Consider the following 55,281-nt stretch of genomic DNA (forward strand, 5'->3'; position numbering starts at 1 on the left):
CGTGCCTTGGGGCCATGTTACCCGAATGCGCGGACCGGCAAGACGCTCGCCGACCCTTTTTGGCAACCGCGCATACATACATTCCAAAACGATATAAGGCACGTCCCGCGGCGGTCGCGCCCGTTTTGACCGTTACGCTACAATACGCGTTTCGGCGCGCGTACCCGCATTGGCCCACGCAGGCTGCCGGACGCCGCCCCCACGAATTCCGCATGCAGGAGCCTGAATGACTCACGTTGTGACCGAAAGCTGCATCAAGTGCCGCTACACCGACTGTGTGGATGTGTGCCCGGTGGATTGCTTCCGTGAAGGTCCCAACTTTCTCGCGATCGATCCGGACGAGTGCATCGACTGCGCCGTGTGCGTGGCCGAGTGCCCGGTGAATGCCATTTACGCCGAAGAAGACGTGCCCGGCGACCAGCAGCAGTTCATCGAACTGAACGCCGATCTCGCGCGCAACTGGCCGAGCATCACGAAGACGAAGGCGCCGCTGCCCGAAGCCGACGAATTCAAGGACGTGAAGGACAAACTGAATCTGCTCGAGCGTTGAGGCGTACGGGCGTCCTTCTGCGGTCGGCTTCTGCGGTCAGCTCTAGGACGAGTTCGCGTCGCTGCAAAAAGGTGTTTCGAGTGAAGAATCGGCGTTGACAGGGTAAGAGACGCTCCCTATAATTCCGCTTCTCTGCTGTAGATGTTCCCCGATAGCTCAGTCGGTAGAGCGCCGGACTGTTAATCCGTAGGTCCCTGGTTCGAGCCCAGGTCGGGGAGCCAAAAAATTCAGCAAAGCCCAGTCAACTTACTGGGCTTTTTAGTCAGTTTCACTGTTGTAGATGTTCCCCGATAGCTCAGTCGGTAGAGCGCCGGACTGTTAATCCGTAGGTCCCTGGTTCGAGCCCAGGTCGGGGAGCCAAAAGCTCCAAGCAAAAAGCCCAGTCATGCGACTGGGCTTTTTGTTTTGTGGCCATCCTCGTGTCCCAGCGGGCCGTTTATGCAGACACTGCGTTTCCGTTCGATAATTCCGTCACGTTTTGTTGACGCTAACGGCGACAGTGACGCAAGGGGAAACGCAGATGCGGTGGCTGATTCTCATGCTGTTTATCGCGTGTGCCGCGTACACGCACTGGCGGGGCAAGGTGCGCCACGGTTTCTTCCGGCAGCTATCCGACCACTCGACGTTCATGTCGCCGGTGAACGGCTTCGTGTATCTCTTCTCGCGCGTGCCGTCCACGCCGTATCTTCACCCTTCCCTGTTTCCGGATCTCGCCCCGATCAAGGCGCACTGGCAGACGATTCGCGCGGAAGCCCTCGCCTTGCACGAAGCGAGCAAGATTCAGGCGGCCGGCGCCTACAACGACATCGGCTTTAATTCGTTCTTTCGGCGCGGCTGGCGGCGCTTCTATCTGAAGTGGTATGACCGGCCGCATCCGTCGGCGGTCGGGGTCTGCCCGAAGACGCTCTCGATTCTGCAAAACATCCCGAGCGTGAAAGCCGCGATGTTCGCCATGCTGCCGCCCGGCGGCACGCTCACGCTGCATCGCGATCCGTATGCCGGGTCGCTGCGTTATCACCTCGGGCTTGTGACGCCGAACGACGACGGCTGCGCGATCGTCGTGGACGGCGAGCGCTACTCGTGGCGCGACGGCGAGGAAGTCGTCTTCGACGAAACCTATCTGCACTGGGCCGAAAACACGACGGACAAAGACCGCATCATTCTGTTCTGCGACATCGAGCGGCCGATGAAATACCGCTGGGCGCAGGCAGTGAACAACGCAGTCGGCGGCTTTCTGATGCGCGCGGCCGCGTCGCCTAACGAAACCGGCGACCGCACGGGCGGCCTGAATCGCGCGTTCAAGTATCTGTATTCGATCCGGCTCGTCGGCAAGCGGCTGAAGGCGTGGAACCGGACCGTGTATTACATCGTGAAGTGGCTGCTGTTCGGCGGCATCGCGGTCGCAATTTTCTGGCGCTACTGAATCCACACGACGGTCAGCGAGCGCACGCCCTGCGCGCCGCGAATCAGCACGCCTTCGATATCCGCCGTCGCGGACGGACCGGTCACCAGCACGGCATAGCGCGCCGACTGGAAGTCGGGCCGTCGATACACCTGCTGCAAGCCGTCGACGAGTTGCGCGGGATCGAGCAGCACCACGAGATGCTGCACGAGATAGCCGATCGAATTGACGACGTACTCGTCTTCGCTGAACCAGACGGACCCGGTCTCCGCGACGCCGAAACGCCCGCGCACGACGCCCACATCGACATCTTGCAGCGACGCGGGAGGCGTCTCGCGCGACAGCGTACGCGTGCCTTCGATACCCGGCACGGCAGAGGCCACCACCGCCTCCGCGCCGAAACGCGCGGCGATCATCTCTTTGACTTCGTCGAGGCTGTGCGCGTGCGCTGTGGTACCGCCCATCGCGGTCAGCGCGGCGATGAAGCGCGTCTGCAGATCGCCTTCGGGCGACGGGAAAATCGGCAGTTCGGGGCGCGGACGCGCTGCGGGCTGCGCGGCGCGAATCTTTGCGAGAAAGGCATCGCGGGTCGTCATTTGGCGGGCTTCCGGTTTTTCTTGTACCACTCGTGAAAGGTCTCGGCCGGCGCTTCGGGCAAGTCTCGACCGCGGCCCCAGATGTTGAGCGGGTTGTACAGCACGAAGTTCGGCAGCCGCTTCAGCGCGCCGCCGAGCGACGCGACCGTCGCGCGGTAAAGCGTCGGGCTCGCGAGCAGACGCCCCGCCATCTTCAGCACTTCCTGCTTCACGAACGGCACTTCGTGACGCTCCGCGATCACGGCGCGCCACTTGTAGATCTGCTCGTGGATGTTGACCTTCGTCGGGCAGACGTTCGTGCAACTGCCGTTGAGCGTCGAGGCGAACGGCAGGCTGCTGTAGCGCTTGAGATCGTAAGTCGGGTTGATGATCGCGCCGATCGGCCCGGAATACGTGCCGCCATACGACAGCCCGCCGCTTCGCCGATACACCGGACACGTGTTCATGCACGCGCCGCAGCGGATGCACTTGAGCGAATACCAGAAGTCTTCGAGCGCGAGCCGTTCCGAGCGTCCGTTGTCGACGAGGATGAAGTGCATCTCCGTGCCCGGCCGCGGCGCGCGAAAGTGCGACGTGTACTGCGTGATCGGCGAGCCGAGCGCGCTGCGCGAGAGCATGCGCACGAATACGCCGAGATCGGCGATGGTCGGAATCAGCTTCTCGATGCCGATGGACGCGATATGCAGCGGCGGCACGTTCGCGGAGAGATCCGCGTTGCCCTCGTTCGTGCAGACGACGACCGTCCCCGTCTCCGCCACCGCGAAGTTGCAGCCCGTCATGCCTGCCGTCTTTTCACGCACGAAGTACGGCCGCGTGTTCATGCGCTGGCTTTCCGCCAGATAGTGGATGTCGCTGTTCTTCGGATCGGTGCCGATGGTCTTGCCGAAGAGTTCCGCCACGTCCGCGCGCAGCTTGTGGACGGCCGGCACGACCATATGGCTCGGGTCCTGATGATCCAGCTGCTGAATGCGCTCGCCCAGATCGGTTTCCATCACCGTGATGCCGCGCGGCTCCAGATAGTCGCGCATGTAGCACTCGTCGGTCAGCATCGACTTGCTTTTGACGAGCGTGGTCATGCCGCGCTCGCTCATCAGCTTGTAGACGAGCGCGTTGTGCTCTTCCGCGTCCGCCGCGAAATGCACGACGACGCCGTTTTTCTCGGCCTGATCCGCGAACTGCGCGAGGTAATCCGCGAGATGGGACAGCGTGTGTTCCTTGATGCCCGATGCCAGATTGCGCAGCGTTTCCCACTCGGGAATGCCGTGCGCCTGCGCGTCGCGCTTCGAACGCAAGTCCCAGAGACGCTTGTCGTGGAACGCGACGTGGTCGGCTTTCTGCAGGAACGCGCCCGCAGCCTTCGCGTGATCGATGCGAACGGTCTTCGTCATGCCCGCGCTCCGTTCAGAACCTGCGCAATGTGGATGAACTTCGCGTCGAGCTTCATGCGCTCGGCGCAGCCCTGCTGATGCATGAGACACGACATGTCGCCCGAGACGATGTACTCCGCGCCCGCGCCGATGTGGTCGCGCACCTTGTCCTGCCCCATGCGCACGGACACGGCCTCTTCGGTGACGGAAAACGTGCCGCCGAAGCCGCAGCATTCGTCGGGCCGCGCGGGCGAGACGAACTCGATGCCCTTCACGCGTTCGAGCAATGCGCGCGGCTTCGAATACGGCGTTCCCGCGACTTCCGAGTTCGACGTCTCGCGCAGATGCCGCACCGCGCTGCAACTGTTGTGCAGGCCGACGCGATGCGGGAATTCGGCCCACGGGAAGTCACGGACCTTCAGCACGTCGTGCAGGAACTCGACCAGTTCATAGGTGCTTTTGCGCACCTTCTGGACCGCGCTCGTCTGCTCGATGGCCGTGAAATGCTCGCGCACGTGATGCGTGCAACTCGCCGACGGGCCGACCACATAGTCGTAGTCCGCGAAGTTTCGGGCGAACACGCGCTCCGCGCCGGCCGCGTCCGCGTGCGCGCCGCTATTGGCCATCGGCTGGCCGCAGCATGTCTGGTCCTGCGGATAGTCGACGTCGAGGCCGAGCCGCTCCAGCAATTCCAGCGTGGCGATGCCGATCTGCGGATAAAACGCGTCGATGAAACAGGGGACGAAAAGGGCAACTTTCATGGTGATCGCTTGGCGGACATTCCGCGTTGGTCAGCTTGGTCTGACCAAGACTTTAGGGAAGCGGCGCTTTCGTGTCAAACTAGGGTAATCCAAAGCCTCTCGCCGTGTTGCTCCAACCGATGACCTTCCAGCCCGTCCACTCGCACGCCTACGCCCGCGTGCGCCTCTCCGATGTCGTGTCCGGCCAGATTCGTCAACTGATCTCGAACGGCACCCTCCTGCCCGGCCAGCGGCTGCCCGCCGAGCGCGATCTCGCGGAGCAGTTGAACGTGTCGCGGCCATCGCTGCGCGAGGCGCTCATTCGTCTCGAATCCGACGGATTCATTCGCGCGGCGGGGCGCGGCGGCTTCGTCGTGTCGGACGTGACGGCGCCGCTCGTGTCGCATCCGCTCGCCGCACTGCTCGAACAGCAGCCCGACGCGAGCGCCGACGTGCTCGAACTGCGTCACGGCCTGGAAACGCTCGCCACCGCCTACGCCGCCGAACGCGCCACCGATGCCGATCTCGCGCGCATTGCCGCCGCGTTCGACGCGCTGCAAGCCGCGGTCGAGCAGAGAAGCACGCGCATCGCGGAAAAAGACGCCGCCTTCCATCTCGCCATTGCCGATGCGACGCACAACATCGCGCTGACGCACGTGATGCACGGCCTGAACGAAGTGATGCGCGAGTCGATGCTCACGTCGCATCGCCTCGTCGATTACGACGACGCCGTGGAGGCCGATCTGCTGGCGCAGCATCGCGCGATGCTCGATGCCATCGTGGCGCGCGATCCGGCCCGCGCGCGCGACTGCGCGGGCGCGCATCTGGACTACGTGCGCGCGTTGTATCGCGACCGGCCGGCGAAGAAATCGCGCGACGGCGTATCTCATGATGGCATGACGAATCCGTAACGCCGCCGTAAGACCCGATAGGACAGCGCCTACACGCATTTCGGACGGGCACCGCTAACGCGGGCCTTCACGGTCCGCGATACTGGAACCGTCGAAAACAAACATGCGCAAGGAGGACGATATGCCTTACCTACTCGGATGGCTGCTCGGTGTGCCGGTCGTGGTGCTGGTGATCCTTTACCTGATCTTCCATTGATGCCGGCGCCGCAGGCAGCAGAAGAATCGAAGAGACCGAAGGGCGTCGTTACAATACGACGCCCTTTTTCTTTTATGCGTGGGATTTCGATGAAGCGCACCGCACCGTTCGTTCTGAGCGCATCGCTCCTGTCTCTTTTCGGCGCGGGCTTCGCGCATGCCGAGGAAATCGCGAGCGTCAATACCAATTTCCGCTTCACCGGCTCCGACCGCGTGAGCGTCGAGGCGTACGACGATCCGCTCGTCTCCGGCGTGACGTGCTATGTGTCGCGGGCGCGCACGGGCGGCGTGAAGGGCACGTTAGGCATCGCGGAAGACCCGACCGAGGCGTCCATCGCCTGCCGTCAGGTCGCGCCGATCAAGATCGCGCAGCCGCTCAAGCAGAAGACCGATGTCTTCACGGACCGCATGTCGTTCATCTTCAAGACGCTGCATGTCGTGCGCATTGTCGATACGAAGCGCAACACGCTCGTCTACCTGACGTACAGCGACCGCGTCGCGAGCGGCAGCGCGAAGAACAGCGTCACGGCGGTGCCGGTGCCCGAAGGCACGACGATCCCGGTCAAGTGAGCGAGCCGCGTCGTCGTTGGGCCGCACGAGTGCGGCGTTGTCGGCCGCATTCGAAGCTATCCGGCAGCATCAGCCAGAATGCACTCGCCGCGCTTTGCGCCGCGCGATGAAGCGGTAGACTGAGCAATTAGCCCTTCAAACCCGCGCATCTAACGATGACCGTCCCACGCTTTCGCAACGCCGCGCGTTACTGGCGCTCGCCGCTCGTGCCGGACGCGGACATGGTCACCGCCGAGTACTACGATCACGCGTTCACGCCGCACTGGCACGACGCGTACACGGTGCCTGTCATCGAAGCGGGCGCGGAGTGTTACGACTATCGCGGCTCGCATCATGTGGCGGAAGCGGGATCGGTGCCGGTCATCAATCCGGGAGAGCTGCATACCGGCGCGCGGGCCGTCGACGCCGGGTGGCGTTATCGCGTGTTCTATCTGCCGGTGCCGTTCGTGGAGGCGCTCGCGCGTGAACTGTCGCCGCGCGCGGGCTCGCCGTGGTTCTCGACCGACATCATCCACGACGACGATCTCGCGCGCCGGCTTTTGCGCGCGCATCGGGCGCTGGAAAGCCTGACGAGCGATGCCAGAAACGACGCCACCCGCGCCGATCCGCTCGCCGCTGAAACCGCGCTCGTCGATGCCGTGACGACGCTGCTCGCCCGGCATGCGCTGCAACGCCCGTCATGCGGACCGCCCGCCGCGGATGCCGCCCGCGTCGCCACGATGAAATCCCGCCTCGCCGACGATCTGCTCGAACCGGTCACGCTCGCCGAACTGGCGCGCGTCGTCGGGCTTTCGACGTTTCACGCGGCGCGGCTTTTCACACGCGAAACGGGCCTCCCGCCGCATGCGTGGCGCAATCAGTTGCGTATCGCGCGGGCGCTGCCGGCGTTGCGCGCGGGGGCGTCGATCGCGGAGGTGGCGGCCGCGAGCGGCTTCACCGATCAGAGCCACTTCACGCGGCATTTCAAGCGGGCATTCGGGGTCGCGCCGGGGCGCTGGCGGTGAGTGGGCGGGAGTGCGGGAGCTGCTCCCTGTAAACGGCGAGAGGCTTCGCCGACCGAAGCTGTTCCGCGGCACGGCACGCAGCCGTTCCGCGTTGCGCCGGGGGCTGGCGGTGAGTTGCCGCGAGCGCGGGAATTGGCTGCCGTCGGCGGCGAGCGCGACCCGACCGTTACGCAACCACGCCAATGCACCCTCGTTTCGCACGCGCGGCGCGTGCAACGGAGACCACTGCGGGATCGCACAGCACCGCAATCTGCATCACGGCCGCGTCCGCCCAAGCAACCGCGGGCGACAACACTGACACCGCAAGAACGTACAAGCCTTCGCACGCACGCCGCCTTATCCTCCGCGAATCAGGAGGACGATCTTGAACGCACCATCCGGCAACGCCATGCGGGAACTCGCCGCCGGCGCTCGCGACACCATTCCGATGATGATCGGCGCCGCGCCCTTCGGCGTGATCTTCGGCACGCTCGTCACGGCGAGTCCGCTCACGCTCTGGCACGGCCAGTTGATGTCGCTCGCGGTCTTCGCGGGCTCGGCGCAGTTCATCGCGGTCGGCATGATCGCGGGACACGCGAGCTTCGCCGTCATCTGGGCGACGACCTTCGTCGTCAATCTGCGCCATGTGCTGTATTCGGCGACGCTCGCGCCCTACGTCGCGCATCTGCCCGCGCGCTGGCGCTGGGCGCTGGCCGGCCTCTTGACCGACGAAGTGTTCGCCGTCGCCTACGCGCACTATCGAGCGCGCGCGCCGGGCGAAACAGGGCCGCACTACTTCCTCGGCTCCGGCCTCGCGATGTATGCGAACTGGCAAGCGTGGACGCTCATCGGGCTCTTCTTCGGCGCGGCGTTTCCGGGACTCAAGTCGCTGGGCCTCGATTTCGCGATGGTCGCCACGTTCATCGCGATCATCGTGCCGCAACTCGTGGCGCTGCGCTTCGTCGCGGCGGCGCTGGCCTCGGGCGTGCTGTCGTTCGCGTGGCAAGGCTGGCCGTACAAGCTCGGGCTGCTCGCGGCCGTGCTCGCCGGCGTCGGCGTCGGCTTGCTGCTGACGCTCATCGAACCGAAACCGCGCATGAAAGACGCCAAGGAGCGCGCGCAATGAACTACGTCATCCTGATTGTCGGCATGGCGCTCGTCACGTATCTGATCCGGGCCGCGGTGTTCGTGCTCGGCGAGCGGCTGTCGTTTGCGCCCGTCGTGCGCACGGCGCTCGGCTTCGTGCCGGTGACGGTGCTCACCGCGATCATCGTGCCGATGACGGTCTCGCCGCACGGCAACGGCGCCGAGCTGACGTGGCGCAATCCGCAACTGATCGCGGCGCTGGCGGCAGTCGCCGTCTGCGCGCTGACACGCCGCGCGCTGCTGACCATCGCGGTATCGCTCGGCGTGTTCTTCGTCTGGCAGCTCGCCGTGCTGCGCTGAACACCGAAGCGAGGCGCCTTTCGAGAGCCCTCAAGTTTCCGGCCGCTCCGCCGTTATCTGAAACGAACGGACTCCGCCCGCGCGGCAGGCCGACAGCACTTCCCGCCATCGGGCCAGCCGAGCGCGGAACCGGAAACCGACATGCGTCAAATCACTCTTTCGTTGCGCGATGAAACGATCGCGTCGCTGAATCGCGACTTCGAGGCGTTCCTGCGTCTGTCGCTCAAGCTCGACCCGCAGTTCGTCACGCCGTCGTTCGAGGACTTTCTGCGCGCGAAGCTGCTCGACAACGACACGCCGCTCACCGAGCAGGCCGTGCAGCGCATGCTCACGCACGGACAGTATGCGTGGGCGAAGCGCGCGCTCGACAAGGAGTTCCCGGATGTCGTCGAAATTCTGATCCGCCAGGCGGCCGAGCACGGCTTTGCGTTTGCGATCCGCTCGGACTGGAGCGCCGAGGATCTCGTGAAAGCGTCGCGCGAATGGGCGACGGCCATCGTCACCGAAGCCAAGGGCGACGCCTCGCAGGTAGACGTGCTCGCCTCGCAGATCAAGTCGGCGGCGATGGATATCCGCGAAGTCGAGCAGAAGATGCAGACGCCCGCCTGGCGGCTCGCCGATTCGCTGCGCCAGCGCGTATTCGATGCGAAGATCGCGGTGGAAACGAACGTCGGGTCCACCGCGCGCGAAAAGCTCGGCGAACTGCGCGCGCTGCTGCGGCTGGGCATCTTCTACGGATCGATCCAGAAACAGGAAGCGCAGCAACTGCTCGAATATCTGCGCTCGATGCGGCCGGAGCTTTTCGTCGACGAACCCTACGACGGCTTCACGCGCTTCGCGGCCTGGCTGCGCAGCATTTTCGGAAGCGCGCCGCGCGTGCCGCGAGCCTCACGCGCCTCGCGCTGAACGAGCGCGGCCCTACTCCCACATTCCCTTCAGCCGCGCGGCGATATGGATCTTCGCTTTCGCCGCCGCGGCGAGCCCCGCCGCCGTCGGCGCGGCCGCGACCGGCACCGGCGGCCATGCGCCTGCCTCGAAGTGCCGCATCAGATGCGGCGGAATGAAACGCGTGCGCTGCGCCCAGACGTGGCGATCGCCCAGATTCGTCTGGTTGTGAACGTAGAAACGCTGCGGCGTGACGATGTGCAGATCTTCCTTCGCCCGCGTCATCGCGACATACAGCAGGCGGCGCTCTTCGTCGATTTCCTCGTCGCTGCCCGTGCCCATATCGGACGGAATACAGCCGTCCACGCCGTTCAGCACGAACACGTTGCGCCACTCCTGCCCTTTCGCCGAGTGGATGGTCGAGAGAATCAGATAGTCCTCGTCGATGAGCGGCACGCCGGATTCGTCGCTCGTCGCGTCGGGCGGATCGAGCGTGAGTTCGGTCAAGAAACGCTCGCGCGTCGGGTACGTGGACGCGATGCTCTCCATCTGCAACACGTCGCCGATGCGGATGGCCGCGTCTTCGTGATTGCGTTCGAGGTGCGGCTCGTACCAACGGCGGATCATCTCGAATTCAGCGGGCCACGGCGATTCGCGCCCGCACAGCTTGCCCATGAGCGCGACGAAGCGCGGCCAGTCTTCGCTCGCCCGCGCGGGCGCGCCGAACGCGGCGAGCGCGGTCGGCGCGCGCTCGGCCTGCGCGACGCTATCGAGCAAGCGCCCCGCAATCGCCGGCCCGATGCCCGGCAGCAGTTGCGCGACGCGAAAGCCCGCGACGCGATCGCGCGGATTCTCGGCCCAGCGCAGCACCGCGAGGACGTCTTTCACGTGCACGGAGTCCAGAAACTTGAGGCCGCCGAACTTCACGAACGGAATGTTGCGCCGCGTGAGCTCGATTTCGAGCGTCGCGCTGTGATGCGCCGCGCGAAAGAGCACCGCCTGCGACTTGAGCTTCATGCCGCCCTCGCGCGCCTCCAGCACTTTCTCGACGACGTAGCGCGCCTGATCCGCCTCGTCCGCGACCGAAACGACGCGCGGCCTTTGCGCCGATGCCTTGTCGGTCCACAGATCCTTCGTGTAGCGCTCGGTGGCAAGCCGGATCACCGCGTTCGACGCTTCGAGAATCGGCTGCGTCGACCGATAGTTGCGGTCGAGCGTGACGGTCGCCGCAGGCGCGTCGAAGTGCTGCGGAAAGTCGAGGATATTGCGCACCGTCGCGCCGCGAAACGAATAGATGGACTGCGCGTCGTCGCCCACGACGGTGAGGCCGCGTCCGTCCGGTTTCATCGCGAGCAGGATGGTGGCTTGCAGGCGGTTCGTGTCCTGATATTCGTCGACGAGCACGTGGTCGAAGCGGCTCGACAAGTCGGCCGCGATGCTCGGCTCGGCGGCGAGGTGCGACCAGTAGAGCAGCAGGTCGTCGTAGTCGAGAACGCTTTGCGCCTGCTTTGCGCTCACGTACGCGGCGAAGAGGCGCTTCAAGTCCGCTTCCCACTCGCGACACCACGGATACGCCTGATCCAGCACGGTGGCGAGCGACGCGCCCGTGTTGACGACGCGCGAGTAGATGGCGAAACAGGTGGATTTGGCGGGGAACCGCTTCTCTTTCGACGACAGCCCGAGCTCGTGGCGCACGAGGTTCATCAGGTCGGCGGAGTCTTCACGGTCGTTGATGGTGAAGGACGGCGCGAGGCCGACGAGATCGGCGTAATCGCGCAGCAGCCGCGCGCCGATGCCGTGAAACGTGCCGGACCACGTGAGCCCCTGCGCGATGGCGCTCTTCGTGCCGAGCGCGTTCGTCGCGATGCGCGTCACGCGTCGCGTCATTTCGAGCGCCGCGCGGCGCGAAAAGGTCAGCAGCAGAATCCGATGCGGATCCGCGCCCTTCACCAGCAAATGCGCGACGCGATGCGCGAGCGTGTTGGTCTTGCCCGAGCCCGCGCCCGCGATCACGAGCAACGGACCGCCGCAGCGCCCCGGCGCATCGACGCCGAATTCGACCGCCCGGCGCTGCGCATCGTTGAGCTTGGCAAGATAGGCGGCGACGTTCTCCGAGGAGGCGTCGGCGGTGGCGGTGTCGTCCGGAAGGGTCAGCACAGAGGAAAGCGGGCGTCGAAAGAAGTGACGCACACTGTATATCCATACAACCCGCGCACGCAAGTCTTTGCCGCGGCGCGCCTTTCCTTCGACGGGCCGCGGCTTGCGGTACTGGCTTAGTCGGCCTTCTTGGCGTCCTTCAGGTTCGCTTTGGCGGCGGCTTCGTTCGCTTCCGATTGCGCTTCGGTCTTCTTCTTGTCCGCCTTCGCCTGCGCGACGGCGGCGTCCTTGTCGGCTTCGGCCTGCTTCTTCGCGGCCTTCTTGTCGGCGTGGGTCGGCGCGTCGCTCGTCGATTGCGCGAAAGCCGGTGCCGCGCTCACGCTCGTCAGCGCGCCCGCGATGAGCGCAGCCAGCAATGTATGGGTGCGTCGATTCATGGCGTCCTCCGTGTGGTCGTTAGTGTGGTCGTTGTGTTCCTACCGCGAAGCCGGAGACACCGAGGCTTCGCGGCGCTCTAGGCGATCAGTGCTGCTCGCCTTCATCCTTCGGCGTGCGGTCGGTCGCGGCGTTCAGGTCGTCCTTCGCGGCGGCCTTGTCGGCCTTGCGGTTGATCTTCGCATTGCGGACCTGCTCCTTATACTGCTGCTTGGCCTGCTTGTCGGCAGCCTTCATCTCCGCCTTCGACGCCTTCTTCGACGCGCGATATTCCGCATTGGCCTGCGCGTCGGCGTTGCGCTTCTGCACGAGCGGATCGGTCGGTGCCGGCGCGACCACGTTTTGCGGCGGCGGCGACACTTGCTGCTGCACCTGCATCGGCGCCTGGCCGGGAGCCGAGTCCGCCGGTTGAGCGGTTTGCGCCTGCGCGCCGGTGGCAGCCATCGCGGCGAAAGCGGCGCCGATCATCAGAATTCGAGCCTTAGTCATGAGCTTGTCCTCTCTGGGTGTGTCCGCCAAACGCGTTCGACAACTTGGAGCGCGATGACGCGACTTGTCGGTTAGAAGATGACCGAAGCTGCATCGATCAAACGTACAGACCGGCCGGACGACGCGCGAGTTTCTCGAAACGGGTCATTGTTACCGGCGGTTTCACTTCGCTACATGTGCTTAATCCGGCGAAACGAACGGTCGATCGTGTAAGAGCACGCAGTGTGCCCGGATGATGTCCCGCGCTGGTTTATCATCGAAGTCTTTTCGCATCTGAACGCCCGCCATGCCGCAGCTTCAATTCACCCTCACGGGCGACTACGTCGAACTCCACAACCTGCTCAAGCTGATGGGACTCGCCGATAGCGGCGGCTCGGCGAAGGCGCGCGTCGCGATGGGCGATGTCACCGTCGACGGCAAAGTGGAACTGCGCAAGACCTGCAAGATCCGCGCGGGTCAGGTCGTGATGCTCGACGGCCAGAAGATCCGAGTGCGCGCGCCCGACTGATACCGCTTGCGCCCATGCGCCCGCCGCTTGCGAAAAGACGACCATAACGGGGCGCGTCATCGACATGCCGCGCGCGAGGCCATAAGCTAGGCGTCTTTCGTTCAGGTTTCAGCGCGCGACACGGACGCGTCCACGCGCCCTTCCGCTCCTTTCTCTCGATCATGCAATCGCACACCAGCCGCGCGACCCGCGCGCATTCGGGACACGTCAGCCTGTCTCGCCATGCCGTCGATACCGCGCGCCTCGCCGCGCCGCTCGCCATCGCGCAACTGTCGCAAATGGCGATGGGCGTCACCGACACGATTCTGCTCGGCTCGCTAGGTCCCGACGCGCTCGCCGCGGGCGGTCTGGGCGCGAACATGTTCTTCGTCGTGGTGACGCTACTGCAAGGCGTATTGACGTCGGTGAGCGTGGCCGTCGCGCATGCGCGCGGCGCGGATGCGGAACACCGCGTGCCCGGCATCTACTGGACGGGGCTCGTGTTGTCCGTGCTGCTCGCCGTGCCGGCGTTCGTGCTGCTGTCGTATGCGGAGCCGATTCTGCTCGCGTTCCACGAGCCCGCGACGCTCGCGCACAACGTCGGCGAATACTGCGCGGTGCTGCGCTGGGGCACGCCGGGCAGCCTGATCGGCATCGGCATGATGCGCGCGTTCCTGCCGGCCATCGGGGCGGCGAAGCGCCTGCTGTGGGTGTCCATCGGCGGCGTGTTCGTCAACGGCTTTCTGAACTACGGGCTGATTCACGGCGCGTACGGCCTGCCGCGCGAAGGCTTTCTCGGCTCGGCGGCGGCCACCGCGATCACCGTCTGGCTGACGGCCTTCGCGCTCGTCGCGCTGCTGCACCTGCGCCCGCGTTACCGGCATTTCGTCGCCGCCGCGCGGCCGCATCTGCCGCTCATGGGCGAACTCTTCGGCATCGGCTGGCCCGTCGCCATCACGTACGGCGTGGAATCGACGCTCTTTCTCGCGACCGGCATGATGGTCGGACTGCTCGGCGAAGCGCCGCTCGCCGCGCACCAGATTGCGCTCAACGTGGCGTCGGCGGCGTTCATGGTGCCGCTCGCGATCGGGCAGGCGGCGAACGTGCGCGTCGGCTACTGGGCGGGCGCGGGCGTGCCGGTCGCGGCGCGTCACGCGGGCTTCGTCGCGCTGGCGCTCGGCGTCGGCTTCATGATGTGTTCCGGACTCGTGCTCATTACCGCGCCGCGCGCGATCGTCGGCCTGTATCTGCATCTCGATGATCCCGCCAATGCACGGACCGTCGCGCTTGCCGCATCGCTATTGAGCGTCGCGGCCGTGTTTCAGATCGTCGACGGCATGCAGACGGTCGGCTCGGGCTGTCTACGCGGCCTGAAAGACACGCGCGTGCCGATGCTCGCCGCCGCGTTCGGCTACTGGGGCGTCGGGTTTCCGACGGGCTATGTGCTCGCGTTCCACTTCGAACTGGGCGCCAAAGGCTTGTGGTGGGGACTCGCGGCTGGGCTGGCGAGCGTCGCCGCGCTGATGACGCTGCGCTTTCATCGCATCAGCAGGCGGCTGGTGGAAACGGGCGTCGCGCGCGCCGACGATCGCGTGGACGGGGCTTCGAAGCGGGTTGCCTGAAAGATGCGCTCGTCACGCATATGCAAAGCAAGAATGCTTGGTTGGTGCTCGTGGCGCGCGTTGTTAGGATGAACCCGTCTCCTCCTTGAGACTTATCCAGTAACAGGGGTTACAGCCCGCTCTGCCGAGCGGGCTTTTTTTTCGCCTGCCGATTCCCGCGCATCGTGCGTTTGCTCGCCTGGCCCGCACGCCGGTTCCCCTAGAATAAATTCGAGATGCCGCATCGGCGAGAACGTTTCTTGCTGCGTCGCGAAGCTGCTGTTGCTGCAAGCGGTCGCACGGAAGCAGCCGAATCGAGATAAACAAAAAAAGAGGAAGCGAAGTGTCGGAAATCCGGGGAATTCGCCAAGCCGAAAGCGAAGTCGCGCGCGCTCCAATCGCGACGAATACAACCAAATGGGTGAGCCGCACGCGCCGCATGGCGGTCATGGCGCTCTTCACCGCGCTCTGCGCCGGATGCGCGACGCGCCCGCCCGCCAGCGCGTTCGATCGTCCGGTGACGCACGCGCTGCCCGCGACGGAGCCGACGCCGCTCCGAACGGTGCTCGCGCCGCTCGAAAAGCAGCATCCGGACGAATCCGCCGTGCGCCTTCTGCCGACCGGGTCGGACGCGCTTCAGGCGCGCGTCGCGCTGGCTCGCGCCGCGACGAAGACGCTCGACATGCAGTACTACATCGCCCAAGAGGACAACACGGGCAAGCTGTTGCTCGGCGCGGCGCTCTACGCGGCGGATCGCGGCGTGCGCGTGCGCATGCTGGTCGACGACCTGAACTTCAAGGACATCGACCGCATCATGGCGGCGCTGAACTCGCACGAGAACATCGAGATTCGCGTGTTCAATCCGTACGGCAGCGCGCAGCGCAGCTTCGCCGAGCGCACGCAGAACTTCTTCACGAATCTGAACCACTTCACGCGCCGCATGCACAACAAGGCGATGATCGCGGATAACCAGATCGCGATCGTCGGCGGCCGAAATCTCGGCGACGAATACTTCAACGCCAGCCCGACGTTGCAGTTCCGCGACCTCGACATGTTCACGGCCGGCCCCGTCGTGCACAAAGTCTCCGCGAGCTTCGACGATTACTGGAACAGCACCCTCTCCTACCCGCTGCGCGTGCTGAACAAGCAGAAGTTCGATCCGGCCGAACTCGACAAGACGCGCGAGGATCTGCGCAATCACTGGCGCGAGCAAGCGGACCCGCTGAACGCCAAGCCGCTCAACGCGACGCCGCTCGCCCAGCAGATATCGCGCGGCGAGATGAGCCTCGTCTGGGCGCCGACCGAGTTCGAAGCGGATTCGCCCGCGAAAATCGAGCATCCGAGCGACGACTACCAAAGCCCGCCGATGACGCGGCTTGCCGAATTGATGAAGAACGCGCAGAACGAGTTCCTCATTCTGTCGCCCTACTTCGTGCCGCATGACGTGGGCGTGAAGGCGCTGGCCGACCTGACGCGCCGCCACGTGCGCGTCGCGGTGCTGACCAACTCGCTCGCCGCCACGGATGCCGTCGCGGTTCAGGCGGGCTATGCGCCGTATCGCATGCCGCTTCTGCAAAACGGCGTCGAGCTGTACGAATTCAAGCCGCTTCAGCCCGAAGGCGAGAGCCGCCCGCCGCCGGGCCTCTTCGGTTCCTCGTCGCGCGCGAGTCTGCACGCCAAGGCGTATGTGATCGATCGGAGTATCCTCGTGATCGGATCGATGAATCTCGATCCCCGCTCGGCGCGGCTCAACACCGAACTGGCGCTCGTGATTCACAGCAAACCGATCGCGGAGCAGGTCGCGGCGCTGTTCGACCGAGGCATCTCGCCGAAAGCGAGCTGGCGCGTGGAACTGGCGAGCGCGGCGGTGATGGCGGAGCTGCGCCGCACCGGCTCGCCGCAGTCCGGTCTCGTGTGGACCAGCCAGGAAGACATCGGCACGGTGACCTATAACTTCGATCCCGACGCCGGCTTTTACCGTAACGCGATGACGGGCCTCTTCAAGCTGCTGCCCGTCGACGAACAGCTTTGACCACTTCAAAGGAACATCAGGCCATGACACAGAACGCACAGGGCGATGTACGCATGGAGAAGGACACGTTCGGCGAGATCGCCGTGCCCAACGGCAAGCTCTGGGGCGCGCAAACGCAGCGGTCGTTGCAGAACTTCAAGATATCGACGGAAAAGCAGTCGCCTGAACTCATCACCGCGCTCGCGATCATCAAGCGCGCCGCCGCCGAGGTGAATCAGGACCTGAAGGTGCTCGACGCAAAGAAGGCGCAGGCGATCATGCAGGCGGCGGACGAGATCATCGACGGCAAGCATCCGGACGAATTTCCGCTCGCCGTGTGGCAGACGGGTTCCGGCACGCAGACGAACATGAATCTGAACGAGGTCATCGCCAATCGCGCGAGCGAACTGCTCGGCGGGCCGCGCGGCGAAGAGCGACTCGTGCATCCGAACGATGACGTGAACCGCGGCCAGTCGTCCAACGACGTGTTCCCGACCGCGATGCACGTCGCCGCCGCATATGCGATCGTCAAGCATCTGGTGCCGTCGCTCAAGACGCTGCGCGAGACGCTCGACAAGAAGGCGCAGCAGTTCGCGGATATCGTGAAGATCGGCCGCACGCATTTGCAGGACGCGACGCCGCTCACGCTCGGTCAGGAGTTCTCCGGCTACGTCGCGCAACTGGACCAGGGCATCCGCCACGTCGAAGCGACGCTGCCGCATCTCTATCAACTCGCGCAAGGCGGCACGGCGGTCGGCACGGGGCTGAACGCGCATCCGGAGTTCGCGGTGAAAGTGGCGCAGGCCATCGGCAAGCTGACCGGCCTGCCGTTCGAAACCGCGCCCAACAAGTTCGAGGTGATGGCCGCCGCCGACGCGCTCGTTGCCGCGCACGGCGCGCTCAAGACCGTCGCGGCGAGCATGATGAAGATCGCCAACGACATTCGCTGGCTCGCGAGCGGCCCGCGCTGCGGCCTGGGCGAACTATCGATTCCGGAGAACGAGCCGGGCAGTTCCATCATGCCGGGCAAGGTGAATCCGACGCAGTCCGAAGCCGTGACCATGCTTTGCTGTCAGGTGTTCGGCAACGACGTCGCGGTAAACTTCGGCGGCGCGAGCGGCAACTTCGAGCTGAACGTGTTCCGGCCGATGATCGCGCATAACGTGCTGCAGTCCATCCGCCTGCTCGCGGACGGCGCGCAGAGCTTCAACGACAACTGCGCGGTGGGCATCGAGGCGAATCAGGAGCGCATCGACAGTTTGCTCAACGAATCGCTGATGCTCGTGACGGCGCTCAATCCGCACATCGGCTATGACAAGGCCGCGCAGATCGCCAAGAAGGCGCACAAGGAAGGCACCACGCTCAAGGCCGCCGCGCTCGCGCTCGGGCACGTGACCGAGCAGCAGTTCGACGAATGGGTGAAGCCGCACGAGATGGTGGGCAGGAAGTAGGCGGTCTCAGGCGCTCTCGGCCGGCAAGCGCGCCTGCTGCGGCAAGCGTTCGCACGGCGCAGTCGCGTCGGGCGCACGAGATGGTCGGCAGGAAGCAGGCGTTCGCAGGCGGTTTCGGTCAACGAGCGCAAGTCGGGCGAGCGCGCCTGCTCGGCAAGCGTCCGTACGGCGCAGTGGCGTCGTGCGCACGGAACGGTCGAGGCCGCCCAGAAGCGCACTCGCGAACAGAACCGCCCCGCGCGGAACGCGAGGTCGCGTCAGACCTTGCCCGCCGCCACTTCTTCCGGCTTCAGTTCGACGATTGCATCGAGCGCGTCTTTCACGTCCATCGCGTATTTCGCGAGACGTTTCTCTTCTTCCGATTCCGGCACGAACGGCGGCACGGGCGTGGGCTGCCCTTTTTCGTCGACGGCGACGAACACCATCAGGCAGTCGGTGGTCTGCTCCAGCTCGCCGACTTTCGGGTCACCCGCGTGCACCGAGACGTGAATGTGCATGCTGGTGCGTCCCGTCAGCACCACGCGCGCGCGCAACTCGACGAGATTGCCGACGAGAATCGGCCGCCTGAAGCGGATGTTGCCGACGCTCACCGTCACCGCGTAGCGTCCGCTCCACATCGCGGCGCAGGCGTAGGCGGTTTCGTCGATCCATTTCATGAGCGCGCCGCCGTGCACCTTGCCGCCGAAGTTGACGGAAATCGGCTCGGCAAGGAAGCGGAAGGTGGTTTCGGCGCGGCCTGCGCGCAAGGCGGCGGGCGGGGTCGGCGTGGTCATGGCGGCTCCCAGCGAAGAAAGAAGCCGCGATTATAGGCCGCGAAAAATGGCGGCTAGTTGTGGACCGTGACGCCCTGATCCATGGTGCCGTACATCGTGATGCTGCCGCCGCCCGCCGACGACGACGGCCCGCCCGCGCAGCCCGCGCACAGGGCGAGAACGGCGAGCGCGGCTGCGGTGATGAGCTTGGACATGCGAATTCCTGGCTGCGTGGTAATACGAGGGAGATAAGAGCGACCATTCTAGCGCCGCGAGCGCCGCATCGACATTTCACGCGGATGTGAAACGTCGGGTGCGCGGGCGCGCTACAGTGGTGGCATCGACCGTTGCGTACCCTTCTCTTGCGTGCCCTTGCCATGAATCCCGCTCTCGATGACGTCCGCTCGCGGCATTGTCCCGGCCTCTCGCGCATCGGCGCGCTGCTGGCCGATCCGGGCCGCGCCGCGATGCTCTGGTCGCTGATGGACGGCACCGCGCGTCCCGCCGGCGAACTGACGATGATCGCGGGCCTCTCGCCGTCCGCCGCGAGCGCGCATCTCGCGCGGCTGACCGAAGGCGGCCTGCTTGCGCTCGAAGTCAGCGGGCGGCATCGCTACTACCGCATCGCGACGCCCGATATCGCCGCCGCCATCGAGGCGCTCGCGAATCTCGCTCGCGCCAGCGCGCCACAAGCCGCGCCGCAGCGTCCGGCGAGCGCCGTGCCGCTCGAGATGCGCTATGCGCGGACCTGCTACGACCACCTCGCGGGCGAACTGGCCGTGCGGCTCTTCGACGGCATGCTCGCGCGCCGCTGGCTCGCGGCCGCGCGCGACGATCCGGCAACGCGCGAATCGTCCGCGCTCGACACCACGCCCGACGGGGCGCAGGCGTTCGCGGAACTGGGCATCGACGTCACTGCGCAGCGCGCGCGGCGGCGGCGGTTCGCGTGTACCTGCATCGACTGGAGCGAGCGGCGTCCACATTTGGGCGGCGCGCTCGGCGCGGCGTATCTCGAAGCCTGCGAAACGCACGGCTGGATTGAGCATACGGCGAAGCGCCGCGTGTTGCGCGTGACGCCCGCTGGTCAGCGGCATTTCGGAGCGTTTTTATCGGGACGCTAGAAACAAAAACGCGCGACCGGCGCCGCGCGTTGCAGGGGTTCTCGATTCGATCAGACCGCCATCGGCGCGCTGATCGGATCATGATGGCGATAGCCTTCCAGCGCGAAGTCTTTCGGCTCGACCTTCTCTAGCCACTCGGGCTCATAGCGCTTCGTCACCGCGTAATCCGGCACGCGATCGGAAATGATCAACTGCGGCAGCGGATACGGCTCGCGCTTCAACTGCTCGTTGAGCATGTCGAGCTGATTCTCGTAGATGTGCGCGTCGCCGATGAAGTACGTGAACCAGCGCGGCTTGTAGCCCGTGAGCCGTCCGACGAGATGCAGGAGCGCCGCGCCCTCGGTCAGATTGAACGGCGTGCCGAGGCCGACATCGTTGCTGCGGATGTACAGGCACAGCGAGATCTCGCCCTTCGCCACGTTGGGGATGAACTGATACAGCAGATGACACGCGGGCAACGCGATCTCGTCGAGCTTCGCAGGATTCCACGCGTGAAAGAGGATGCGCCGGTCAGTCGGCCGCTCGATGATGGTGTCGAGACACTGGCGCAACTGGTCGATGGCCTTGTACAGCAACACCTGCTCGCGCCCGTTTTCGACGAAGCTTGTCACGAGCTCGTAGCCGCGGTTGGTCGCATCGGCGATCTGGTCGCCCGCGCCGGCGTCGATCAGCTTGTACGCCGGCCAGTTGCGCCACTGCACGCCGTAGACGTCGCCGAGATCGTCCGTGCCGCGGCGATACGGGTTTTCGAGCCACTGCGGATTTTCGTTCGCGTTCGCGTCCCACACCTTGCAACCGAGCGCGCGGAAGTCCGCCGCGCTTTTCGACGCGCGCAGAAAGCCGATCATTTCGCCGATCGCCGACTTGAATGCGAGCTTTTTCGTCGTGACGGCGGGAAAGCCCTCTTGCAGATCGAAGCGCAGCATCGCGCCCGGAATGCTGATGGTGCGGATGCCCGTGCGGTTTTCCTGCCACGTGCCGGTATCGAGGATCGTCTGGACGAGCTCGAGATACTGTTTCATTCGATGTTCCTTGAATGCGGGCACGGGCCACGCGAAGAGAGGCGGAAACCACCGATTTTATCAAGCGGCCCGCCTCGGCGCTGGCGTTCGTAAAAAGAAGAACGGGCGCCTTGCGGCGCCCGTTGCGGTGAGCAGAAACGATGCGTCGGTCAGCCGCGCGTGGCGTGTTCCGGGGGCGCGTCCACTTCGATGTGACGCATGCCGTGCGCGCTCAGCAGCCGATACAGCGTGACGCGCGAGATGCCGAGTTCGTGCGCCGCGTCGCCGAGCCGCCCGCGATGCCGCAGAAGCGCGAGTTCGATGGCCTGCCGCTCCGCCGCTTCGCGCGCCTGCGCGAGCGAGACCGGCGCCACTTCGACATATTCGCCGAGTTCGAGATCGCGCGCGGTGATCTGCCGCCCTTCCGACATCACGATGGCGCGGCGCACGCGGTTGATCAGTTCCCGCACGTTGCCCGGCCAGCCGTAGTTGTGAATCGCGGCGATCGCATCCGGCGAGAAACCGCGCAGGCGGCGGCTCGCGTCCTTCTTGAAGCGGTCGAGCATGTGCTTCGCGAGCAGTTCGATGTCCTTGCCGCGCGCGCGCAGCGGCGGCTCGTCGATCTGCAGCACGCACAGACGGTGATACAGGTCGGCGCGGAAACGCCCTTCGATCATCGCGGTCTGCATGTCGACGTGCGTCGCCGAAATGATGCGCACGTCCACCGGCGTGGATCCGTGGCCGCCGAGACGCTCGACCTTGCGCTCCTGCAGGAAGCGCAACAGGCTCGCCTGGCTTTCGAGCGGCAGATCGCCGATTTCGTCGAGGAACAGCGTGCCGCCGTTGGCCGCTTCCACGCGACCGATCTTGCGCTGATTCGCGCCCGTGAACGCGCCGCGTTCATAGCCGAACAGCTCGGATTGCAGCAGGTGCGCGGGAATCGCGCCGCAGTTGATCGCGACGAACGGCTGATCGCGGCGCGCCGAGCGCTCGTGGATGGCGACGGCGGTGAGTTCCTTGCCGGTGCCCGATTCGCCCGAAATGAAGACGGGCGCGTCCGTCATCGCGACTTTGCGGATCGAGCGGAAGAGCGCGAGCATGGCGTCGCACGAACCGACCATCTCGCCCTCGGCGCGGCCCTCGCTGCGCGCGTCGTTCGACGCCGCGTCGTGCAGCGCCACCATGCCGTAGGCGTGGCCGACGGAATCGACCACGCGGTCGTTCGAAGTGGGGAGCGTGACGTAGTCGAAACAGTAGTCGCGGATCAACCGGCGCACTGCAGCGTCTTCGAGCTGGCCGGCGACGGTTGCCGCCACCCAGCCGACGTTGGTCATGGTCAGCGACGATTCGAACGCTGCCAGTTCGTGTGATTCGAAATGTCCCGATAAATCGAGCAGCCCGCCCATTGCGAGGTCGCTGCGCAGCGCTTTGCGCGTGTCGCGCGCGCTTGCCACGATCTCGATTTGCCAGCCGCGTTCCTCGAAACGCGCGCATAGCGTTTCGCTGGGATCCCGAGTCACATAGATCAGTTGCCGCCGAGCGACGTCCATTATTCAGATCCTTGGTTCAACGTTCGTTGAAAAGGTCGCGTAGTTCAGGCTTTCGCTTCAAGCAGAATTCTTGGCCCTCGCAGGTGATGCGTTCGGACTTGCAATTCGATACCTCGCCCCCTGGAACGTGCCGCGCATGGCGCCGGCAGCCTTCCGCGAAACCCTTTTGGTTTGATTCTGCGCCGCATTGAAGAGACTACTATAACCCAGAATCACCAAAAACAAATACCGTCCGAGATGGCTTGACTCGCCGCAAAACCTTGCTGGCTAAGGCTCGCGACCAGTTCACACGGATTTATTGCAAGTTCGCGTCGCGCTTTTCGTACGACGAGAGCTTATACGGAATCTACCCGATCTTTCGGCTTTTCTTGCCCCACGTTTCGTTGATGAAACGTTTTCCGGAGGTTTTCACCGATTTCCGCCGAGGCGTTATGCGCGGCCCTTTGACTGTCAAGGCGCCGATGCGAATGGCATGCATTTAGCTATAGATTGCCCACATGCCGTATGAATGAAACGGCAAGATTGTCTTTCATACCCGTCGCCCCACGATTTTATTTCCTGAACCTGCGCTTGTGGAATTAATTACTTCGTTTGTTCTGTTGACAATGGCTCTCGATCACAATTTACCGCCTTTTGAATCGACGGCTAATGCACGGCCGGACGCGAGCGAGACGCACGTAATCGACTGGTCCCCCGCGAATGAACGGGCGGCCAATGATGCAGACGCCGCGTCATGGCGCGGAACCGCCGCAATTCCGAGCGTGACGCTGTGGGACGAAATCGCGCCGGAAGTCCCGCGCGCGTATCGCGACGGCGCGGAGGACGCATCGGCAGGCTGAGCATGCGCTCGTGGAAGGGAGCGGGACGCGCTGGCCAGCGCGTCGGTTAGAATGCGCGCGCCGCCTCTCTCCTGACTGCACATGACGACGCTCACTCTCATCGTCGCCCGCGCACGCAACGGCGTGATCGGACGCGATAACCAACTTCCGTGGCGCCTGCCCGAAGACCTCGCCTTCTTCAAACGCACGACGATGGGCGCGCCCATCATCATGGGACGCAAGACGCACGAGTCGATCGGGCGGCCGTTGCCCGGGCGGCGCAACATCGTCGTGACGCGCGACGCTACGCGCCGCTTCGCAGGCTGCGACACGGTGACGAGCATCGACGAAGCCCTCGCCCTCGCGACTGCCGACGGCGCGGCCGAAGCGTTCCTGATCGGCGGCGCGCAGTTGTACGGCGATGCGATCGGCCGCGCGCATAAGCTGATCGTCACGGAAATCGACGCCGATTTCGACGGAAACACGCATTTTCCCGCGCCCGACGCGTCGCAGTGGCGCGAAGTGTCGCGCGAGCGGCATCGCGCGGCGGCGCCCAACGACTTCCAGTTCGCGTTCGTCACTTACGAACGGCGCGCGTAACAACGACGCAACGACTAAGGCCCCGGACGATTGCTCATCGTCCGGGGCCTTTCGTTTAGTCAGCAGCAGCGCGGGAAGCGCTTACTGGCCCGCCACCGTCATCCGCTCGATCAGGACCGAACCGATTGCCTTGGTGCCGCGCACCACGGTATCCGCGCCCACGGCTTCGATATGGCGGAACATCTCCTGTAGCGTGCTCGCCACCGTGATTTCCTCCACGGCGTGCTGAATCTGCCCGTTCTCGACCCAGAAGCCCGACGCGCCGCGCGAATAGTCGCCCGTCACGTAGTTCACGCCCTGCCCCATCAGCTCCGTCAGCAGCAGGCCCGTGCCCAACTTCTTCAGCATGGCTTCAAAGTCGTCGCCGGGCTGCGTGCGCGTGCTCTTCATCGACAGATTGTGCGAGCCGCCCGCGTTGCCAGTCGTCTGCATGCCGAGCTTGCGCGCCGAATACGTCGAGAGGAAATAGCCCTGCACCACGCCGTCTTCCACGACGTTGCGCCGCTGCGTGCGCACGCCTTCTTCGTCGAACGGCGCGCTGCCCATGCCGCCGCGCACGTGCGGGTCCTCGACGATCTGAATGTGCGGCGCGAACACCGGCTTGCCGAGACTGTCGACGAGAAACGTCGTCTTGCGATACAGCGCCCCGCCGCTCACGGCCTGCACGAACGCGCCGAGAATGCCCGCGGCGAGCGGCGCTTCGAACAGCACGCGGCATTTGCGGGTGTCGAGGCTGCGCGCGTTCAGGCGCGCGAGCGCGCGCTCGGCGGCGTAACGGCCGACGGCTTCCGGATCGGCAAGCTCGGAGGCGTCGCGCTTCGATGTGTACCAGTCGTCGCGCTGCATGTCGCGGCCGCTCGCCGCGATCGGCGCGCACGCGATGTAGTGTCGCGAGTACGGATAGCCCGCCATGAAGCCGCGTGAAGTCGCGAGCACGAATTGCGAATGCTGGGCGGAGACGCTCGCGCCTTCCGAATTCGTGATGCGCTTGTCGACCGCGAACGCGGCGGCCTCGGCGCGGCGCGCGATGTCGGCGGCCTCTTCGGCGTCGATGTCCCACGGGTGATAGAGATCGAGATCCTGCGGCGACTTCTCGAGCAGTTCTTCCTCGGCGAGCCCGGCCGCGCTGTCTTCCGCGGTGAATCGCGCGATGTTGTACGCCGCCGCGACCGTGTCGCGCAACGCCTCGCGCGTGAAGTCGGCGGTGCTCGCGTTGCCGCGCTTCTTGCCGATGAACACCGTGACGCCGACCATCTTGTCGCGGTTGTGCTCGATCGTGTCCACTTCGCCGCGCCGCACGCTCACCGAGAGGCCGTCGCCCTCGGAGATTTCGGTGGCGGCATCGCTCGCGCCGAGTTCCTTCGCGTAGCGCAGGATGTCCGACGCGATCTCCTTCAACTCGTCTTGCGTGTGCGGAAAAAAGCGTTGCCTGACGTCGATGTCTGCTGCCATGTGTCGTTGCCTTCGGTTTTGTTGACCGCGCAAGCGCCCGTCGCGCTCCGTGTCATGAATGTCGCGCCTGTCGTCGCGCCCGTTGTTGCGCCCGTTCTTGCGCCTGTCGTCGCTCAAGACGCGCGCCGACTCTCCACGCGATCATAGCAAGGACGGCGCGCGTTCACCCGTCGCGACCGCGTCGGCTCGCGCGCGGGCGCAAGCTACAATGTCGCCATGAACCGTAAAACCCGCATTCAACCGATGGAAGCCGATCGCGACGACGCGCCCGATCAGGCCTACGACCGCCCGAGCAAATCGCAACTGAAGCGCGAGATGCACGCGCTCCAGGAGCTCGGCGAAGCGCTCATCGCGCTGCCGAAAGACGCGCTCAAGCGCATGCCGATGCCCGAAGATCTCGACAGCGCCGTGCGCGAAGCGCGCCGCATCACGGATCACGAGGGCAAGCGCCGTCAGTTGCAGTATGTCGGGCGCGTGATGCGCTCGCTGTCGGAAGAGGAAGTCGCCGCGCTGCGCACCGCGCTCGACACGCATCGCGGCGTGAACAAGGCGGAAACGGCGCGGCTGCACTGGATCGAGCGCACACGCGAACAACTGCTCGCCGATGACGCCGCGCTCACCGACTTCATTCGCGAACATCCGGGCGTCGATCCGCAAGAAGGCCGCACGCTGATTCGCAACGCGCGCAAGGAGCGCCAGCAGCAGAAGCCGCCGCGCTATTACCGCGAGCTGTTCCAGTGGATCAAGAACGCGGCGGGCGTGGAAGACGACGAAGACGAAGACATCGACGAGAACGACGAGGAAGGCAAAGATGAAGCCTGAGCGCAGTCATCCGGACGAGTTGATCGTCGGACTCGTGTCCATCAGCGATCGCGCGTCGCAAGGCGTGTATGAGGACAAGGGCTTGCCGTCGCTGCAAGCGTGGCTCGGCGGCGCAATGGCTTCGCCCTGGCGCGCCGAAACGCGGCTGATTCAGGACGACGCGGCCACCATTTCTGCGACGCTGATCGAACTGGTCGATACGCTCGGCTGTGATCTCGTGCTGACCACCGGCGGCACCGGCCCCGCGCGCCGCGACGTGACGCCCGAAGCCACGCTCGCCGTCGCCACGAAGCCGATGCCGGGCTTCGGCGAACAGATGCGCCAGATCAGCCTCAACTTCGTGCCGACCGCCATTCTTTCGCGGCAAGTCGCAGTCATTCGCGAAACCGCCGACCACGCCGCGCTCATCATCAATCTGCCGGGGCAGCCGAAGTCGATCCGCGAGACGCTGGAAGGCGTGAAGGACGCGGACGGCAAGACGACGGTGCCGGGCATCTTCGCGGCGGTGCCGTATTGCATCGACCTGATCGGCGGGCCGTATATCGACACGCAGCCGGAAGTCGTCGCCGCGTTTCGTCCTAAAAGCGCGATCCGGCCGCCGAAGGTTTAAGACGCGCTGCTCGCCGCCGCCGGGATCAGGAAGTGCTCGCGGTAGTACTTCAGTTCGTCGATGGACTCGTGGATATCGGCGAGCGCCGTATGCATCGCGCGCTTCTGGAAGCCCTTGTAGATGGCCGGCTGCCAGCGGCGGCACAGTTCCTTGAGCGTGCTGACGTCGAGATTGCGGTAGTGGAAGAACGTCTCGAGTTCCGGCATCCAGCGCGCCATGAAACGCCGGTCCTGGCAGATGGAGTTGCCGCACATCGGCGACTTGCCGGGCGGCACGTACTGGCCCAGAAACTCGCGAATTTGCCGCGTCGCTTCGGCTTCATGCACCGTGGACGCCTTCACGCGCTCGATCAGCCCCGAGCGGCCGTGCGTGTTGCGGTTCCACTCGTCCATGCGTTCGAGCGCTTCTTCCGTCTGGTGGATGGCGAGCACCGGACCTTCCACCATCTTGTCGAGCGTCGAGTTCGTCACGACCACGGCGATTTCGATGATGCGGTCGTTGTCCGGATCGAGCCCGGTCATTTCCATGTCGAGCCAGATGAGATTCATGTCGCTGCGCGCGAGTGCGGATTCGGCGGCGAGGTCAGCGCCTGCGGGACGGTCGGAAGAGTCGGTCATGGATGCTGCCTGAGAAGAGAATGAGGCGCGGGCCGAAGGCATCTGCGAAGCCAACGCGATGGCATGATGTGACAACGGCGACACGGCCAAGAACCTATAATTCTCGCATAGTTCAATCGGAATGCCCGGATGACCCACCTCTCGCTCGCCTTCTCGACCGTCTTCGTCGTGGCGCTCGCCGCGATGGTCTCGACCAAGCTCTGGCTCGCGTCGCGCCAGATTCGCCACGTCGCCGCGCACCGCAACGGCGTGCCGCCGCAGTTCACCGGCACCATCCCGCTCGCGGCGCATCAGCGGGCGGCGGATTACACCATCGAGCGCACGCGCCTCACGATGATCGAAGTCGTGACGAGCGCCGTCGTGCTGATCGCGCTGACGCTGCTCGGCGGCGTACAGGCGCTCGACAACGCCATCTCCGGCTGGCTCGGGCGCGGCTATCTCGGGCAGATCGCGCTGGTGGCGTCGGTCGTCGCGATCACGAGCCTCATCGACCTGCCGTTCGACTACATCCGCCACTTCGTCGTGGAAGAGAAGTTCGGCTTCAACCGCATGTCGAAGAAGCTCTTCTTCGTCGATCTACTGAAGGGCACGGTGCTCGGCGTCGTGATCGGCGCGCCGCTGCTCCTGCTCACGCTGTGGCTCATGGATCGCGCGGGCGCTTACTGGTGGCTGTGGACGTGGATGGTCTGGGTCGCGTTCCAGCTGCTCGCCATGATCATCTACCCGACGTTCATCGCGCCGCTCTTCAACAAGTTCGAGCCGCTGAAAGACGAGGCGCTGCGCGCGCGCATCGAAAACCTGATGTCGCGCACGGGCTTCGCGGCCAAGGGCCTTTTCGTGATGGACGGCAGCCGCCGGTCCGCGCACGGTAACGCGTACTTCACGGGCTTCGGCGCGGCCAAGCGCATTGTGTTCTTCGATACCCTGCTCGCGCGGCTGTCCGGCAGCGAAATCGAAGCGGTGCTCGCGCACGAACTCGGCCACTTCAAGCGCCGTCACGTGCTCAAGTTGATGATCGTGATGTTCGGCATCAGCCTCGCGATGCTCGCGCTGCTCGGCTGGCTCGTTCAGACGGTCTGGTTCTACGAAGGCCTGGGCGTGCGGCCGTCGCTCGTCGGCGGCAACAACGGGCTCGCGCTCGTGCTTTTCATGCTGGTGCTGCCCGTGTTCATGTTCTTCGTGACGCCGCTCGGCAGCCTGACATCGCGCAAGAACGAGTTCGAAGCCGACGCTTTCGCCGCGAGTCAGACCGACCCCAAAGATCTCGTCAACGCGCTCGTGAAGCTCTACGAGGACAACGCGTCCACGTTGACGCCCGATCCGATCTACACCGCGTTCTATTATTCGCATCCACCCGCCTCGCAGCGCATCGACCGTCTGATGCAACACGCCGCATGACGACGCGCGCCACGCGCAAGACCGGCGCGTCGTCCGCTGCGCGCCTTCGCGGCACGGTGATCGCCGCGCACGGCCGGCACTATCTGGTGATGCCGGACGACGGCGGCGCGATGCTTCAATGCTTCCCGCGCGGCAAAAAGAGCGAAGTGGCAGTGGGCGATCATGTGATGTACGAGCAGTCGTCGGCGGATCAGGGCGTGATCGTCGAGATCGGCGAGCGGCGCAATCTGCTCTACCGCTCGGACCAGTTCAAGTCGAAGCTCTTCGCCGCGAATCTCGATCAATTGCTGATCGTGCTCGCTACCGAGCCGCACTTCAGCGAAGACCTGCTCGGGCGCGCGCTCATCGCGGCCGAAGCGCACGAGCTCGATGCGCTCATCGTGCTCAACAAGACCGACGTGACGGACGCGCTGCCGCTCGCGCGCGAACGCCTCGCGCCATATCGCGAACTCGGCTACACGGTGATCGAACTGTCGGCGAAGGCGCGTCCGGGCGAAGTGCATCCGCAGCTGGACGCGCATCTGCGCAACCGCGCGACGATCCTGCTCGGGCAATCGGGCATGGGCAAGTCGACGCTCGTGAACCTACTCGTGCCCGATGCGGACGCCGCCACGCGCGAGATATCCTCTGCGCTCAACAGCGGCCGGCACACGACCACGTTCACGCGCCTCTACAAGCTGCCCGGCGGCGGCTCGCTGATCGATTCGCCGGGCTTTCAGGAGTTCGGCCTGCATCACCTGTCGGAAGGCCAGCTAGAACGCGCCTTCGCTGACTTCCGCCCGTATCTGGGCCACTGCCGCTTTTATAACTGCCATCATCTGCAAGAGCCGGGGTGCGCGGTGCTCGAAGCCGTCGAGGCCGGCAAGATCCGGCCGGAGCGCCACGCGCTCTACGCGCAACTAGTCCACGAAGCCAGCCAGATCGTGCGATGAAACGGCTCACGTGGGCGCCCAACCTGATCACGGCACAACATTGGGTGAATGTGCTGGCGACAGCGGGCGTGCCGTGCGAGCTGCACAATCGCTATCTCAACGGTGCGCTAGGCGAGATTCCGGCCGATCAATGTTCACCGGAAATATGGATCGTCGACGATCGCGACGAAGCGTTGGCGCGCCGTCTGCTGGACCGCGCGCAAAAAGGGCCGGACGCGAACGCCCGGCCCTGGTTCTGCAAGCATTGCGGCGAACGGCTGGAGCCGCAGTTCACCGTGTGCTGGCAATGTCAGACGGAGCGCGATCCGCTCGACGGCTGACGCTCAGGCCAGCCACACTGCGATGGTGAGCATCAGCAAGAGCAGCATCCACAAGATGACGGCGCGCCACACGAGGCCGACCGCCGATTGCAGCGTGCGCGGCGTGCAGTCGTCGCCAACGGGAAGCGGACTCGCATCGCCGACAGCGAGGGCTTCCACGCTCAACGGTTCGGCGAGCGGCCCCGCGAGTCGCGCGCCCAACGCGCCGCTGCCTGCGGCCAGCAACACGCCGTCGTTCGAGTCCGGCCACTGGCGCGCGTGATTGCGCCACGCGTAGATCGCGTCCTCGAAGTTGCCGACAATCGCGAAGCCCATTGCGGTCAGGCGCGTCGGAATCCAGTCGATCACGAAGAATGCCTTCTGCGCGAACGACGAGAACTCCGCGGTGCGCTCGGGGCTCGGCATCGCCCATGCGCGCGCCAGATATTCGGCGATGCGATAGAACACCGCGCCCGCCGGACCGATCGGGATCAGGAACCAGAAGAAGACGCCGAACACGTGCCGATGCGACGCGACCACCGCATGAACCAGCGTGTGCCGCACGATTTCGCTCACGGGCATGTCGACGGTATCGAGCCCGGTCCACTCCGTCAGCACTTCGCGCGCGCGCGGAACGTCGTCGTTATTGAGCGCGAGATGGATGTCGGTGAAATAGTGGCTGAACTGGCGAAAGCCGAGCGTGAAGTACACGATCACCACGTTCCACAAAAACGCCAGAACGAAGTTGATGCGATACAGCACGTAATAGACGAGGCCGACCGCGAGCGTCCACGGCAATACGACCAGCAGCCACGCGACGACGCCGTGCTTGGGCTTGCCGGCATCGAAGCCGTGCGCGGTGGATTCCGCATGATAGTGAAGCAACGACGAAACGGGATTGTGCGGCGACAGGGCACGCACTTGCTCGATGATGAGAGCCAGCAATACGGAGAAAAAAGTCATGCGAAGCGCCGAAACAGTCGGTTGATTCGAGTTTCGCGTAACGATATCACAGCGCCTTGCGCGTTTTGTACGATCGGTCGCTGCGCGCGTTGCGAGCGTGGCTAACGTGCAGCGAGGAAGCGATAGAAATTGCGCAGCATGCCCGCCGTCGCGCCCCAGATGAAGTACGGCGCCTTGCCTTCGCTCGGCGTGTACGGCATCGCGAAGAACCGCCGCTCGCCGCCTTCCCAACGAAACACGCGCACTTCGTGGTTCGCCGGATTCATGAGCCACGCGAGCGGCACTTCGAAGATATCGGCGACTTCGCTCGTGTCGGCCTGCAATGTGAACGGCGGATAGACGAGCGCGACGACCGGCGTCACGCGAAAGCCCGTGCCGGTCAGATAGTCGGGCATCGCGCCGATGACTTCGCAATGCTCCGCGCCGAGGCCGACTTCCTCGCGCGCTTCGCGAAGCGCGGTGGCGGCGGCATCGGCGTCTTCGGGCTCGCGGCGTCCGCCGGGGAAGCTGATCTGGCCGGCATGATCGGAGAGATGATCGGCGCGCTGAGTCAACAGCACAGTGAGCCCGCCCTCGCGCACGACAAGCGGCACGAGCACCGAAGCGACGCGCGGATCGCCGCCGATCGCCTTGATGCGCTGCTCGGGCGGCTCCTGCGTCCAGTCGAGTTCTTTCGTGAAGCGTTCGCGCAGTCCGTCCGGCGTCAGGCGTTCCGGCGGAATGGGCGGCATGGCTTCGCCCGTCGAGACGACGGGCATCTGTTCGGGTTCGAGAATGCGCGGAGTCGATGTCTTGCCAGTGGACACGGGTCTCAAGCCTGAATGTGGAAGATACGATTTGAACACACCAAAGAAAAAAGCACCCGCGAGGGGTGCTTTTTCCGGTGCGACTGCGCTGCTGAGAGCTTACTCGGCGGCGGTAGCGGCACGGTCCTTCGAGACCAGCTTTTCCTTGATTCGAGCCGACTTGCCCGAACGCTCGCGCAGGTAGTACAGCTTCGCGCGACGAACGTCACCGCGACGCTTCACGACGATGCTCGCGAGCAGCGGCGAGTAGGTCTGGAACGTACGCTCGACGCCTTCGCCCGACGAAATCTTGCGGACGATGAAGTTCGAGTTCAGGCCACGATTGCGCTTTGCGATCACGACGCCTTCGTAAGCCTGCACGCGCTTGCGCGTACCTTCGACGACGTTCACGTTGACGACGACCGTGTCGCCCGGACCGAAGTCGGGGATGGCCTTCTCGCCCAGCACGCGTGCGATCTCTTCCTTCTCGAGTTGTTCAATCAGATTCATTACTGACTCCTTGTGCCATCTTGCCGGAGTTGTGTGCCTCGACTTCTGGTAAGAGGCCCCGGTAGAGGATGGGTTCACTTCCGGCGCCGATGTTGGTCGGCGCCCCCATTTGTCCCGCTCGTAGCCCGAAGCTTATTGCGGCTTCGACGCGTCCTTCGCGAGACTTGCAAGCCACGCCTCGTCGGCACGGCTCAGCAACTTGCTCTTGCGCGCCCGCTCGATCAGATCGGGCCGCTTGATGAACGTATTGCGCAATGCTTCGCGCCTGCGCCAGGCGTCGATTTCCTTGTGATGGCCGCCGAGCAGCACATCCGGCACGCGCACGCCTTCGTATTCCTCCGGGCGCGTGTAGTGCGGACAGTCGAGCAATACGTCGACGAAACTGTCCTGCACTGCGGATTGCGCGTCGTTCAGCACGCCGGGCAAGTGGCGCACGACCGCGTCCATCAGCGCCATGGCCGGCAATTCGCCGCCGGATAGCACGAAGTCGCCGAGGCTCACTTCCTCGTCCACCACGCGATCGATCAAACGCTGGTCGATCGCTTCGTACCGGCCGCACAACAACACAAGGCCGGGTTCCTGCGAGAAACGCATCACGCGATCATGGTCCAGCTTCGCGCCTTGCGGCGACATCATCACGACGCGCGTGTTCTCGATGCCCTGCTCGCGCTGCGCTGTCTTGGCCGCATCGATCGCGTCTTCCAGCGGACGCGCCAGCATGACCATGCCGGGGCCGCCGCCGTAAGGACGGTCGTCGATGGTGCGGTAGTTGTCCGTGGTGAAATCGCGCGGATTCCATGTGCGCAGACCGAACCGCCCCTGCTTCACCGCCCGGCTGGTGATGCCCCAGTCGGTCAGCGCGCGAAACATCTCGGGAAAGAGCGTCACGACATCGAACTGCATCGCCCTCTCCGTGTTCTGCCGATGGCTTTCAATAATCGGCGTCCCAGTCGACGACGATACGCTTCGCCGCCCGATCCACCGTCTTCACGTACACGCCGACGAACGGAATAAGCCGCTCGCCGGTGACGGGCTCGCCATCCTTGTTCGTGGCCGGGTACTCGACCCGCAGGATGGAATGCGCGCCGTTGTCGATCATGTCGGCAACGCGGCCAAGCGCCACGCCCGCTTCGTTTTCGACATCGAGGCCGATCAGATCGACCCAGTAGAACTCGTCTTCGTCGTCGAGCTTCGGAAAGTCGCTGCGCGCGATGTGCACCGCGTAGCCTTTCAGCGTCAGCGCGGCGTCGCGGTCGTCGCAACCCGCCAGACTCGCGACGATCGAATCTCCGTGCACCTTCGACTGCAAACGGCGCGCGGACTTGCGGTCGCGATTCTTGACGAGCCACCAACGCTTGGCCGTGAGCAGCGCGTCGCCGCCCGACTTGCCGTGCGCATGCGGCATGACCTTGACCCAGCCCTTCAGGCCATAGGCATCCACGATGAAACCGACTTCGACTGCATCTTCCGGCAGACTCTCCGCCGGCTCGATGCCCTCGCCGCCGCCTTCGGGCTTGCCTTCGCCCGAAACGCCGGCCGCCACGCGGCGCGCGCCCGGCTTGCGGACGAACGCGCCGAACGTGGCGGCACCTTCCTGTTGCCCCGGCTTCGGTTGACTGACGGAACCGGACTCGTGGCCGTTTTGGGGATCACGCGCGGGCATCAGCGAACCTTTGGGCGAATATGGAGTGACCGAGCAGCAGCCACGCTTGACGGCGTGACGCGCCACTCAATCGACAAGCACAAGACAGCTTAAGCAGCCGGCTGAGCTTGTTTCGACTGCTTGACCAGACGCTCGACGGTCGGCGACAGTTGCGCGCCGACGCCTTGCCAGTAGGTCAGGCGATCTTGAGCGATTCGCAGCGATTCGCCCTTGGTGGCGACCGGGTTGTAGAAACCCACGCGCTCGATGAAGCGGCCGTCACGGCGGCTACGCGAATCGGTTGCGACGATGTTGTAGAACGGGCGCTTCTTCGAGCCGCCACGAGCCAAGCGGATGATGACCATGCTGAAATCCTTGAAAACCGGGGTTCGGAACTACCAGAACACGCGATTATAACGGGAATCCGAAGCCCTAACAAACACTTAACGCATTTTTTGCTGGCAACGTGCGGCGCCGGGAGCCGCCGCGAGCGAAATGTCGCGTTCTGTCTACGCCGCGCGCCGCATCGTAAAATGACGAATCTGCACTGATTACCGCTCTCCAAGATGACTTCCTCGTCCGTTGCCGCGCAGTCCGATTCGAAGCCTGCGGGCAAGCCGGCTCCGCCCTACTTCCGCTCGAAAACACTAACCGCCGCGCTCGCGTTTCTGTTCGGCAGCATTGGCCTGCACCGCTTCTATCTGTATGGCATGCGCGACAAGTACGGCTGGGCGCATATCGTGGGGATCGCGATGGGCGCGGTCGGCTATCTGCTGCTCGCCGCGACCGAGCGTACGTCGGTGCTCGGCTGGGCGCTCGCCGTGCCGGGCGCGGTGTCGCTGCTCGCGGCGTTTCTCTCGGCGATCGTCTACGGACTGCGGCCCGATGCGAAGTGGGACGCGCAGTTCAACGCCCATACCGGCCGTCAAAGCCACTCGGGCTGGACGGTGATCTTCGTGGTGATCTTCTCGCTGCTGATCGGAGCGTTCCTGTTGATGACTGGCCTCGCCCTGACGTTCCAGACGTATTTCGAAGGCCAGGTGGAAGCCGCCAAGACGTTGTCGCAATAAGTTCAGAATAGGTTCAGCTGGCCGCCAGCCGCAGGCACCGCCGCCCGCTGGGCCTTCGCGCTCGCTGGCCGCTGGAACTCCGACATATCGAGAATGCCGCGATTGCGCAGGTTTAGACCGAGCCGCTTTGTCGCCTGACTAAAGCGTTGTTTCAGCATGTCCGCCCACAGGCCCTCGCCCTTCATGCGCGTGGCGAAGTCCGAGTCGTAGTCCTTGCCGCCGCGCATGTCGCGCACGCGGCTCATCACGCGGTCCGCGCGATCCGGGAAATGCGCGGCGAGCCAGTCCTTGAAAAGCGGCGCCACTTCCCACGGCAGACGCAGCACGATATAGCTCGCCGTGGTCGCGCCCGCCTCCGCGCAGGCTTCCAGCACGCGTTCGAGGTCCGGTTCCGTGACGAACGGGATCACCGGCGCGATGCTCACGCCGACCGGAATGCCCGCGTCGGCGAGCGTGCGAATGGTGCGCAGCCGGCGCGACGGCGTGGCGGCGCGCGGTTCGAGCGTGCGCGCGATGTCGGCATCGAGCGTCGTGACGGTGATCGCCGCCATGAACTGCTTGCGCTCGGCCATGCGCGCGAGCAGATCGATATCGCGTTCGATCAGCGACGACTTCGTGATCGCCCCGAACGGATGCCCGCAGTCGTGGAGAATCTCGATCACCCGCCGCGTCAGCTTCAGATCGCGCTCGACCGGCTGATACGCGTCCGTATTGACGCCGAGCGCGATGGGGTCCGGCTGATAGCTCGGCTTCGCCAGTTCGCGCTCGAGCAATTCTCCGGCGTTAATTTTCGCGTAGATGCGGCTTTCGAAATCCAGTCCCGGCGAGAGGCCGAGATAGCTGTGAGTCGGACGCGCGAAGCAATAGATGCAGCCGTGTTCGCAGCCACGGTATGGGTTCAACGAAACCGTGAATGGGATGTCCGGCGAGTTGTTGCGCGTGAGAATGCTCTTCGCGCGTTCCTCGAAAACCTGCGTGCGCAGCGGCGGCGAGCCTTCGTCCTCGGCGGTTTCGTGCGTCCAGCCGTCGTCGACGCGCTCGCGCTCGTCCTTCTCGTAGCGGCCTTGAAGGTTGGACACAGCGCCGCGCCCCTTCAGCGGCGAAGGCGGCGCGACAGGGAATTCATCGTCCGGCGTGGGCATTGCGGTCACAGGGTTGCGTCGTACAGTACTGTACAAATATACAGTATCGCGCCGCGACCGCAAGCGGTTTTTTAGACGTCGACCGGAATGGTCAGCGTCTCCTTGATCTCCTCCATCACCACGTAGCTTTTCGACTGCACGGCTCCCGGCAGTTGCAGAAGAATGTCGCCGAGCAGCTTGCGGTAGTCGGCCATTTCGCCGATGCGCGCCTTGATCAGATAGTCGAAATCGCCCGAAACGAGATGACATTCGAGCACTTCGGGAATGCGCTGAACCTCGCGCCGAAACTGTTCGAACATGTTGCCGCTTTTGTGATCCAGCGTGATTTCGACGAACACGAGCAGCGCCGCGCCCAGTTGCGCAGGGTTCACGCGCGCGTAGTAGCCGGTGATCACGCCGTCGCGTTCCATGCGCCGCACGCGCTCGATGCACGGCGTCACCGACAGGCCGACACGCTCCGCCAGATCCTTCATCGCGATGCGTCCGTCCTGCTGCAGGATGCTCAAAATCTTGTGATCGAGTTTATCGAGCGTCCGAAGCGGATTTCGCTGCGTTCTCATCGTTTCCTTCCTGAAAATCCGCGAAATACAATAACTAAAACTGCCTTACTGCCAATAGTATAGGCGATAACACTAGCCGGACAATCCGTCGCAGCCCTCGTGCGATTCGCGACTGTCCAGTCGGATCGGAAACGGAGATCACATGCGAATCGTTATTCTGGGAAGCGGCGTCGTCGGCGTGACTAGCGCGTATTACCTCGCGCGCGCCGGGCACGAAGTCACGGTCATCGACCGCGAAGCCGGCCCCGCGCTCGAAACCAGTTTCGCCAATGCGGGACAGATTTCGCCGGGCTACGCGTCGCCGTGGGCCGCGCCGGGCGTGCCGCTCAAGGCCGTCAAATGGATGTTCGAAAAGCACGCGCCGCTCGCCATCCGCCTCGACGGCACGATGAGCCAGCTTCAGTGGATGTGGCAGATGCTGCGCAACTGCACGCAGGAGCGCTACACGGTGAACAAAGGCCGCATGGTGCGCCTCGCCGAATACAGCCGCGATTGCCTGCAGGCGTTGCGCGCGGACACCGGCATTCAATACGAAGGCCGCACCGGCGGCACGTTGCAGGTGTTCCGCACGCAGCAGCAGTTGGACGGCGCGGCCAAAGACATCGCGGTGTTGAAGGACGCCAACGTGCCGTTCGAGTTGCTGTCGGCGGAGGAGCTGGCGAAGGCCGAGCCGGCGCTCGCCGCCGTATCGCACAAGCTGACGGGCGGCCTGCGCCTGCCGAACGACGAAACCGGCGACTGCCAGATGTTCACCACGCGCTTGGCCGCGATGGCCGAAGCGCTCGGCGTCGAGTTTCGCTACAAGACGCCGATCGACGCGCTGCGCGTGAGCAACGGCCGCATCGCCGCCGTGCAATGCGGGAGAGAACTTATCACGGCGGATTCGTATGTCGTCGCGCTCGGGTCGTATTCGCCGAAGCTGCTCGGCGATCTCGTCAAGATTCCGGTGTATCCGCTGAAGGGCTATTCGATCACCGCGCCGATCGTCGATGCGAAGCGCGCTCCGGTCTCCACGGTGCTCGACGAAACGTACAAGATCGCGATCACGCGCTTCGACGACCGCATTCGCGTCGGTGGCATGGCGGAGATTGTCGGCTATGACAAGACGCTGAAGCAGGCACGTCGCGAGACGCTCGAAATGTGCGTGAACGACCTGTTCCCCGGCGGCGGCGATACCGCGAGCGCGAGTTTCTGGACCGGCCTGCGCCCGATGACGCCGGACGGCACGCCGATCGTCGGCCGCACGCCCGTGCCCAATCTCTTCCTCAACACCGGCCACGGCACGCTCGGCTGGACGATGTCGTGCGGTTCGGGCCAGTTGCTCGCGGACCTGATGTCCGGCAGGCAGCCCGCTATCCGCTCGGACGACTTGTCGGTGCATCGCTACTTCGGCGATGCAAGCGTCACCGGGCGACCGGCCTACGCCGACGCCTGACATTCGAACCGGCTGATTGAACGACGGCGCCTGCAAAGGCGCCGTCGTCGTTTTCAGAACTGATCTTCGCTCAGCGCGAGCACGCCTTCGTGTCCGTTGGCGCTCACGATCGCCGCCTCGAAGCCGGGCGCGTGCGACAAGATGTGTTCCGCGAAGAACTCGGCGGTCGCGATCTTCGCCGAATAGAACGGCTCGTCTTCGGCGCGTTTCGTTTGCGCGACGAGCATCGCGCGGGCCATTTGCCAGCCGGAAAGCACGATGCCGGCGAGCTTCAGATACGGCACGCTGCCCGCGAACACCGCGTTCGGATCGCTCTTGAACCGCGCGACGACGAACTCGATGACGCGCGCGAGCGACAGGCTGCCCGCGCTCAGATGACGATGCATCGACTTGAACGCCTGGCCGTCGACTTCGGCGAGCGCCGAGATGGTCTGGTCGATATGGGCGAGCAGCGCCTGCGCGGTCGCGCCGCCATCGCGTACGGTCTTGCGCCCGATCAGATCGTTGGCCTGAATAGCGGTCGTGCCTTCGTAGATCGGCAGGATGCGCGCATCTCGATAATGCTGCGCGGCGCCGGTCTCCTCGATGAAGCCCATGCCGCCATGCACCTGCACGCCGAGGCTCGCGACATCCACGGAAATTTCGGTGCTGAAGCCCTTGACGATCGGCACGAGGAATTCATAGACCGCCTGATGGCGCTTGCGCACCGCTTCTTCCGGATGCGCGTGCGCCAGGTCGCTATGCGCGGCGGCGACATAGGCGAGCGCGCGCGCGCCTTCCGTATAGGCGCGCATCGTGGCGAGCATGCGGCGCACGTCCGGATGCTGGATGATCGACACCGCCGCCTTCGCGCTGCCATCCACCGGGCGGCTTTGGACGCGCTCCTTCGCATATGCGACGGCCTGCTGATACGCCCGCTCCGAAACCGCGACGCCCTGCATGCCGACGGCGAAACGCGCGGCGTTCATCATGATGAACATGTATTCGAGGCCGCGATTCTCCTCGCCGATCAAATAGCCGACCGCCCCGCCGTGGTCGCCGTATTGGAGCACGGCGGTCGGGCTCGCCTTGATGCCGAGCTTGTGCTCGATGGAGACGCAATGCACGTCGTTGCGTTCTCCGAGCGACCCGTCGTCGTTGACGAGAAACTTCGGCACGATAAAGAGCGAAATGCCCTTCACGCCTTCCGGCGCATCGGGCGTGCGCGCGAGCACCAGATGCACGATGTTCTCCGTCATATCGTGCTCGCCGTAGGTGATGAAGATTTTCGTGCCGAAGAGCTTGTACGTGCCGTCGCCCTGCGGCTCGGCGCGCGTGCGCACGAGCGCCAGATCGGAGCCGGCTTGCGGCTCGGTCAGGTTCATCGTGCCGGTCCATTCGCCGGAAATGAACTTCGGCAGATAGCGCGCCTTCTGCTCTTCGCTGCCGGCTGTCAACAACGCTTCGATCGCGCCGTCTGTCAGCAGCGGACAGAGCGCGAACGAAAGATTGGCCGAGTTGAGCATTTCAATGCAGGCAGTCGCGATGAGCTTCGGCAGGTTCTGTCCGCCGAACTCCGCCGGATGCACGATGCCTTGCCACCCGCCCTCCGCGAACTGGCGAAACGCGTCCCTGAAGCCGGGCGTCGTCGTCACCTGTCCGTTCGCCCACGTGCTGGGTTGGCGATCGCCCGTGACGTTCAGCGGCGCAAGCACTTCGCCGCAGAAGCGCGCGGCTTCTTCGACGACAGCCTGCGCGGTGTCGAAGTTGCCGTCCTCATAGCCCGGCAGCGCGGCGATGCTGTCGATATCGGCCAGTTCCTTCATGACGAACAGCATGTCCTTCACCGGAGCGCGGTAGCTCATCGTTTGTCTCCTCTTTCGTTTCCGGATGCAAAAAGGGCGCAACGGTTGTCGCGCCCTTTGTTTTTCTATTGCAGGCGCCGCTTGCGACGCACGCGATCAGCCGAGTTCTTTCACCAGTTCCGGCACCACCGAGAACAGATCGCCGACGAGGCCGTAATCCGCCACGCTGAAGATCGGTGCTTCGGCGTCCTTGTTGATCGCGACGATCACCTTGCTGTCCTTCATGCCGGCCAAGTGCTGAATCGCGCCCGAAATACCGACGGCCACGTACAACTGCGGCGCGACGATCTTGCCCGTTTGGCCGACTTGATAATCGTTCGGCACGTAGCCCGCGTCGACCGCCGCGCGCGATGCGCCCAGCGCCGCGCCGAGCTTGTCCGCGAGCGGTTCCAGCACTTGCGTGTAGTTCTCGCCGCTGCCGAGACCGCGCCCGCCCGAGACGATAATGTTCGCGCTCGTCAGTTCCGGCCGGTCGAGCTTCGTCACTTCGCGATTGACGAACTGCGAGACGCCCGCATCGGCCGCTGCTTCGATCTTCTCGACCGATGCGCTGCCGCCTTCAGCCGCGACCGGATCGAAGCCCGTCGCGCGAACCGTGATGACCTTGATCGGATCAGCCGATTGCACCGTCGCGATCGCATTTCCCGCGTAGATCGGACGCTCGAACGTGTCTGCGCTCACGACAGCCGTGATCTCGCTGATCTGCGCGACATCCAGATGCGCGGCGATACGCGGCGCGATGTTCTTGCCGTAAGCCGTCGCCGGCGCGACGATGTGCGAATAGTCCTTGGCGATGTTCAGCACCGTGCCTTCGACGTTCTCCGCGAGTCCTTCGGCCAGTTGCGGCGCATCGGCCAGCAACACCTTGGAAACGCCTGCGATCTTCGCCGCTTGTTCCGCCGCGCCCTGCGCGTTCGAACCCGCGACCAGAACGTGAATACCGCCGCCCAGCTTGGCCGCTGCCGCGACCGTGTTCAACGTCGCCGCCTTGATCGACGCGTTGTCGTGTTCTGCAATTACGAGAGTCGTCACGTTAGATCACCTTCGCTTCGGTTTTCAGTTTCTCGACCAGCGTCTTCACGTCCGGCACCGTCACGCCGGCGCTGCGCTTGGGCGGCTCGGTGACTTTCAGCGTCTTCAGACGCGGCGCGACATCGACGCCCAGATCGGCGGGCGTCACGGTCGTCAGCGGCTTTTTCTTCGCCTTCATGATGTTGGGCAGCGTCACGTAGCGCGGCTCGTTGAGGCGCAGGTCGGTCGTCACCACGGCGGGCAGTTTCAGCGACAGCGTTTCCGCGCCGCCATCCACTTCACGCGAGACAGTCGCGCGGCCATCGGCGATCACGACTTTCGATGCGAACGTCGCCTGCGGCAGCCCCGCCAGTGCTGCAAGCATCTGGCCGGTCTGGTTCGAATCGTCGTCGATCGCCTGCTTGCCGAGAATCACGAGCTCCGGCTTTTCCTGATCGACCAGCGCCTTGAGCAACTTCGCCACTGCCAGCGGCTGCAACTCCTCGGCGGTTTCAACGAGAATCGCGCGATCCGCGCCGATCGCCAGCGCCGTGCGCAGCGTTTCCTGACATTGCGTGACGCCGCACGACACCGCGATCACTTCCGTTGCGACACCCGCTTCCTTCAGACGCACCGCCTCTTCCACGGCGATTTCGTCGAACGGGTTCATCGACATCTTCACGTTGGCGAGTTCGACGCCCGTGTTGTCCGATTTCACGCGGACCTTCACGTTGTAGTCGACCACGCGCTTGACTGGCACCAGAATTTTCATCCACACGCTCCAAAGTTACGATTACGTCAACCCAGCCTCATTATACGAGCCGCGCGTTCGCGCCTTCGGCCAGAACGGCGAACCGGGTCAGCGTGCAATCCATTTGATCTCACTTTAAAAGAACGGTCGTTCGCTTTCCATCCCAAAAAACCCGGATGCGGCGAGAAAGCTCACCAGGCCGCGATGACCGCGCCGGCGTACTTGCCCTCGATGAACTGCTTCACTTCCGGCGAGTGATAGGCGGCCACGAGCTTGCCGACCCACGGCTTGTCCTTGTCGGCGGCGCGGATGGCGATGATGTTCGCGTACGGGCCGCGCGGATCTTCGATGGCGATGGCGTCGGACTTCGGCTTCAGGCCGGCTTCCATCGCGAAGTTCGTGTTGATGGCGGCGGCATCGACATCGGCGAGCGAGCGCGGAATCTGCGCGGCGTCCAGTTCGACGATCTTCAGCTTCTTCGGATTCTCGACGATATCGAGCGGCGTCGCCTTCAGGCCCGCATCCGCGCGCAGCTTCAGCAAGCCCTGCTTTTGCAGCAGCAGCAACGCGCGGCCGCCGTTGGTCGGATCGTTCGGCACGGCGATGCGCGCGCCATTCGGCAACTCATTCAGCGACTTGAGCTTCTTCGAATAGATGCCCATCGGGAACGTGACCGTATCGGCGACCTTAATAAGCTTGTAGCCGCGGTCTTTCACCTGCGCGTCCAGATACGGCTGATGCTGGTAGCTGTTGGCGTCGAGATCGCCCGCCGCGAGTGCCGCGTTCGGCTGCACGTAGTCCGAGAATTCGACGACCGTGATCTTCAGCCCGTTCTTCGCGGCGACCTGCTTCACGACTTCCATGACTTGCGCGTGCGGGCCGCCCGTCACGCCGACCTTGATGGCGTTGTCGTCCGCGTGCGCGAGCGTGCTCATGAGCGATGCCGCGCCGAGCGCCGCGGCGAACTTCAGGATGAATCGACGTTGCATGTGCTGACCTTCTTCTTAATGGAATTATTTGTGGCTCAGACGGCGCACGAGCCAGTCGCCGAACGACTGCACGAGCTGCACGAACACGATGAGAATGACGACGACCGCCAGCATCACTCCCGGCAGGAATCGCTGGTAGCCGTAGCGGATGCCGAGATCGCCGAGGCCGCCGCCGCCGATCGCGCCGGCCATCGCCGAATAGCCGACCAGCGAGACGAACGTGATGGTGAGTCCCGCGACGACACCCGGCAGCGACTCCGGCAGCAGCACCTTGAAGACGATCTGGCTCGTGGTCGCGCCCATGGCCTGCGCGGCTTCGATGAGACCGCGATCCACTTCGCGCAGCGCCGTTTCGACGAGCCGCGCAATGAACGGCGCCGCCGCGATGGTGAGCGGCACGACCGCCGCCGCCGTGCCGATGGACGAGCCGACGATGAGCCGCGTGAACGGAATGACCGCGACAAGCAGGATGATGAACGGCGTCGAGCGCACCGCATTGACGATGCCGCCGAGCACGCGGTTGACGGCCATGTTTCGCAGCACGCCGTCGCGGTCGGTCAGATAGAGCAGCACGCCGAGCGGCAGGCCCACCGCCGCGCCGACGAGTCCCGAGATGCCGACCATGATCAGCGTTTCCCAGAACGACTGCACGAACATGTCGAACATTTCACTCAACATGGGACAACTCCTCCACGACCACGCCTTGCGTGCGCAAATAAGCGATCGCCTCCGCGACCTTGACCGGCTGACCGCCCGCCAGCACGGCGAGTGATCCGAACGCCTGCCCCTGAATCTCGTCGATCTGGCCGTGCAGGATGTTGAAGTCCAGTTCGTAGCGGCGGATCGTTTCGGAAAGAATCGGCTGGTCGACGCCCGAGCCCGTGAACGCGAGCCGCAGCAAATGGCCGCTGCCACTCTTGAGCCGCTCGGCGACGCGCGCCTTCAGCGCGGGCGGCAGCTCATGCGCGATGACATCGCCGATGAGCGCGCGCGTGACTTCGTGATGCGGCTGCATGAAGACATCGACGACCTTGCCTTCCTCGACCACGCGCCCCGCATCCAGCACGGCCACGCGATCGCAGACCTGCTTGATGACCTCCATCTGATGCGTGATGAGCACGATGGTGAGCCCGAGCTCGCGATTGATCTTGCGCAGCAGGTCGAGAATTGCGCGCGTGGTTTCGGGATCGAGCGCGGACGTGGCTTCGTCGGAGAGCAGCACTTTCGGATTGCTCGCGAGCGCCCGCGCGATGCCCACGCGCTGCTTCTGCCCGCCGCTGATCTGCGCCGGATACTTGTCCTTGTGCGTGGTGAGGCCGACGAGGTCGAGCAGCGGCAGCACCGCCGCTTCGATTTCCGCGCGCTTCTTGCCCGCGAGTTCGAGCGGCAGCGCGACGTTGCCGTACACCGTGCGCGAAGACAGAAGGTTGAAGTGCTGAAAGATCATGCCGATGTCGCGGCGCGCGGCGCGCAAGTCGTCGGGGCGCAGCGTCGTGAGATCGCGTCCATCGACGATCACGTTGCCTTCGCTCGGCCGCGTCAGCAGATTGAGCGTGCGCACCAGCGTGCTCTTGCCCGCCCCGCTGCGCCCGATGATGCCGAACACTTCGCCGGCGGGAATCGTCAAGTTGACGTTGTGCAGCGCTTCGACCCAGCCTCGGGGTCCCGCGAAACGCTGCGAGAGGTTACGTATGTCGATCATGCGCCGGTCTGGAAAATGCAAACGGCGGAAGGCTTCGCCAGGTGAGAGCACCCGCGCAGCCGGCCGCCGCTTGTTGAACTGCCGCTTTTTGAGAAGCGCGATTTTACAGGACGCTGACCGCTTCGCTTAATAACGATTTCGGATCGGCTAATTACGCTGGCCTATTTGGCCGCTCGCTAGATCTGCGCCAATGCCCGCAAGTGCGCGACGACGCTGCGCCCGAGCGCCGACAGGTTGTAGCCGCCTTCGAGACAACTGACGATGCGCCCCTCTGCATGGCGCTCCGCTACCGCACGAATCTGCTCGGTGATCCACGCGTAATCGTCTTCCACAAGGCCCATGTTGCCGAGGTCGTCCTCGCGGTGCGCGTCGAAACCGGCAGAGACGAACAACATCTGCGGCTTGAACTCCTCGAGGCGCGGCAGCCACATCAAGTCGATCACTTCGCGCACCGCCATGCCCTTCGTGCGCGCGGGCAGCGGCACGTTCACCATGTTCGGCGCGTGGCTGTCCGCGCCGCTGAACGGATAGAACGGATGCTGGAAGAAGCTGCACATCAGCACGCGCGAGTCGCCGGTGAAGGCGGCTTCGGTGCCGTTGCCGTGATGCACGTCGAAGTCGATGACCGCGACGCGTTGCAGTCCGTGCACTTCCAGCGCATGACGCGCGGCAATTGCGACGTTATTGAAGAGACAGAAGCCCATCGCGCGCGCGGGCTCCGCGTGATGGCCCGGCGGACGCACGCTGCAAAACGCGTTGTCGTAGCGGCCTTCGATGACGGCATCGGTCGCCGCGATGGCCGCGCCCGCCGCGCGCAACGCCGCGCGATACGACTGCGGACACATCGACGTGTCCGGGTCCAGTTCACTGCGCCCATGCTCCGGCGTGCGGCTCTTGATGTAGTCGATGTGCGCCTGCGTGTGGACGCGCGCGAGATCGGCTTCCTCGGCGAGCGGCGCGTCTTCGCGCTCGATCAGGGCGTCGATGCGGCTCGCGATGAGTTGATCTTCGATCGCCTGAAGGCGCGCGGCGCATTCGGGATGCCACTGGCCGTTATCGTGCTGAAGGCAGTCGGAGTGGGTGTAGAAGCCGGTGGCCATGATGTCTCGCAGTGCCGCTGTCGTCGGCGCGTCTCGTCTTTTTTCGTCATACGCGATCCCGTGCCGCGCATTTGACGTTAAGTTACCACACCGTTCGAAACGGCCGTCGCGCCGGGTCTTGCCGAGCCGCATCGGCATGGCGCGCGCAGGGCGTCGGTTATACTGCCCCGACGCCCCGGCAGCCAGCGCCGACGGCACGTTGCAGGCCAATGCGCTCGGTCAAGAATCGTTGCAAGAAGCTGCACGCGACGGCAGAACATCCGGCATCGCCCTCAATCGCTCACCAAGCACACTATGACTTTTCAGCTTGCCTCGCTCGATTTCCCTCTCAAGCCGCTGACGCGCGCGTTCATCGCTTCCTTGCTGTGCGCAATCGGCGGCGTCTGCGGCAACAGTGCCCTTGCGCAGTCGCAGCAGCCGCAGAGCGCGACGCCGCAAGGGCAAGTGTTCGAAGAAGAGATCGTGCCGCAGCGGTACGCGAACAACCCGAATGTCGAGGCGTTCATCAACGACATGGTCGCGCGCTACGATTTCGATCCCGCCACGCTGCACGACCTCTTCAATCGCGTGAGCTACTCCGCGACGGCGGTGAAGCTGGTGTTGCCGTCGCCCACGCCATCGCTCAAGAACTGGCGCGCGTACCAGTCGCGTTTCATCGAGCCGATTCGCATCAACGCGGGCGTGAAGTTCTGGCGCGCGAATCAGGCCACGTTGCAGCGCGCGTCCGCGCAGTTCGGCGTGCCGCCGGAAGTGATCGTCGGGATCATCGGTGTCGAGACCATCTACGGCAAGTACATGGGCAATTTCCGCGCGCTCGACGCGCTGACCACGCTCACGTTCGACTACCCGAACACGCCGAACCGCGCCGAACGTCAGGCGACGTTCCGCAAGAATCTCGAAGACCTGCTCGTCTGGACGCGCGATTCGCAAATCGATCCGACGACCGTGCTCGGCTCGTACACCGGCGCCATCGGCATTCCGCAGTTTCTGCCGAGCAGCATCGTGCAGTACGCGGTGGACTTCGACGGCAACGGCCGCATCGATTTGCGCACGAGTCCGGCGGATGCCATCGGCAGTGTCGCGAATTATCTGAAGCAGAACGGCTGGGAGCCGGGCCGTCCGGTCGTGTGGCGCATTGCGGGCGATGAAGGCAGCCAGGGCATCGCGCAAGCCGCGGCTGACGGGCAGCCGGAGCCGCACTGGTCGCTCGCGCAGTTGACGAAGGCCGGCATGCTGCTGACCGAGCCGGGCCTGAACCTGGGCGCGGAAGCGGCCACGCCGCTGACCGTCGTGGACCTGCCGACGCCGGGCCGCGCGACCGAATACACGCTCGGCCTCAAGAACTTCTATGTGCTGACGCGCTACAACCGCAGCTTCTTCTACGCGCTCGCCGTGTATCAGTTGGGCGAGGCCGTGAAGGCGCGCATGGCGGCGGGCGACGCGTCGCAATAAGGTCGCTTCTCATCGGCGGTCCGCCGTGCGAAGCGGACCGCGATTGATGAGCGCGCTCAGGCGGGAAAGACGCCCGTCGACAGATAACGGTCGCCGCGGTCGCAGACGATGAACACAATGGTCGCGTTCTCGAGCTGACGCGCGACGCGCAGCGCGACTTCGCACGCGCCGCCCGACGAAATGCCGGCGAAGATGCCTTCCACCGACGCGAGCCGCCGCGCCATTGCCTCGGCTGCCGCCTGACTCACGTTCTCCACGCGATCCACGCGGCTGCGATCGAAAATCTTCGGCAAGTACGCTTCCGGCCATTTGCGGATACCCGGAATGCGCGAGCCCTCCTCCGGCTGCGCGCCGATGATCTCGATCTTCTCGTTCTTCTCCTTCAGATACTGCGACACGCCCATGATCGTGCCGGTCGTGCCCATGGAGGAGACGAAATGCGTGATGCGTCCTTCGGTCTGCCGCCACAGTTCCGGACCGGTGGTTTCGTAGTGCGCCAGCGGATTGTCCGGATTCGCGAACTGATCGAGGATGATGCCACGGCCGTCGCGCTGCATCTGATCGGCGAGATCGCGCGCGTACTCCATGCCGCCCGTGACCGGCGTGAGAATGATCTGCGCGCCGTACGCGCCCATGCTCTGACGCCGCTCGATGGACAGGTCCTCCGGCATGATCAGCACCATCTTGTAGCCGCGCACGGCCGCTGCCATCGCGAGCGCAATGCCGGTGTTGCCGCTCGTCGCCTCGATCAGCGTGTCGCCCGGCTTGACGCGGCCGCGCTCTTCAGCTTTCCTGATCATCGACAGCGCCGGACGGTCTTTCACCGAGCCGGCCGGGTTATTGCCTTCGAGCTTGCCGAGCACGACGTTGTTGCGGCTGCGGATTTCATCGTCCACCACGCGGACGAGTTGCACGAGCGGCGTATTGCCGATCGTGTCTTCGATAGTCATGTAAGCCATAGCGGACCGGATTCGGGTTCCACGGAACGACGGCGCATGCTTGTGCGCGCGTTCGCCGGAATATTGATATGGGAGTTCATTGATTGTAGCCCACCGCTTCGCGCCATGCGCCTCGCCCCTCCTGCGCGGATGGCTACGCGAGCGGCCGAGCGCGCGGCTTTCGTCACGCAAAAAACCCGCGGCGAGGCAAACCGCGGGGAGCCCAAACATCCGAAGGCTGAAGGAGCGAAGAAACCCGTTGCAGCGCGCGGCCGCCGACAAGCCGCGCCGCGCGCCCTACCGCTTACTTCTTGACGACCACAGGCTTGGACGCCTGCGACGACAGCACGGGCGTCGCGCTGACGCCGTTGGCACCATTGGCGCCGGTGGCCGCAGGCGTGCCGGTTGCCGCGGTCTTCGACGCCGTGCCGATGGTCAGGCCTTCGGCCGTGAGCCGTTGCACCGTCTTGCCGCCCATGCCTTTGACGCGCGAGCTGAGATCGGCCGCATCCTTGAAGGGGCCGTGCGCCTGACGTTCATCGAGAATGGCTTTCGCCTTCGCCGGGCCGATGCCCTTGATGCCGCGCAGGGCATCGGTATTGGCGGTGTTGACATCGACCGCTGCGAGCGCCGAACCGATGGACAGGGTGAGCGCGAGCGCAACGAGGGTCGAAAGGGCTTGCTTGAACATGCTGAGTCTCCAGAAGAACCGGCCGGCGAACAGTGCCGACCGCGAGACCCAGTGTAGAGAGACTTCGATGGCGTTTATAGCTGGCCGAATAGCCAACGCACGTAGCGGTCGACGCCTTCCTGAACGGTGAGAAACGGCGCTTCGTAGCCGGCTGCGCGCAGGCGCGTCTGGTCCGCTTGCGTGAAGCACTGGTACTTGCCGCGCAGCGCGTCGGGAAACGGAATGTACTCGATCAGCCCGCGCTGCACGAGTTCCGCGAGCGACAGCGGCGCTTCGCCGTCGATCGCGCGAAGCGAGTTGACGACCGTCGACGCAATGTCGTTGAACGGCTGCGCGCGCCCCGTGCCGAGATTGAAGATGCCCGACTTCTCAGGATGATCGAGAAAGTGCAGATTGACCTTCACCACGTCTTCCACGGACACGAAATCGCGCGTCTGCTCGCCCGCCGCGTAGCCGTTGTATTCGCCGAAGAGCTTGACCTTGCCTTCGGCGCGGAACTGGTTGAAGTTGTGAAACGCGACCGACGCCATGCGCCCCTTGTGCGTCTCGCGCGGACCGTACACGTTGAAATAGCGGAAGCCGACGATCTGGCTGCCTGCCTTCGGCAAGACCTGACGCACGATCTGATCGAAAAGGAACTTCGAGTAACCGTACACGTTGAGCGGCTTCTCGACTTCGCGCTCCTCGACGAAGCGGCTCGATCCGCCGTAGGTCGCCGCCGACGACGCATACAGAAACTGCGCGCCCTGCGCGAGACAGATGTCCATCACGTCCCGGCTGTACCGGAAGTTGTTGTCCATCATGTAGCGGCCGTCGGTTTCCATCGTGTCGGAGCAGGCGCCTTCGTGGAACACCGCGCGCACCTTGCCGAAGTCGCCGCGCCGGAAGCGCTCGACGAACTCGGTCTTGTCGAGGTAATCGTCGATCTCGCAATCGACGAGATTCTTGAACTTGTCGGCGCGCGTGAGGTTGTCCACCGCGATCACGCGATGCTCGCCGCGCTCGTTGAGCGCCTTGACGATATTGCTGCCGATGAAGCCGGCCGCCCCGGTAACGATGAAAGTCATGTGAGATCAGGCGAAGAGTTCGTTGTAGTCGACGGTCGCCGTGCCGAGCTTGCCCACGACGATGCCGGCCGCGCGGTTCGCATACACGATGGAATCGACGAGCGGCACGCCTGCGCCGAGCATGGTGGCGACCGTTGCGATGACGGTGTCGCCCGCGCCCGACACATCATACACTTCGCGCGCTTCGGCCGAATTGTGCAGCACCTGGTTCTCCGTGAAGAGCGTCATGCCCTCTTCCGAGCGCGTCAGCAAGAGCGCGCCTAGATCCAGATCCGTTCGCAGCTTCGTCACGCGCTCGTGCAGGTCTTCCTCGGACTTCCAGTGGCCGATCACTTCGCGCAGTTCCGCGCGATTCGGCGTGATGAGCGTCGCGCCGCGATAACGCTCCCAGTCGTCGCCCTTCGGATCGACGAGCACGGGTTTGCCGGCCTCGCGCGCGTCGGCGATCATCTTCGTAACGTGCGTGAGACCGCCCTTCGCGTAGTCCGACATCAGAATGACGTCGTGCTGCGGCAGCAGCTCCGTGAAGCGTTCGAGGCACGCGCGCAGCACTTCGTGATTCGGCGTGTTCTCGAAGTCGACGCGCAGCAGTTGCTGCTGACGCGACAACACGCGCAGCTTGATGGTCGTGAGCAACTCCGGGTCGCGCGCCAAGTGCGCGGCGACCCGGCTTTCGCCGAGCAGCTCGACGATGCGCTCGCCCGGCTCGTCATGCCCCACGACGCACAGCAGACCCGCCTGCGCGCCGAGGGCCGCCGCGTTGCGCGCGACGTTCGCCGCCCCGCCCAGGCGATCCTCCTTCTTCTGCACGTGCACGACCGGCACGGGCGCCTCGGGCGAGATGCGGTTCACATCGCCGAACCAGTAGCGGTCGAGCATCACATCGCCGACCACCAGCACGCGCGCCGCGGAAATGCGGGCGCGCGGCACCACTGGGATATTCGCCGGGCTATTGCCGGCTGCCATTGCCGTCGAGTTCGACATGGGGACGTCCTATTGCAAAATAATCGATGCCTAGTTCAGCCATCGCTTCCGGTTCATACAAATTGCGGCCGTCGAAGATAACCGGCATCTTCAGCTCGCTCTTCAAGTGCCCGAAGTCCGGGCTCTTGAATTCCTTCCATTCGGTCACGATGACGAGCGCGTCCGCGCCCGTCAAGGCTTCCTGCTGCGTTTGCACGAAGTGCAGACGCTCCATGTCCTCGCGGCGGCCTTCCAGATCGAGCGCGAACACGCGCTGCGCTTCGGTCATGGCGACAGGATCGTACGCCCGCACGGTCGCGCCGCGTTCGAGCAGCGACGCGATCAGACGCCGGCTCGACGCCTCGCGCATGTCGTCGGTATTCGGCTTGAATGCGAGGCCCCACACGGCGAACGTGCGGCCGCGCAGGTCCTCGCCCATGCGCTTGACGATCTTGTTGACGAGCACTTCCTTCTGCGCGTTGTTGACCGCTTCGACCGATTCGAGAATCTGCAGCCGATGTCCGTTTTCGCGCGCCGTCTGCACGAGCGCCTGCACGTCCTTCGGGAAGCACGAGCCGCCGTAGCCGCAACCCGCATACAGGAAGTGATAGCCGATGCGCGGGTCCGAGCCAATGCCGCGACGCACGGATTCGATGTCCGCGCCGACCGCATCCGCCAGATTCGACAGATCGTTCATGAACGAGATGCGCGTGGCCAGCATGGCGTTGGCGGCGTACTTCGTGAACTCGGCGGAGCGCACGTCCATGTAGAGCGTGCGCTCGTGATTGCGGTTGAACGGCGCGTAAAGGCGCTTCATCATTTCGCGCGCGCGGTTGCCGGCTTGATCGTCGTCGATGCCGATCACGATGCGGTCCGGCCGCATGAAGTCGTCGACCGCGGCGCCTTCCTTCAGGAACTCGGGATTCGATACGACGGAAAAGCCGTGCTTGTCCGCGACATCGAGTCCGCGCGCCTTCAGTTCTTCGTCGACGACGCGCTTGACTTGCAGCGCCGTGCCGACCGGCACCGTCGACTTGTCGACGATCACCTTGAAGCCGTTGGAATAGCGTCCGATGTTGCGCGCGGCCGCGAGCACGTACTGCAAGTCGGCCGAGCCGTCTTCGTCGGGCGGCGTGCCGACCGCGATGAACTGGATGTCGCCGTGCTCGACGCTCGCCTTTACGTCAGTGGAGAACTGGATGCGCCCCGCTGCACGCGTGCGCTTGAGCATTTCCTGGAGGCCCGGCTCGTGAATCGGCACGCCGCCGTTATTGAGGATCTCGATCTTGCGCGGATCGACGTCGACACAAAACACGTCATTGCCGATTTCAGCGAGGCAAGCACCGGTCACAAGACCGACGTAACCCGTACCAACGATGGTAACTTTCATAGCTCTCCGTGGGTTTCTAAGATAGCGGCGATGATGATGAGCGCGAAAACAGCGCGCTCGCGATGGTGTGCGAACTCAGGCCGAACTCGTGATCGGTTCGACGCGTCGTGGCGCGTAGGTCTCCCAGCCGCTGCAGCCGGGGCACTGCCAATAAAACAGGCGCGCGCGGAATCCACACGTTTGACATGTATACCGCGGCAAATTCTTGGTGCGTTGCTTGACGAGCGTGCGCATGAGCTGCAGTTCGCCCCGGCGCGGCTCCTCGGCGGTCGCTTCCTGCGCTTCGAGCAGGCGCGTCATGCCCGCGAGATTCGGAGCGATCTCCATTTGCCTGCGCACGAGCGCGTGCGCCGCATCGAGACCGCGCAATTCCTGGACATGCTTGTACGCGACATCCAGCAGATCGTTCGACGGATAACGCGTCGCGTAGTCGATCAGCAAGTCGACGCCTTCTTCCTTGCGACCCAGCGCGGCATAGGCCTTCATCAGCTTCTCGGCGACGAGCGGCAGATACGCTTCGTTCTGCGCCTCGACGCGCTTCCAGACAGCAATCGCGGCCTCGATGTTTCCGGCGGCGGCTTCGGCGTCGCCCGAGAGAATCGTGGCGCGGACGTTGTCCGGATTCGACGCCAGCGCGAGCTTCAGTTCGGCGCGCGCATCCTCCAGATTCTTGCGCTGCAACGCTTCCTGCGCGAGTTCGCAATGGAAATGCGCGATTTCCATATGCAGCGACGGCGCGCCCATTTTCTCGATGCGCTCGGCCGTGGTGATGGATTTCGGCCAGTCCTTCTCGATCTCGTAAATGGTGAGCAGCGCGCGTTGCGCGCCGAGCGAATATTCGCCGGCTTCCAGCGACCGAAACGTTTCCTCCGCGCGATCCAGCAAGCCCGCCTTCAGGAAGTCCTGCCCGAGTTCATACAGCGCGTGATCGCGTTCGGCGACCGGCAGATCAGCGCGGCTCAACAAATTCTGATGCACGCGAATCGCGCGATCCGTCTCGCCGCGCCGCCGAAACAGATTGCCGAGCGCAAAGTGTAGTTCGATCGTTTCCGGGTCCAGCTTGGCGACTTCGATGAACGCGTCGATCGCCTTGTCGTGTTGCTCGTTGAGCAGGAAATTCAGGCCGCGAAAGTACGAGCGCGGCAAGTTCGCATTCTCGGATAACAGCGTTTTCAGGTCGTAGCGCGATGCCATCCAGCCTAGCGCGAATGCGACCGGGATGACGAGCAGCCACCAGAAGTCTAGATCCATGCGAATGTTCGGTGAGTCGGTTAGGTGTCTGCTTCGGGCGAATCAAGCGCAAGCGCCGCCGCCCGGACGATGCGCGTATCAGATGAGCGGCGGCATCGGCGGTTCTTCTTTGACCAGCGGCGTTTCCCGTGCGGCGCGCACGTCGCGCTTCAGACGCCCGTTTTCGATCCGCAAGCGCAGCATCGCCGGCACCGCCGAAACGAGCCCGGCGAGCAGTCCCACGACGAAGAACGCCAGCCCGATCAGGATCAGCGGCGCCTGCCAGGCGTAGCCTGCGAGGAAATTCAGCGTCGCCGTCTGCGTGTTGGCGAGCGCCAGCACGAGCAACAACACGAAGACCAGAACGCGGATCAGCCAGACTATGAATTTCATGAACGTCTCGCAATGGCGGGGCATCCGCGGCCGTCGCTTCGCCGTTCGGCCTACGTGATTACCCGAGTCAAAGTGACCGGTATTGTAATGGATGCGTTTGCTTGGAAGCACCGGCGCGGCCCAAGCCTCCGACGAAACGTCCGAACTATGTGCGCTAGCGAACGCGAGGCGCCGCGTGCAGCCCGTCGGGACGAAAAAAAAGCACCCACATGGGGTGCTTTTCTGGTCGATTGCCTCGTGGCCGGACGTCGCGGCGGATCACTTGCGCGCACGCGCACGCAATGATTCGTAGCGATGCGCGCCGATCAGAGATCGTCCGCATCGTCGTCATTCGACGCCTTCAGCGGCTCGCCCGCGCGGCCATCGACGCGTTCACGCAACTCCTTGCCCGGCTTGAAGTGCGGCACGAATTTCTCCGGCACCAGCACTTTTTCACCCGACTTGGGATTGCGCCCGACGCGCGACGGACGACGGTTGAGCCCGAAGCTGCCGAAGCCGCGAATTTCGATGCGATGACCGTTGGCAAGCGCCTCCGACATTGCATCGAGCATCGTCTTGACCGCGAAATCCGCATCCTTGAGCACAAGTTGCGGAAATCGCGAGGCCAACTGGGCGACCAATTCCGATTTGGTCATACTGCAGCAGTACCGTTAAGGCTTAGCTGTTCTGGCCGTCGAGCTTGGCCTTCAGCAGCGCGCCGAGGTTGGTCGTGCCGGTAGCGGCGGCGTTCGAGTCCGAAGCTTGCAGGCCGCGCATGGCTTCCTGCTGCTCGGCCGAATCCTTCGCCTTGATCGACAGGTTGATGCCGCGCGACTTGCGATCGATGTTGATGATCATCGCGTTGACCTTGTCGCCTTCCTTCAGCACGTTGCGCGCATCTTCCACGCGGTCCTGTGCGATTTCCGAAGCGCGCAGGTAGCCTTCGACTTCGCCCGACAGCGTGACGACCGCACCCTTCGGATCGACCGACTTCACGACGCCGTCGACGATAGCGCCCTTGTCGTTGATCGCGACGAAGTTGCTGAACGGATCGCCTTCGAGCTGCTTGATGCCGAGCGAAATGCGCTCCTTCTCGACGTCGATGCCCAGAACCACGGCTTCGACTTCGTCGCCCTTCTTGTACTTGCGAACAGCTTCTTCGCCCGTTTCCGACCACGACAGGTCCGACAGGTGAACCAGACCGTCGATGCCGCCCGGCAGACCGATGAAGACGCCGAAGTCGGTGATCGACTTGATCGCGCCTTGCAGCTTGTCGCCCTTCTTGAAGTTGCGGCTGAAGTCGTCCCACGGATTCGGCTTGCACTGCTTCATGCCGAGGCTGATACGACGGCGGTCTTCGTCGATTTCGAGAACCATGACTTCGACTTCGTCGCCCAGCTGCACGACCTTCGACGGTGCAACGTTCTTGTTCGTCCAGTCCATTTCCGACACGTGGACGAGGCCTTCGATGCCCGATTCCACTTCG

At 64.4% G+C, this 55,281-nt stretch carries 58 protein-coding genes and 2 tRNA genes (1 of these 60 running past the window's edge); 24 read left to right on the forward strand and 36 right to left on the reverse strand.

Annotated features, from left to right (window positions below; genetic code table 11):
* The first annotated feature begins 226 nt into the window (after positions 1-226).
* The 4 genes from fdxA (at position 227) to lpxO (ending at position 1,973) form a co-directional block, all read left to right on the forward strand.
* The gene (fdxA, locus tag NCR34_RS10000; RefSeq protein ID WP_175944513.1) at positions 227-550 is read left to right on the forward strand and encodes a ferredoxin FdxA; all 324 of its coding nucleotides are present in this window, start codon (positions 227-229) and stop codon (positions 548-550) included.
* A gap of 145 nt (positions 551-695) precedes the next feature.
* Positions 696-771 (forward strand) — tRNA-Asn (locus tag NCR34_RS10005).
* Between the two features lie 63 nt (positions 772-834).
* Positions 835-910, forward strand: a tRNA-Asn gene (locus tag NCR34_RS10010).
* A 160-nt stretch (positions 911-1,070) separates the two neighbouring features.
* On the forward strand, positions 1,071-1,973 hold the full coding sequence (gene lpxO, locus NCR34_RS10015) for a lipid A hydroxylase LpxO (RefSeq protein WP_250499769.1): 903 nt from the start codon (positions 1,071-1,073) through the stop codon (positions 1,971-1,973).
* Here lpxO and NCR34_RS10020 read toward each other — a convergent pair.
* Genes NCR34_RS10020 through NCR34_RS10030 form a run of 3 tightly spaced genes read right to left on the reverse strand, consistent with a single transcriptional unit; the run spans position 1,967 to position 4,676 of the window.
* A complete protein-coding gene (locus tag NCR34_RS10020) occupies positions 1,967-2,548 on the reverse strand; it encodes a LutC/YkgG family protein (RefSeq protein ID WP_250499770.1) in 582 nt (193 codons plus the stop codon). The genes lpxO and NCR34_RS10020 overlap by 7 nt on opposite strands.
* On the reverse strand, positions 2,545-3,936 hold the full coding sequence (locus NCR34_RS10025; RefSeq protein WP_175944519.1) for a lactate utilization protein B: 1,392 nt from the start codon (positions 3,934-3,936) through the stop codon (positions 2,545-2,547). The genes NCR34_RS10020 and NCR34_RS10025 overlap by 4 nt, the downstream gene beginning before the upstream one ends.
* On the reverse strand, positions 3,933-4,676 hold the full coding sequence (locus NCR34_RS10030; protein WP_250499771.1) for a (Fe-S)-binding protein: 744 nt from the start codon (positions 4,674-4,676) through the stop codon (positions 3,933-3,935). The genes NCR34_RS10025 and NCR34_RS10030 overlap by 4 nt, the downstream gene beginning before the upstream one ends.
* Positions 4,677-4,795: 119 nt before the next feature.
* On the opposite strand from NCR34_RS10030, the gene NCR34_RS10035 reads away from it, so the two are divergent.
* The 6 genes from NCR34_RS10035 to NCR34_RS10060 all read left to right on the forward strand — a co-directional run bounded on the left by NCR34_RS10035 (position 4,796) and on the right by NCR34_RS10060 (position 9,666).
* Positions 4,796-5,566 (forward strand): FadR/GntR family transcriptional regulator, encoded by a 771-nt coding sequence (locus NCR34_RS10035; protein ID WP_248320264.1) that lies wholly within the window; start codon positions 4,796-4,798, stop codon positions 5,564-5,566.
* Between the two features lie 285 nt (positions 5,567-5,851).
* Positions 5,852-6,331, forward strand: coding sequence for a CreA family protein (locus tag NCR34_RS10040; RefSeq protein WP_250499772.1), 480 nt, complete (start codon positions 5,852-5,854; stop codon positions 6,329-6,331).
* A gap of 155 nt (positions 6,332-6,486) precedes the next feature.
* Positions 6,487-7,335: a helix-turn-helix transcriptional regulator gene (locus NCR34_RS10045; protein ID WP_250499773.1), complete on the forward strand. Its 849-nt coding sequence runs from the start codon at positions 6,487-6,489 to the stop codon at positions 7,333-7,335.
* 388 nt (positions 7,336-7,723) lie between these two features.
* Positions 7,724-8,440, forward strand: a complete 717-nt coding sequence (locus tag NCR34_RS10050) for an AzlC family ABC transporter permease (RefSeq protein ID WP_250499836.1) — start codon at positions 7,724-7,726, stop codon at positions 8,438-8,440.
* Entirely contained in the window at positions 8,437-8,760 is a 324-nt protein-coding gene (locus NCR34_RS10055; protein ID WP_250499774.1) for an AzlD domain-containing protein, read from the forward strand. Before NCR34_RS10050 ends, NCR34_RS10055 begins: the two co-directional genes overlap by 4 nt.
* 141 nt (positions 8,761-8,901) lie before the next feature.
* Positions 8,902-9,666, forward strand: coding sequence for a DUF4088 family protein (locus NCR34_RS10060; RefSeq protein WP_250499775.1), 765 nt, complete (start codon positions 8,902-8,904; stop codon positions 9,664-9,666).
* Positions 9,667-9,678: 12 nt separating this feature from the next.
* Here the strand turns inward: NCR34_RS10060 and NCR34_RS10065 are convergent, their stop codons facing one another.
* The 3 genes from NCR34_RS10065 to NCR34_RS10075 form a co-directional block, all read right to left on the reverse strand.
* Positions 9,679-11,802 (reverse strand): ATP-dependent helicase, encoded by a 2,124-nt coding sequence (locus NCR34_RS10065; protein ID WP_250499776.1) that lies wholly within the window; start codon positions 11,800-11,802, stop codon positions 9,679-9,681.
* Positions 11,803-11,918: 116 nt separating this feature from the next.
* Positions 11,919-12,179, reverse strand: coding sequence for a hypothetical protein (locus NCR34_RS10070; RefSeq protein ID WP_248320269.1), 261 nt, complete (start codon positions 12,177-12,179; stop codon positions 11,919-11,921).
* Between the two features lie 85 nt (positions 12,180-12,264).
* Complete coding sequence (locus NCR34_RS10075; protein ID WP_248320270.1) at positions 12,265-12,666, reverse strand: hypothetical protein; 402 nt, start codon at positions 12,664-12,666, stop codon at positions 12,265-12,267.
* A 286-nt stretch (positions 12,667-12,952) separates the two neighbouring features.
* Between NCR34_RS10075 and NCR34_RS10080 the strand changes: the two genes are divergently transcribed.
* From NCR34_RS10080 to fumC, 4 genes are all read left to right on the forward strand, one after another.
* Positions 12,953-13,174, forward strand: coding sequence for an RNA-binding S4 domain-containing protein (locus tag NCR34_RS10080; RefSeq protein ID WP_175944540.1), 222 nt, complete (start codon positions 12,953-12,955; stop codon positions 13,172-13,174).
* Between the two features lie 161 nt (positions 13,175-13,335).
* A complete protein-coding gene (locus NCR34_RS10085; RefSeq protein WP_250499777.1) occupies positions 13,336-14,775 on the forward strand; it encodes an MATE family efflux transporter in 1,440 nt (479 codons plus the stop codon).
* Positions 14,776-15,193: 418 nt separating this feature from the next.
* Positions 15,194-16,786, forward strand: a complete 1,593-nt coding sequence (locus NCR34_RS10090; protein ID WP_250499837.1) for a phospholipase D family protein — start codon at positions 15,194-15,196, stop codon at positions 16,784-16,786.
* 23 nt (positions 16,787-16,809) lie between these two features.
* On the forward strand, positions 16,810-18,216 hold the full coding sequence (gene fumC, locus NCR34_RS10095) for a class II fumarate hydratase (RefSeq protein ID WP_250499778.1): 1,407 nt from the start codon (positions 16,810-16,812) through the stop codon (positions 18,214-18,216).
* A 257-nt stretch (positions 18,217-18,473) separates the two neighbouring features.
* Here the strand turns inward: fumC and NCR34_RS10100 are convergent, their stop codons facing one another.
* Positions 18,474-18,989 carry an acyl-CoA thioesterase gene (locus tag NCR34_RS10100; RefSeq protein ID WP_248320274.1) on the reverse strand — a complete coding sequence of 172 codons (516 nt, stop codon included), beginning with the start codon at positions 18,987-18,989 and terminating at the stop codon, positions 18,474-18,476.
* A gap of 53 nt (positions 18,990-19,042) precedes the next feature.
* On the reverse strand, positions 19,043-19,183 hold the full coding sequence (locus NCR34_RS10105; protein ID WP_250499779.1) for a hypothetical protein: 141 nt from the start codon (positions 19,181-19,183) through the stop codon (positions 19,043-19,045).
* A 162-nt stretch (positions 19,184-19,345) separates the two neighbouring features.
* On the opposite strand from NCR34_RS10105, the gene NCR34_RS10110 reads away from it, so the two are divergent.
* Positions 19,346-20,089, forward strand: a complete 744-nt coding sequence (locus NCR34_RS10110; protein WP_250499780.1) for an ArsR/SmtB family transcription factor — start codon at positions 19,346-19,348, stop codon at positions 20,087-20,089.
* Positions 20,090-20,139: 50 nt separating this feature from the next.
* Here the strand turns inward: NCR34_RS10110 and NCR34_RS10115 are convergent, their stop codons facing one another.
* Together NCR34_RS10115 and NCR34_RS10120 are read right to left on the reverse strand one after the other, a co-directional pair.
* Positions 20,140-21,111 (reverse strand): thymidylate synthase, encoded by a 972-nt coding sequence (locus NCR34_RS10115; RefSeq protein ID WP_206466740.1) that lies wholly within the window; start codon positions 21,109-21,111, stop codon positions 20,140-20,142.
* A 149-nt stretch (positions 21,112-21,260) separates the two neighbouring features.
* Complete coding sequence (locus tag NCR34_RS10120) at positions 21,261-22,640, reverse strand: sigma-54 dependent transcriptional regulator (protein WP_175944559.1); 1,380 nt, start codon at positions 22,638-22,640, stop codon at positions 21,261-21,263.
* 920 nt (positions 22,641-23,560) lie between these two features.
* Here NCR34_RS10120 and NCR34_RS10125 point away from each other — a divergent pair.
* Positions 23,561-24,058 (forward strand): dihydrofolate reductase, encoded by a 498-nt coding sequence (locus tag NCR34_RS10125; RefSeq protein ID WP_250499781.1) that lies wholly within the window; start codon positions 23,561-23,563, stop codon positions 24,056-24,058.
* Between the two features lie 81 nt (positions 24,059-24,139).
* On the opposite strand, the gene pmbA is transcribed toward NCR34_RS10125, so the two are convergent.
* Complete coding sequence (pmbA, locus tag NCR34_RS10130) at positions 24,140-25,510, reverse strand: metalloprotease PmbA (RefSeq protein WP_250499782.1); 1,371 nt, start codon at positions 25,508-25,510, stop codon at positions 24,140-24,142.
* Between the two features lie 216 nt (positions 25,511-25,726).
* Between pmbA and yjgA the strand changes: the two genes are divergently transcribed.
* Together yjgA and mog are read left to right on the forward strand one after the other, a co-directional pair.
* Entirely contained in the window at positions 25,727-26,332 is a 606-nt protein-coding gene (gene yjgA, locus NCR34_RS10135; protein WP_248320281.1) for a ribosome biogenesis factor YjgA, read from the forward strand.
* Complete coding sequence (gene mog, locus NCR34_RS10140; protein WP_175944570.1) at positions 26,322-26,942, forward strand: molybdopterin adenylyltransferase; 621 nt, start codon at positions 26,322-26,324, stop codon at positions 26,940-26,942. The genes yjgA and mog overlap by 11 nt, the downstream gene beginning before the upstream one ends.
* Here the strand turns inward: mog and orn are convergent.
* Positions 26,939-27,559, reverse strand: coding sequence for an oligoribonuclease (orn, locus tag NCR34_RS10145; RefSeq protein WP_250499783.1), 621 nt, complete (start codon positions 27,557-27,559; stop codon positions 26,939-26,941). The genes mog and orn overlap by 4 nt on opposite strands.
* A gap of 129 nt (positions 27,560-27,688) precedes the next feature.
* On the opposite strand from orn, the gene NCR34_RS10150 reads away from it, so the two are divergent.
* Genes NCR34_RS10150 through NCR34_RS10160 form a run of 3 tightly spaced genes read left to right on the forward strand, consistent with a single transcriptional unit; the run spans position 27,689 to position 30,209 of the window.
* Positions 27,689-28,957 (forward strand): M48 family metallopeptidase, encoded by a 1,269-nt coding sequence (locus NCR34_RS10150; protein ID WP_250499784.1) that lies wholly within the window; start codon positions 27,689-27,691, stop codon positions 28,955-28,957.
* Positions 28,954-29,889, forward strand: a complete 936-nt coding sequence (rsgA, locus tag NCR34_RS10155) for a ribosome small subunit-dependent GTPase A (protein WP_250499785.1) — start codon at positions 28,954-28,956, stop codon at positions 29,887-29,889. Before NCR34_RS10150 ends, rsgA begins: the two co-directional genes overlap by 4 nt.
* Complete coding sequence (locus tag NCR34_RS10160) at positions 29,886-30,209, forward strand: putative signal transducing protein (protein WP_206466744.1); 324 nt, start codon at positions 29,886-29,888, stop codon at positions 30,207-30,209. The genes rsgA and NCR34_RS10160 overlap by 4 nt, the downstream gene beginning before the upstream one ends.
* Positions 30,210-30,212: 3 nt before the next feature.
* On the opposite strand, the gene NCR34_RS10165 is transcribed toward NCR34_RS10160, so the two are convergent.
* The 6 genes from NCR34_RS10165 to rpsP all read right to left on the reverse strand — a co-directional run bounded on the left by NCR34_RS10165 (position 30,213) and on the right by rpsP (position 34,453).
* Entirely contained in the window at positions 30,213-31,151 is a 939-nt protein-coding gene (locus NCR34_RS10165) for a CobD/CbiB family protein (RefSeq protein ID WP_250499786.1), read from the reverse strand.
* Positions 31,152-31,252: 101 nt separating this feature from the next.
* A complete protein-coding gene (locus NCR34_RS10170) occupies positions 31,253-31,909 on the reverse strand; it encodes a CoA pyrophosphatase (protein WP_206468263.1) in 657 nt (218 codons plus the stop codon).
* Between the two features lie 147 nt (positions 31,910-32,056).
* On the reverse strand, positions 32,057-32,446 hold the full coding sequence (gene rplS, locus NCR34_RS10175; protein WP_159836713.1) for a 50S ribosomal protein L19: 390 nt from the start codon (positions 32,444-32,446) through the stop codon (positions 32,057-32,059).
* Between the two features lie 132 nt (positions 32,447-32,578).
* Complete coding sequence (gene trmD, locus NCR34_RS10180; RefSeq protein WP_175944583.1) at positions 32,579-33,349, reverse strand: tRNA (guanosine(37)-N1)-methyltransferase TrmD; 771 nt, start codon at positions 33,347-33,349, stop codon at positions 32,579-32,581.
* Between the two features lie 28 nt (positions 33,350-33,377).
* Positions 33,378-34,109: a ribosome maturation factor RimM gene (gene rimM / locus NCR34_RS10185; RefSeq protein WP_250499787.1), complete on the reverse strand. Its 732-nt coding sequence runs from the start codon at positions 34,107-34,109 to the stop codon at positions 33,378-33,380.
* Positions 34,110-34,198: 89 nt separating this feature from the next.
* On the reverse strand, positions 34,199-34,453 hold the full coding sequence (gene rpsP, locus NCR34_RS10190; protein WP_175944588.1) for a 30S ribosomal protein S16: 255 nt from the start codon (positions 34,451-34,453) through the stop codon (positions 34,199-34,201).
* Between the two features lie 201 nt (positions 34,454-34,654).
* Here rpsP and NCR34_RS10195 point away from each other — a divergent pair, with 201 nt between their 5' ends.
* Positions 34,655-35,158: a TM2 domain-containing protein gene (locus tag NCR34_RS10195; protein ID WP_250499788.1), complete on the forward strand. Its 504-nt coding sequence runs from the start codon at positions 34,655-34,657 to the stop codon at positions 35,156-35,158.
* Between the two features lie 2 nt (positions 35,159-35,160).
* Here the strand turns inward: NCR34_RS10195 and NCR34_RS10200 are convergent, their stop codons facing one another.
* Complete coding sequence (locus tag NCR34_RS10200; RefSeq protein WP_248322329.1) at positions 35,161-36,300, reverse strand: PA0069 family radical SAM protein; 1,140 nt, start codon at positions 36,298-36,300, stop codon at positions 35,161-35,163.
* A gap of 71 nt (positions 36,301-36,371) precedes the next feature.
* Positions 36,372-36,860 carry an Lrp/AsnC ligand binding domain-containing protein gene (locus tag NCR34_RS10205; RefSeq protein WP_248320287.1) on the reverse strand — a complete coding sequence of 163 codons (489 nt, stop codon included), beginning with the start codon at positions 36,858-36,860 and terminating at the stop codon, positions 36,372-36,374.
* Positions 36,861-37,002: 142 nt separating this feature from the next.
* Here NCR34_RS10205 and NCR34_RS10210 point away from each other — a divergent pair, with 142 nt between their 5' ends.
* On the forward strand, positions 37,003-38,295 hold the full coding sequence (locus NCR34_RS10210; RefSeq protein ID WP_248320288.1) for a D-amino acid dehydrogenase: 1,293 nt from the start codon (positions 37,003-37,005) through the stop codon (positions 38,293-38,295).
* A gap of 53 nt (positions 38,296-38,348) precedes the next feature.
* Here NCR34_RS10210 and NCR34_RS10215 read toward each other — a convergent pair whose 3' ends face one another.
* The 7 genes from NCR34_RS10215 to NCR34_RS10245 form a co-directional block, all read right to left on the reverse strand.
* A complete protein-coding gene (locus NCR34_RS10215; RefSeq protein WP_248320289.1) occupies positions 38,349-40,139 on the reverse strand; it encodes an acyl-CoA dehydrogenase in 1,791 nt (596 codons plus the stop codon).
* Between the two features lie 96 nt (positions 40,140-40,235).
* Complete coding sequence (locus NCR34_RS10220; protein ID WP_248320290.1) at positions 40,236-41,171, reverse strand: electron transfer flavoprotein subunit alpha/FixB family protein; 936 nt, start codon at positions 41,169-41,171, stop codon at positions 40,236-40,238.
* Between the two features lies 1 nt (position 41,172).
* A complete protein-coding gene (locus NCR34_RS10225; RefSeq protein WP_248320291.1) occupies positions 41,173-41,922 on the reverse strand; it encodes an electron transfer flavoprotein subunit beta/FixA family protein in 750 nt (249 codons plus the stop codon).
* Between the two features lie 170 nt (positions 41,923-42,092).
* Positions 42,093-42,890, reverse strand: coding sequence for a MetQ/NlpA family ABC transporter substrate-binding protein (locus NCR34_RS10230; protein ID WP_248320292.1), 798 nt, complete (start codon positions 42,888-42,890; stop codon positions 42,093-42,095).
* Between the two features lie 24 nt (positions 42,891-42,914).
* Positions 42,915-43,568: a methionine ABC transporter permease gene (locus tag NCR34_RS10235; RefSeq protein ID WP_248320293.1), complete on the reverse strand. Its 654-nt coding sequence runs from the start codon at positions 43,566-43,568 to the stop codon at positions 42,915-42,917.
* Positions 43,558-44,592: a methionine ABC transporter ATP-binding protein gene (locus NCR34_RS10240; protein ID WP_248320294.1), complete on the reverse strand. Its 1,035-nt coding sequence runs from the start codon at positions 44,590-44,592 to the stop codon at positions 43,558-43,560. Before NCR34_RS10240 ends, NCR34_RS10235 begins: the two co-directional genes overlap by 11 nt.
* Before the next feature lie 176 nt (positions 44,593-44,768).
* Positions 44,769-45,692, reverse strand: coding sequence for a histone deacetylase family protein (locus tag NCR34_RS10245; RefSeq protein ID WP_248320295.1), 924 nt, complete (start codon positions 45,690-45,692; stop codon positions 44,769-44,771).
* Positions 45,693-45,986: 294 nt separating this feature from the next.
* On the opposite strand from NCR34_RS10245, the gene mltB reads away from it, so the two are divergent.
* On the forward strand, positions 45,987-47,144 hold the full coding sequence (mltB, locus tag NCR34_RS10250; protein ID WP_248320296.1) for a lytic murein transglycosylase B: 1,158 nt from the start codon (positions 45,987-45,989) through the stop codon (positions 47,142-47,144).
* 56 nt (positions 47,145-47,200) lie between these two features.
* Here the strand turns inward: mltB and cysM are convergent, their stop codons facing one another.
* The 9 genes from cysM to rpsA form a co-directional block, all read right to left on the reverse strand.
* Positions 47,201-48,103 carry a cysteine synthase CysM gene (gene cysM / locus NCR34_RS10255; RefSeq protein ID WP_248320297.1) on the reverse strand — a complete coding sequence of 301 codons (903 nt, stop codon included), beginning with the start codon at positions 48,101-48,103 and terminating at the stop codon, positions 47,201-47,203.
* A gap of 283 nt (positions 48,104-48,386) precedes the next feature.
* Positions 48,387-48,773 carry a ComEA family DNA-binding protein gene (locus NCR34_RS10260; RefSeq protein WP_244846977.1) on the reverse strand — a complete coding sequence of 129 codons (387 nt, stop codon included), beginning with the start codon at positions 48,771-48,773 and terminating at the stop codon, positions 48,387-48,389.
* 74 nt (positions 48,774-48,847) lie between these two features.
* Positions 48,848-49,840 carry an ADP-glyceromanno-heptose 6-epimerase gene (rfaD, locus tag NCR34_RS10265; protein ID WP_175944613.1) on the reverse strand — a complete coding sequence of 331 codons (993 nt, stop codon included), beginning with the start codon at positions 49,838-49,840 and terminating at the stop codon, positions 48,848-48,850.
* Positions 49,841-49,846: 6 nt separating this feature from the next.
* Entirely contained in the window at positions 49,847-50,824 is a 978-nt protein-coding gene (gene rfaE1 / locus NCR34_RS10270) for a D-glycero-beta-D-manno-heptose-7-phosphate kinase (RefSeq protein ID WP_248320298.1), read from the reverse strand.
* A complete protein-coding gene (locus tag NCR34_RS10275) occupies positions 50,790-52,193 on the reverse strand; it encodes a UDP-glucose dehydrogenase family protein (RefSeq protein WP_248320299.1) in 1,404 nt (467 codons plus the stop codon). The genes rfaE1 and NCR34_RS10275 overlap by 35 nt, the downstream gene beginning before the upstream one ends.
* Before the next feature lie 75 nt (positions 52,194-52,268).
* Positions 52,269-53,444 carry a lipopolysaccharide assembly protein LapB gene (gene lapB / locus NCR34_RS10280; RefSeq protein WP_248320300.1) on the reverse strand — a complete coding sequence of 392 codons (1,176 nt, stop codon included), beginning with the start codon at positions 53,442-53,444 and terminating at the stop codon, positions 52,269-52,271.
* A gap of 78 nt (positions 53,445-53,522) precedes the next feature.
* Positions 53,523-53,816: a LapA family protein gene (locus NCR34_RS10285; RefSeq protein WP_175945260.1), complete on the reverse strand. Its 294-nt coding sequence runs from the start codon at positions 53,814-53,816 to the stop codon at positions 53,523-53,525.
* Between the two features lie 305 nt (positions 53,817-54,121).
* Entirely contained in the window at positions 54,122-54,451 is a 330-nt protein-coding gene (locus tag NCR34_RS10290) for an integration host factor subunit beta (RefSeq protein WP_008342376.1), read from the reverse strand.
* A gap of 22 nt (positions 54,452-54,473) precedes the next feature.
* Positions 54,474-55,281 carry the end of a 30S ribosomal protein S1 gene (gene rpsA / locus NCR34_RS10295; protein ID WP_284502950.1) on the reverse strand. Its footprint extends 908 nt past the window's final position, so 808 of the gene's 1,716 nt are visible here — the last part of the coding sequence; its start codon lies beyond the right edge, outside the window — the gene reads right to left on this strand; it ends in the stop codon at positions 54,474-54,476.

The organism is Caballeronia sp. GAWG1-5s-s (assembly GCF_023631445.1).
Lineage (GTDB): Bacteria > Pseudomonadota > Gammaproteobacteria > Burkholderiales > Burkholderiaceae > Caballeronia.

Coding starts and splice junctions, on each gene's coding strand:
- fdxA (WP_175944513.1), top strand. CDS start 227: ATGACTCACGTTGTGACCGAAAGCTGCATCAAGTGCCGCTACACCGAC.
- lpxO (WP_250499769.1), top strand. CDS start 1,071: ATGCGGTGGCTGATTCTCATGCTGTTTATCGCGTGTGCCGCGTACACG.
- NCR34_RS10020 (WP_250499770.1), bottom strand. CDS start 2,548: ATGACGACCCGCGATGCCTTTCTCGCAAAGATTCGCGCCGCGCAGCCC.
- NCR34_RS10025 (WP_175944519.1), bottom strand. CDS start 3,936: ATGACGAAGACCGTTCGCATCGATCACGCGAAGGCTGCGGGCGCGTTC.
- NCR34_RS10030 (WP_250499771.1), bottom strand. CDS start 4,676: ATGAAAGTTGCCCTTTTCGTCCCCTGTTTCATCGACGCGTTTTATCCG.
- NCR34_RS10035 (WP_248320264.1), top strand. CDS start 4,796: ATGACCTTCCAGCCCGTCCACTCGCACGCCTACGCCCGCGTGCGCCTC.
- NCR34_RS10040 (WP_250499772.1), top strand. CDS start 5,852: ATGAAGCGCACCGCACCGTTCGTTCTGAGCGCATCGCTCCTGTCTCTT.
- NCR34_RS10045 (WP_250499773.1), top strand. CDS start 6,487: ATGACCGTCCCACGCTTTCGCAACGCCGCGCGTTACTGGCGCTCGCCG.
- NCR34_RS10050 (WP_250499836.1), top strand. CDS start 7,724: ATGCGGGAACTCGCCGCCGGCGCTCGCGACACCATTCCGATGATGATC.
- NCR34_RS10055 (WP_250499774.1), top strand. CDS start 8,437: ATGAACTACGTCATCCTGATTGTCGGCATGGCGCTCGTCACGTATCTG.
- NCR34_RS10060 (WP_250499775.1), top strand. CDS start 8,902: ATGCGTCAAATCACTCTTTCGTTGCGCGATGAAACGATCGCGTCGCTG.
- NCR34_RS10070 (WP_248320269.1), bottom strand. CDS start 12,179: ATGAATCGACGCACCCATACATTGCTGGCTGCGCTCATCGCGGGCGCG.
- NCR34_RS10075 (WP_248320270.1), bottom strand. CDS start 12,666: ATGACTAAGGCTCGAATTCTGATGATCGGCGCCGCTTTCGCCGCGATG.
- NCR34_RS10080 (WP_175944540.1), top strand. CDS start 12,953: ATGCCGCAGCTTCAATTCACCCTCACGGGCGACTACGTCGAACTCCAC.
- NCR34_RS10085 (WP_250499777.1), top strand. CDS start 13,336: ATGCAATCGCACACCAGCCGCGCGACCCGCGCGCATTCGGGACACGTC.
- NCR34_RS10090 (WP_250499837.1), top strand. CDS start 15,194: ATGGCGGTCATGGCGCTCTTCACCGCGCTCTGCGCCGGATGCGCGACG.
- fumC (WP_250499778.1), top strand. CDS start 16,810: ATGACACAGAACGCACAGGGCGATGTACGCATGGAGAAGGACACGTTC.
- NCR34_RS10100 (WP_248320274.1), bottom strand. CDS start 18,989: ATGACCACGCCGACCCCGCCCGCCGCCTTGCGCGCAGGCCGCGCCGAA.
- NCR34_RS10105 (WP_250499779.1), bottom strand. CDS start 19,183: ATGTCCAAGCTCATCACCGCAGCCGCGCTCGCCGTTCTCGCCCTGTGC.
- NCR34_RS10110 (WP_250499780.1), top strand. CDS start 19,346: ATGAATCCCGCTCTCGATGACGTCCGCTCGCGGCATTGTCCCGGCCTC.
- NCR34_RS10115 (WP_206466740.1), bottom strand. CDS start 21,111: ATGAAACAGTATCTCGAGCTCGTCCAGACGATCCTCGATACCGGCACG.
- NCR34_RS10120 (WP_175944559.1), bottom strand. CDS start 22,640: ATGGACGTCGCTCGGCGGCAACTGATCTATGTGACTCGGGATCCCAGC.
- NCR34_RS10125 (WP_250499781.1), top strand. CDS start 23,561: ATGACGACGCTCACTCTCATCGTCGCCCGCGCACGCAACGGCGTGATC.
- pmbA (WP_250499782.1), bottom strand. CDS start 25,510: ATGGCAGCAGACATCGACGTCAGGCAACGCTTTTTTCCGCACACGCAA.
- yjgA (WP_248320281.1), top strand. CDS start 25,727: ATGAACCGTAAAACCCGCATTCAACCGATGGAAGCCGATCGCGACGAC.
- mog (WP_175944570.1), top strand. CDS start 26,322: ATGAAGCCTGAGCGCAGTCATCCGGACGAGTTGATCGTCGGACTCGTG.
- orn (WP_250499783.1), bottom strand. CDS start 27,559: ATGACCGACTCTTCCGACCGTCCCGCAGGCGCTGACCTCGCCGCCGAA.
- NCR34_RS10150 (WP_250499784.1), top strand. CDS start 27,689: ATGACCCACCTCTCGCTCGCCTTCTCGACCGTCTTCGTCGTGGCGCTC.
- rsgA (WP_250499785.1), top strand. CDS start 28,954: ATGACGACGCGCGCCACGCGCAAGACCGGCGCGTCGTCCGCTGCGCGC.
- NCR34_RS10160 (WP_206466744.1), top strand. CDS start 29,886: ATGAAACGGCTCACGTGGGCGCCCAACCTGATCACGGCACAACATTGG.
- NCR34_RS10165 (WP_250499786.1), bottom strand. CDS start 31,151: ATGACTTTTTTCTCCGTATTGCTGGCTCTCATCATCGAGCAAGTGCGT.
- NCR34_RS10170 (WP_206468263.1), bottom strand. CDS start 31,909: ATGCCCGTCGTCTCGACGGGCGAAGCCATGCCGCCCATTCCGCCGGAA.
- rplS (WP_159836713.1), bottom strand. CDS start 32,446: ATGAATCTGATTGAACAACTCGAGAAGGAAGAGATCGCACGCGTGCTG.
- trmD (WP_175944583.1), bottom strand. CDS start 33,349: ATGCAGTTCGATGTCGTGACGCTCTTTCCCGAGATGTTTCGCGCGCTG.
- rimM (WP_250499787.1), bottom strand. CDS start 34,109: ATGCCCGCGCGTGATCCCCAAAACGGCCACGAGTCCGGTTCCGTCAGT.
- rpsP (WP_175944588.1), bottom strand. CDS start 34,453: ATGGTCATCATCCGCTTGGCTCGTGGCGGCTCGAAGAAGCGCCCGTTC.
- NCR34_RS10195 (WP_250499788.1), top strand. CDS start 34,655: ATGACTTCCTCGTCCGTTGCCGCGCAGTCCGATTCGAAGCCTGCGGGC.
- NCR34_RS10200 (WP_248322329.1), bottom strand. CDS start 36,300: ATGCCCACGCCGGACGATGAATTCCCTGTCGCGCCGCCTTCGCCGCTG.
- NCR34_RS10205 (WP_248320287.1), bottom strand. CDS start 36,860: ATGAGAACGCAGCGAAATCCGCTTCGGACGCTCGATAAACTCGATCAC.
- NCR34_RS10210 (WP_248320288.1), top strand. CDS start 37,003: ATGCGAATCGTTATTCTGGGAAGCGGCGTCGTCGGCGTGACTAGCGCG.
- NCR34_RS10215 (WP_248320289.1), bottom strand. CDS start 40,139: ATGAGCTACCGCGCTCCGGTGAAGGACATGCTGTTCGTCATGAAGGAA.
- NCR34_RS10225 (WP_248320291.1), bottom strand. CDS start 41,922: ATGAAAATTCTGGTGCCAGTCAAGCGCGTGGTCGACTACAACGTGAAG.
- NCR34_RS10230 (WP_248320292.1), bottom strand. CDS start 42,890: ATGCAACGTCGATTCATCCTGAAGTTCGCCGCGGCGCTCGGCGCGGCA.
- NCR34_RS10235 (WP_248320293.1), bottom strand. CDS start 43,568: ATGTTGAGTGAAATGTTCGACATGTTCGTGCAGTCGTTCTGGGAAACG.
- NCR34_RS10240 (WP_248320294.1), bottom strand. CDS start 44,592: ATGATCGACATACGTAACCTCTCGCAGCGTTTCGCGGGACCCCGAGGC.
- NCR34_RS10245 (WP_248320295.1), bottom strand. CDS start 45,692: ATGGCCACCGGCTTCTACACCCACTCCGACTGCCTTCAGCACGATAAC.
- mltB (WP_248320296.1), top strand. CDS start 45,987: ATGACTTTTCAGCTTGCCTCGCTCGATTTCCCTCTCAAGCCGCTGACG.
- cysM (WP_248320297.1), bottom strand. CDS start 48,103: ATGGCTTACATGACTATCGAAGACACGATCGGCAATACGCCGCTCGTG.
- NCR34_RS10260 (WP_244846977.1), bottom strand. CDS start 48,773: ATGTTCAAGCAAGCCCTTTCGACCCTCGTTGCGCTCGCGCTCACCCTG.
- rfaD (WP_175944613.1), bottom strand. CDS start 49,840: ATGACTTTCATCGTTACCGGGGCGGCCGGCTTCATCGGCAGCAATATC.
- rfaE1 (WP_248320298.1), bottom strand. CDS start 50,824: ATGTCGAACTCGACGGCAATGGCAGCCGGCAATAGCCCGGCGAATATC.
- NCR34_RS10275 (WP_248320299.1), bottom strand. CDS start 52,193: ATGAAAGTTACCATCGTTGGTACGGGTTACGTCGGTCTTGTGACCGGT.
- lapB (WP_248320300.1), bottom strand. CDS start 53,444: ATGGATCTAGACTTCTGGTGGCTGCTCGTCATCCCGGTCGCATTCGCG.
- NCR34_RS10285 (WP_175945260.1), bottom strand. CDS start 53,816: ATGAAATTCATAGTCTGGCTGATCCGCGTTCTGGTCTTCGTGTTGTTG.
- NCR34_RS10290 (WP_008342376.1), bottom strand. CDS start 54,451: ATGACCAAATCGGAATTGGTCGCCCAGTTGGCCTCGCGATTTCCGCAA.